52 protein-coding genes (2 of these 52 running past the window's edge) are annotated in these 56,412 nt (G+C 60.4%); 28 read left to right on the forward strand and 24 right to left on the reverse strand.

Translation table 11 applies throughout. The features are described 5' to 3' along the window. From VWZ85_RS05495 to VWZ85_RS05520, 6 genes are all read right to left on the reverse strand, one after another. A protein-coding gene (locus VWZ85_RS05495; RefSeq protein WP_340546460.1) for an ABC transporter permease crosses the window boundary here: on the reverse strand, positions 1-108 show its 5' end (the start). It extends 813 nt beyond the left edge of the window; 108 of the gene's 921 nt are visible here — the first part of the coding sequence; its start codon is at positions 106-108; its stop codon lies off the left edge, out of view. A 13-nt stretch (positions 109-121) separates the two neighbouring features. Next, positions 122-1,234, reverse strand: a complete 1,113-nt coding sequence (locus tag VWZ85_RS05500) for an ABC transporter ATP-binding protein (protein WP_340546459.1) — start codon at positions 1,232-1,234, stop codon at positions 122-124. 152 nt (positions 1,235-1,386) lie between these two features. Next, on the reverse strand, positions 1,387-2,511 hold the full coding sequence (locus VWZ85_RS05505) for an extracellular solute-binding protein (protein WP_340546458.1): 1,125 nt from the start codon (positions 2,509-2,511) through the stop codon (positions 1,387-1,389). A 305-nt stretch (positions 2,512-2,816) separates the two neighbouring features. Next, entirely contained in the window at positions 2,817-3,656 is an 840-nt protein-coding gene (locus tag VWZ85_RS05510; protein WP_416540870.1) for an EamA family transporter, read from the reverse strand. A gap of 38 nt (positions 3,657-3,694) precedes the next feature. Next, a complete protein-coding gene (locus VWZ85_RS05515) occupies positions 3,695-5,371 on the reverse strand; it encodes a Na/Pi cotransporter family protein (protein ID WP_340546456.1) in 1,677 nt (558 codons plus the stop codon). Between the two features lie 110 nt (positions 5,372-5,481). Then, positions 5,482-6,309, reverse strand: a complete 828-nt coding sequence (locus tag VWZ85_RS05520; RefSeq protein WP_416534535.1) for a DeoR/GlpR family DNA-binding transcription regulator — start codon at positions 6,307-6,309, stop codon at positions 5,482-5,484. Positions 6,310-6,495: 186 nt separating this feature from the next. Here VWZ85_RS05520 and VWZ85_RS05525 point away from each other — a divergent pair, with 186 nt between their 5' ends. Beyond that, complete coding sequence (locus VWZ85_RS05525) at positions 6,496-8,073, forward strand: sulfatase-like hydrolase/transferase (protein ID WP_416587342.1); 1,578 nt, start codon at positions 6,496-6,498, stop codon at positions 8,071-8,073. Next, positions 8,066-9,340 (forward strand): glycerate kinase type-2 family protein, encoded by a 1,275-nt coding sequence (locus VWZ85_RS05530; protein WP_416587343.1) that lies wholly within the window; start codon positions 8,066-8,068, stop codon positions 9,338-9,340. Before VWZ85_RS05525 ends, VWZ85_RS05530 begins: the two co-directional genes overlap by 8 nt. Before the next feature lie 15 nt (positions 9,341-9,355). Here the strand turns inward: VWZ85_RS05530 and hpaR are convergent, their stop codons facing one another. Further along, on the reverse strand, positions 9,356-9,790 hold the full coding sequence (hpaR, locus tag VWZ85_RS05535; RefSeq protein ID WP_340546452.1) for a homoprotocatechuate degradation operon regulator HpaR: 435 nt from the start codon (positions 9,788-9,790) through the stop codon (positions 9,356-9,358). 229 nt (positions 9,791-10,019) lie between these two features. Between hpaR and VWZ85_RS05540 the strand changes: the two genes are divergently transcribed. From VWZ85_RS05540 to VWZ85_RS05570, 7 genes are all read left to right on the forward strand, one after another. Beyond that, positions 10,020-11,438 (forward strand): pyridoxal phosphate-dependent decarboxylase family protein, encoded by a 1,419-nt coding sequence (locus VWZ85_RS05540; protein ID WP_416587344.1) that lies wholly within the window; start codon positions 10,020-10,022, stop codon positions 11,436-11,438. Positions 11,439-11,482: 44 nt separating this feature from the next. Next, on the forward strand, positions 11,483-12,253 hold the full coding sequence (locus tag VWZ85_RS05545; RefSeq protein ID WP_416534539.1) for an HpcH/HpaI aldolase family protein: 771 nt from the start codon (positions 11,483-11,485) through the stop codon (positions 12,251-12,253). Positions 12,254-12,395: 142 nt separating this feature from the next. Next, positions 12,396-13,580, forward strand: a complete 1,185-nt coding sequence (locus VWZ85_RS05550; RefSeq protein ID WP_340546449.1) for a substrate-binding domain-containing protein — start codon at positions 12,396-12,398, stop codon at positions 13,578-13,580. 114 nt (positions 13,581-13,694) lie between these two features. Then, positions 13,695-14,471 (forward strand): ABC transporter ATP-binding protein, encoded by a 777-nt coding sequence (locus tag VWZ85_RS05555; protein ID WP_416538290.1) that lies wholly within the window; start codon positions 13,695-13,697, stop codon positions 14,469-14,471. Further along, positions 14,464-15,207 (forward strand): ABC transporter ATP-binding protein, encoded by a 744-nt coding sequence (locus VWZ85_RS05560; RefSeq protein WP_416587345.1) that lies wholly within the window; start codon positions 14,464-14,466, stop codon positions 15,205-15,207. Before VWZ85_RS05555 ends, VWZ85_RS05560 begins: the two co-directional genes overlap by 8 nt. Before the next feature lie 58 nt (positions 15,208-15,265). Then, a complete protein-coding gene (locus VWZ85_RS05565) occupies positions 15,266-16,297 on the forward strand; it encodes a branched-chain amino acid ABC transporter permease (protein ID WP_416534541.1) in 1,032 nt (343 codons plus the stop codon). Beyond that, positions 16,294-17,364 carry a branched-chain amino acid ABC transporter permease gene (locus VWZ85_RS05570; RefSeq protein WP_416587346.1) on the forward strand — a complete coding sequence of 357 codons (1,071 nt, stop codon included), beginning with the start codon at positions 16,294-16,296 and terminating at the stop codon, positions 17,362-17,364. Before VWZ85_RS05565 ends, VWZ85_RS05570 begins: the two co-directional genes overlap by 4 nt. A 24-nt stretch (positions 17,365-17,388) precedes the next feature. On the opposite strand, the gene VWZ85_RS05575 is transcribed toward VWZ85_RS05570, so the two are convergent. From VWZ85_RS05575 to VWZ85_RS05590, 4 genes are all read right to left on the reverse strand, one after another. After that, complete coding sequence (locus tag VWZ85_RS05575; protein ID WP_416587347.1) at positions 17,389-19,062, reverse strand: DUF4139 domain-containing protein; 1,674 nt, start codon at positions 19,060-19,062, stop codon at positions 17,389-17,391. Between the two features lie 118 nt (positions 19,063-19,180). Beyond that, a complete protein-coding gene (locus VWZ85_RS05580) occupies positions 19,181-19,525 on the reverse strand; it encodes a hypothetical protein (protein ID WP_340546443.1) in 345 nt (114 codons plus the stop codon). A gap of 130 nt (positions 19,526-19,655) precedes the next feature. Next, positions 19,656-20,678 carry an aspartate-semialdehyde dehydrogenase gene (locus tag VWZ85_RS05585; protein ID WP_340546442.1) on the reverse strand — a complete coding sequence of 341 codons (1,023 nt, stop codon included), beginning with the start codon at positions 20,676-20,678 and terminating at the stop codon, positions 19,656-19,658. Positions 20,679-20,756: 78 nt separating this feature from the next. Further along, positions 20,757-21,935 (reverse strand): MFS transporter, encoded by a 1,179-nt coding sequence (locus VWZ85_RS05590; RefSeq protein ID WP_340546441.1) that lies wholly within the window; start codon positions 21,933-21,935, stop codon positions 20,757-20,759. Between the two features lie 177 nt (positions 21,936-22,112). Here VWZ85_RS05590 and VWZ85_RS05595 point away from each other — a divergent pair, with 177 nt between their 5' ends. Further along, positions 22,113-23,270 (forward strand): DUF3095 domain-containing protein, encoded by a 1,158-nt coding sequence (locus VWZ85_RS05595; protein ID WP_416538285.1) that lies wholly within the window; start codon positions 22,113-22,115, stop codon positions 23,268-23,270. A gap of 41 nt (positions 23,271-23,311) precedes the next feature. Here VWZ85_RS05595 and VWZ85_RS05600 read toward each other — a convergent pair whose 3' ends face one another. Beyond that, the gene (locus tag VWZ85_RS05600) at positions 23,312-23,962 is read right to left on the reverse strand and encodes a carbonic anhydrase (protein ID WP_340546439.1); all 651 of its coding nucleotides are present in this window, start codon (positions 23,960-23,962) and stop codon (positions 23,312-23,314) included. Between the two features lie 130 nt (positions 23,963-24,092). On the opposite strand from VWZ85_RS05600, the gene VWZ85_RS05605 reads away from it, so the two are divergent. The 3 genes from VWZ85_RS05605 to VWZ85_RS05615 all read left to right on the forward strand — a co-directional run bounded on the left by VWZ85_RS05605 (position 24,093) and on the right by VWZ85_RS05615 (position 27,067). Further along, positions 24,093-24,497 (forward strand): hypothetical protein, encoded by a 405-nt coding sequence (locus tag VWZ85_RS05605; RefSeq protein WP_340546438.1) that lies wholly within the window; start codon positions 24,093-24,095, stop codon positions 24,495-24,497. Positions 24,498-24,791: 294 nt separating this feature from the next. Further along, positions 24,792-26,210, forward strand: coding sequence for a leucyl aminopeptidase family protein (locus tag VWZ85_RS05610; RefSeq protein ID WP_416587348.1), 1,419 nt, complete (start codon positions 24,792-24,794; stop codon positions 26,208-26,210). 8 nt (positions 26,211-26,218) lie between these two features. Next, on the forward strand, positions 26,219-27,067 hold the full coding sequence (locus tag VWZ85_RS05615; RefSeq protein WP_416587349.1) for a C40 family peptidase: 849 nt from the start codon (positions 26,219-26,221) through the stop codon (positions 27,065-27,067). A 48-nt stretch (positions 27,068-27,115) separates the two neighbouring features. On the opposite strand, the gene VWZ85_RS05620 is transcribed toward VWZ85_RS05615, so the two are convergent. Then, complete coding sequence (locus VWZ85_RS05620; RefSeq protein WP_416544541.1) at positions 27,116-27,460, reverse strand: DUF2794 domain-containing protein; 345 nt, start codon at positions 27,458-27,460, stop codon at positions 27,116-27,118. A gap of 69 nt (positions 27,461-27,529) precedes the next feature. Then, entirely contained in the window at positions 27,530-28,231 is a 702-nt protein-coding gene (locus tag VWZ85_RS05625; RefSeq protein WP_340546434.1) for an ArsR/SmtB family transcription factor, read from the reverse strand. Positions 28,232-28,394: 163 nt separating this feature from the next. On the opposite strand from VWZ85_RS05625, the gene VWZ85_RS05630 reads away from it, so the two are divergent. Further along, a complete protein-coding gene (locus VWZ85_RS05630) occupies positions 28,395-28,943 on the forward strand; it encodes a cytochrome c (RefSeq protein ID WP_416587350.1) in 549 nt (182 codons plus the stop codon). 31 nt (positions 28,944-28,974) lie between these two features. Here VWZ85_RS05630 and VWZ85_RS05635 read toward each other — a convergent pair whose 3' ends face one another. Beyond that, entirely contained in the window at positions 28,975-29,619 is a 645-nt protein-coding gene (locus VWZ85_RS05635; protein ID WP_416587351.1) for a TetR/AcrR family transcriptional regulator, read from the reverse strand. Positions 29,620-30,041: 422 nt separating this feature from the next. On the opposite strand from VWZ85_RS05635, the gene VWZ85_RS05640 reads away from it, so the two are divergent. The 7 genes from VWZ85_RS05640 to VWZ85_RS05670 all read left to right on the forward strand — a co-directional run bounded on the left by VWZ85_RS05640 (position 30,042) and on the right by VWZ85_RS05670 (position 36,536). Beyond that, the gene (locus VWZ85_RS05640; RefSeq protein WP_416587352.1) at positions 30,042-30,980 is read left to right on the forward strand and encodes an AEC family transporter; all 939 of its coding nucleotides are present in this window, start codon (positions 30,042-30,044) and stop codon (positions 30,978-30,980) included. A 175-nt stretch (positions 30,981-31,155) separates the two neighbouring features. Further along, positions 31,156-31,989, forward strand: a complete 834-nt coding sequence (gene fghA, locus VWZ85_RS05645) for an S-formylglutathione hydrolase (protein ID WP_340546430.1) — start codon at positions 31,156-31,158, stop codon at positions 31,987-31,989. A 3-nt stretch (positions 31,990-31,992) separates the two neighbouring features. Then, entirely contained in the window at positions 31,993-33,486 is a 1,494-nt protein-coding gene (gene sthA / locus VWZ85_RS05650; protein WP_416534551.1) for a Si-specific NAD(P)(+) transhydrogenase, read from the forward strand. Then, positions 33,483-33,938 (forward strand): YaiI/YqxD family protein, encoded by a 456-nt coding sequence (locus tag VWZ85_RS05655; RefSeq protein ID WP_340546428.1) that lies wholly within the window; start codon positions 33,483-33,485, stop codon positions 33,936-33,938. The genes sthA and VWZ85_RS05655 overlap by 4 nt, the downstream gene beginning before the upstream one ends. Positions 33,939-34,020: 82 nt before the next feature. Then, complete coding sequence (locus tag VWZ85_RS05660) at positions 34,021-34,986, forward strand: DMT family transporter (RefSeq protein WP_340546427.1); 966 nt, start codon at positions 34,021-34,023, stop codon at positions 34,984-34,986. 12 nt (positions 34,987-34,998) lie between these two features. After that, on the forward strand, positions 34,999-35,619 hold the full coding sequence (locus VWZ85_RS05665; protein ID WP_340546426.1) for an HAD-IA family hydrolase: 621 nt from the start codon (positions 34,999-35,001) through the stop codon (positions 35,617-35,619). Next, positions 35,616-36,536 carry an ornithine cyclodeaminase family protein gene (locus VWZ85_RS05670; protein WP_416587353.1) on the forward strand — a complete coding sequence of 307 codons (921 nt, stop codon included), beginning with the start codon at positions 35,616-35,618 and terminating at the stop codon, positions 36,534-36,536. Before VWZ85_RS05665 ends, VWZ85_RS05670 begins: the two co-directional genes overlap by 4 nt. Before the next feature lie 17 nt (positions 36,537-36,553). On the opposite strand, the gene VWZ85_RS05675 is transcribed toward VWZ85_RS05670, so the two are convergent. Then, positions 36,554-37,795, reverse strand: coding sequence for an MFS transporter (locus VWZ85_RS05675; RefSeq protein ID WP_416544549.1), 1,242 nt, complete (start codon positions 37,793-37,795; stop codon positions 36,554-36,556). Between the two features lie 224 nt (positions 37,796-38,019). Here VWZ85_RS05675 and zapE point away from each other — a divergent pair, with 224 nt between their 5' ends. Further along, positions 38,020-39,090: a cell division protein ZapE gene (gene zapE, locus VWZ85_RS05680; RefSeq protein WP_416587354.1), complete on the forward strand. Its 1,071-nt coding sequence runs from the start codon at positions 38,020-38,022 to the stop codon at positions 39,088-39,090. Between the two features lie 108 nt (positions 39,091-39,198). Here zapE and VWZ85_RS05685 read toward each other — a convergent pair whose 3' ends face one another. The 4 genes from VWZ85_RS05685 to VWZ85_RS05700 all read right to left on the reverse strand — a co-directional run bounded on the left by VWZ85_RS05685 (position 39,199) and on the right by VWZ85_RS05700 (position 45,604). Beyond that, positions 39,199-40,467, reverse strand: a complete 1,269-nt coding sequence (locus VWZ85_RS05685; protein WP_416587355.1) for a bifunctional folylpolyglutamate synthase/dihydrofolate synthase — start codon at positions 40,465-40,467, stop codon at positions 39,199-39,201. Between the two features lie 91 nt (positions 40,468-40,558). After that, positions 40,559-41,503 (reverse strand): acetyl-CoA carboxylase, carboxyltransferase subunit beta, encoded by a 945-nt coding sequence (gene accD, locus VWZ85_RS05690; protein ID WP_416587356.1) that lies wholly within the window; start codon positions 41,501-41,503, stop codon positions 40,559-40,561. Positions 41,504-41,565: 62 nt separating this feature from the next. Next, positions 41,566-42,486: a CPBP family intramembrane glutamic endopeptidase gene (locus tag VWZ85_RS05695; RefSeq protein ID WP_416544552.1), complete on the reverse strand. Its 921-nt coding sequence runs from the start codon at positions 42,484-42,486 to the stop codon at positions 41,566-41,568. Then, on the reverse strand, positions 42,476-45,604 hold the full coding sequence (locus tag VWZ85_RS05700; RefSeq protein WP_416587357.1) for an ABC transporter transmembrane domain-containing protein: 3,129 nt from the start codon (positions 45,602-45,604) through the stop codon (positions 42,476-42,478). The genes VWZ85_RS05695 and VWZ85_RS05700 overlap by 11 nt, the downstream gene beginning before the upstream one ends. Before the next feature lie 356 nt (positions 45,605-45,960). Between VWZ85_RS05700 and VWZ85_RS05705 the strand changes: the two genes are divergently transcribed. The 3 genes from VWZ85_RS05705 (at position 45,961) to VWZ85_RS05715 (ending at position 47,946) form a co-directional block, all read left to right on the forward strand. Beyond that, the gene (locus VWZ85_RS05705; RefSeq protein WP_416587403.1) at positions 45,961-46,596 is read left to right on the forward strand and encodes a hypothetical protein; all 636 of its coding nucleotides are present in this window, start codon (positions 45,961-45,963) and stop codon (positions 46,594-46,596) included. Positions 46,597-46,785: 189 nt separating this feature from the next. Next, the gene (locus tag VWZ85_RS05710) at positions 46,786-47,547 is read left to right on the forward strand and encodes a DUF6478 family protein (protein WP_340546417.1); all 762 of its coding nucleotides are present in this window, start codon (positions 46,786-46,788) and stop codon (positions 47,545-47,547) included. A gap of 21 nt (positions 47,548-47,568) precedes the next feature. Then, entirely contained in the window at positions 47,569-47,946 is a 378-nt protein-coding gene (locus VWZ85_RS05715) for a hypothetical protein (RefSeq protein WP_416534559.1), read from the forward strand. An 88-nt stretch (positions 47,947-48,034) separates the two neighbouring features. Here VWZ85_RS05715 and VWZ85_RS05720 read toward each other — a convergent pair whose 3' ends face one another. After that, positions 48,035-48,967: an ATP-binding cassette domain-containing protein gene (locus tag VWZ85_RS05720; protein WP_416538274.1), complete on the reverse strand. Its 933-nt coding sequence runs from the start codon at positions 48,965-48,967 to the stop codon at positions 48,035-48,037. Positions 48,968-49,038: 71 nt separating this feature from the next. Here VWZ85_RS05720 and VWZ85_RS05725 point away from each other — a divergent pair, with 71 nt between their 5' ends. From VWZ85_RS05725 to polA, 3 genes are all read left to right on the forward strand, one after another. After that, positions 49,039-49,221, forward strand: coding sequence for a zinc-finger domain-containing protein (locus tag VWZ85_RS05725; RefSeq protein ID WP_340546414.1), 183 nt, complete (start codon positions 49,039-49,041; stop codon positions 49,219-49,221). 209 nt (positions 49,222-49,430) lie between these two features. Beyond that, on the forward strand, positions 49,431-51,482 hold the full coding sequence (locus VWZ85_RS05730) for an EAL domain-containing protein (protein WP_340546413.1): 2,052 nt from the start codon (positions 49,431-49,433) through the stop codon (positions 51,480-51,482). 97 nt (positions 51,483-51,579) lie between these two features. Further along, positions 51,580-54,393: a DNA polymerase I gene (gene polA / locus VWZ85_RS05735; protein ID WP_416587358.1), complete on the forward strand. Its 2,814-nt coding sequence runs from the start codon at positions 51,580-51,582 to the stop codon at positions 54,391-54,393. A gap of 203 nt (positions 54,394-54,596) precedes the next feature. On the opposite strand, the gene VWZ85_RS05740 is transcribed toward polA, so the two are convergent. The 3 genes from VWZ85_RS05740 to VWZ85_RS05750 all read right to left on the reverse strand — a co-directional run. Further along, positions 54,597-54,869, reverse strand: a complete 273-nt coding sequence (locus VWZ85_RS05740) for a DUF2798 domain-containing protein (protein ID WP_340546411.1) — start codon at positions 54,867-54,869, stop codon at positions 54,597-54,599. 152 nt (positions 54,870-55,021) lie between these two features. Beyond that, positions 55,022-55,774, reverse strand: a complete 753-nt coding sequence (locus VWZ85_RS05745) for a hydroxypyruvate isomerase family protein (protein WP_416587359.1) — start codon at positions 55,772-55,774, stop codon at positions 55,022-55,024. A 278-nt stretch (positions 55,775-56,052) separates the two neighbouring features. Continuing rightward, a protein-coding gene (locus VWZ85_RS05750; RefSeq protein WP_416534564.1) for a DUF1285 domain-containing protein crosses the window boundary here: on the reverse strand, positions 56,053-56,412 show its 3' portion. Its footprint extends 258 nt past the window's final position; 360 of the gene's 618 nt are visible here — the last part of the coding sequence; its start codon lies off the right edge, out of view — the gene reads right to left on this strand; its stop codon occupies positions 56,053-56,055.

Here is a 56,412-nt window from a genome sequence, read left to right on the forward strand (position 1 = left end):
CTGCGGCAGAATGATGAGGCCGATAGTCCAAAACAGGACGAGACCAAGCATCAACGAACCCAGTCCGTAGCCGTTGCGATTAAAGAATTCCCTTAGGAATCTTGGCATGATCTGGCCCTCCTTATTCTGCGGCCAGCTCACCCGCGGGCACGACGACGGCATTCTTCGTCTCGTATTCCAGGGTGATGTTTTGACCTGTGTGATCGTCGAACGACTGACCAAGGTTCGGGATGGAAACCTTCAGCTCCTTACCGCCGTCTCCCTCCATGAAGATGTTGAAGGCATTGCCTTCAAATTCCTCGTGGTTGACCTTGGCGGTCACAAAATGATCACCGGTGGCCCCTTGCGGCGCCAGGGCAAAAGCTTCGGGGCGAATGAACATCATCGCATCATCACCCTCTTTCATCTTCCCCTGATTGGCAGAAGAAATCCGCGCGACCAGATTACCGGACCGGTTCGTCGCTATGAGCGCTTCATTCCCCATTACCCGCTTCACCTTGCCGCGGAACACGTTGTTCTCCCCGACAAAGGATGCGGCAAAGGCCGTTGCAGGATCGTTATAGACCGCCTTGCCGTTGCCGATCTGGTCGATCACGCCGGCGCGCATGACGGCGATATTGTCGGACATGGTCAGCGCCTCGCCCTGATCGTGGGTGATATAGATAAACGTAATGCCGACCCGCTGCTGAATTTCGCGCAGTTCGGTCCGCATGTGCTGACGCAGCTTCAGATCAAGTGCCGACAGCGGTTCATCCAGTAGGAGCACATCCGGCTCAGCGCAGAGCGCGCGCGCGATGGCAACCCGCTGACGCTGACCGCCAGACAGTTCCGACGGCAGTTTGTCCCCCTGCCCCGGCAGTGCAATCATATCCAGAAGCTCATCCGCGCGCTTGCGCCGATCCTTCGCCGACGCGCCGTTGATCTCCATGGAGAAGGTGATGTTTTCCCAAACCTTCATCAGCGGGAACAGCGCAAGGTTCTGAAAGATCAGCGCGGTCGGGCGCTTGTTCGGGCCAATCCCGCGCATGTTGTTGCCGCCAATCAAGACGTTCCCTTCGCTTGGCTCCAGGAAACCGGAAACCGCGCGCAAGATTGTCGTCTTGCCACAGCCAGACGGGCCCAGGAACGAAAAGAAATCGCCTCCGTTGATTTTGACATTTGCGTCGCGCACGGCGACGAAATCTCCAAAGCGGATCCAGAGGTTTTCAAGATCTACGCCTACCCCAGCACTCATGTGGCCTCTCCCTCGGTGCAACCGTCCGTTCGGAGGCGAACCCCCGGCCGATGCAGATAGCATCCGGTTGATGATATGTTGAATTTACGCCCTCAGGCGTGTGGCTGGCCCCCGCCGAAACGGGAGCCAGATGTACTTGCCCGATCAGGTGATCAGGCGCTCTTGAACTTGTTGACGAATTCGGTCCGTACGTCTGCGTACCAGGGGGCTTCAGCCGGCCATGGGTTGAGATTGGCAAGGCTGTTGCCGGGATAGGCTTCGGCAAAGTTCTTCTTATAGACATCGCCGGAGTAATCATCCGCTTTCAGCACGGGCGAATTGTACCCATGGCTGTCGATTGCCTTGCCCGCAGGTTCCTGCTGGTAAGCATAGTCGATAAAGGCATAGACCTGCTCTTCGTTCTGGGCGCCGACTGGCATCGACATGCCGTCAACCCAGGCCATCGCCCCCTCGACCGGTGCCTGATAATGAACAGGCTCACCTGCGGATTTCAGCGCAAGCGGCGGTCCATCCCAGGTCTGCCCGACAACGACACCTTCGTTCAGCAGGCCGTTTTTCTGGGTATCCGCATCGTTCCAGATCAGCTTGATCCGGTTTTTGCGCGCCACACACCAGTCGGTGACCTGGCCCCAGACCTTGCGCATGGTGTCTTCATCTTCATACGCCGCCCAGATCGAGCCAGGTTCCATTTCGCCGGCGGCCTCCATGTAGAGCCCCGCACCCAGCATCATGGAATGGGCACGGCCCATGGTCTTGCCTGCGTTCTCTTCACTCCAGACATCGCCGTAAGACGGCGCATCGCCGGATGGCAGCCACTTGTCAGTCCGGTAGGCAATTCCCTCAGTGCCCCAGATATGCGGCAGCCAATGGGCGCCATTGTCGCCAAAGTTCCAGGCATCTGTACCAATCTTCGCCATCGCCGGGTTCACCGCGTCAACATTTACCTTATTGAGATCAAACGGCTTCAGCAGCTCCAGTGGCCCCCATTGCAAGGAGCGGTTGTTGGTTGGCGAAACGATGTCGAAGCCTTGCCCCTTCGTGGCTTTCATCTTGTTGATGATTTCTTCGTTCGACCCGATACCTGTGTAGTTCACCTTGATCCCGGTCTTACCCTCGAACCCGGCGATGAACTCAGGTGGTAGATAGTCGGACCACATCAGAATGTTGATCTCGCCGGAGGAGGCCAGTGCGCTCTTGGAATAGAGCGGCGCTGCCAGGGCTGCCGCACCAGCGCTCTTCAGAATCGAGCGGCGGGTTACATTGGACTTTGCAGTCATATTCTTTTTCTCCCTATGGATCTGTTGGTCTTTTGTTTTTCTTTTTTGGTAGTGGAACTCTGCGAAACACACTCCGATTGCTACAGTGACAGATTCAGAATTCGATAAGGCCAGAAGAGGCCCTACAGGCGTATTTATGGTGCCAGTTTCAGTTCCGTCCCTAGACATTCGGAACGAAACTTATGCGCGTTTGTCAGCGAAGACGCCGACTCCCACATGGTTCCACCGCAGTCAGTCTGCGCCTTTGGCGCCTCTCACGTCAACGATGCAACACTGTGGAAGTGTTCACAAAATCGCCGAAACCCTCAAACCGCCGTGCCGATGAGCGCGACCCCCGCCGCCATGAGCACGGCCGCCCCAAGACGCCGTTTCCAGTTGCCCTCTTTCAGGATAAGAAACCCGATCAGCGCGGCAAAGATAACCGACGTTTCCCGCAGGGCAGATACAGCCCCCAGCGGCGCAAAGTTCTTGGCAAAGAGAACCAACCCGTAGGCGCACATAGATACCAGACCGCCGGCGATCCCCAAAGCCCAGACCCCGACAGGCACATCGGGCAGTGTTGCACGTTTCCGCAGAAGAACAAACGCCGCGACAAAGACATGGAGAAACGCGCCCCAAGCCCAGTAGCTGACCGTGTTGCCAGACAGACGCACGCCAATGCCGTCAACCAGCGAATATAGTGAGATGAAAAAACCGGTGCCCAGCGCGTACCACAAAGCGCTCTGCCCGACCCCTGATCGCAGCGCCTTCCAACTGCTGAGCTGAATCCCCCCAGCAATGAGCGCGATTCCCACCCAGGCCTGCACCGGCAGGATTTCCCCGACAAAGATCATCGCCCAGAGCGAAACCAACGCTGGGACAATGCCGCGTGCAATGGGATAGACGACGCTCAGGTCGCCGTGATGATACGCGCGACCGAGCATGTAGAAATACCCAAAATGCACCACCGTCGACACGCCGATGTAGGGCAGGCTTGCCACATCCGGCAAAGGTAGCGTGGCCACCATGACCGCCCCGGGGATGACGTGCCCCAAAGCCACCAGACCCAGCGTCGTGGTCCTGTCGATCGCCGTCTTTACAATGGCATTCCAGATCGCGTGCAGCAACGCGGCCGACAGAATGATGGCAATCACAAATGGCGTCATATCAGGCTTTCACAGCTAGCGAGCTTCCAGAACACACATCAGTCCATTTCGTCCGCAGGCATATCCTGGATCAAACGGGTCTCCAGCAGCTGCCCGTTGCGGTACAGGATCGGATAGGCGATGGCGGCGATATGGCTGTTGAATTCCCGCAGCGCGCGCAATGTCTCGAGATGGATATCCGAGCTCTCGAAACTTTCCGCGGCGCCGCGCTGCAATCGGCGCAGGTGGCGCTTACGGCTGTCACGTTCCATCCGCTTGACCTCGGTTTTCTCAAGGCTCAGCAAGCGTGCGCTTTCCAGATCGTCCGAGATCAGCACATTCGATGCAAGCTGCATATTGGCGACGATCACCTCGTGCATACGGGTGATTTCTGCCCAGCCTTCTTTTGAGAACCGCACCCCCTTCTTGTGCATGGACGCAGCTAGGACGGCGAGCCGTTCATCCACCACGTCGCCGGCCGTCTCCAGCCGGATGGCATATTCAACCAGATCTCGGGCAACCTTGGCATTTTCTTTGCCGAACCCTTCGCTTGGCATGCCAGCCACGTAGCTTCGGATACCCGACAGGCAGCTGTTCACTTCCCGATCCAGAGCCTGCACCGCCTTGATCTGGGCACGGTCGCCGTGCTGATAAAGATCGGGAATTGGTCGGAACATCGCACCGACCAGATCCGACATCCGCAGCAGTTCGCGTTTCAGGCTGCTGATCGCCTGATTGGGTTGCCGGTAATCATCTGTGTTCAATACGCTCACCGGCAGCCCGTGCGTGTTGCCCTGCAGAGGGGTCGGGTTTGGTATCAGGCTGGTCATGACACCATGCAGCATTCCGCAGAACGGCAGCGCCAGGATCAACAGCGATGTGTTGAACAGAAGATGCGCATAGACCAGCATCTGGCCGCCCTCAGGTGCGCCCAGAACACCCGCCCGCAAAGCGATATTGGCGCCAAAGACGCAGATCACTGCCCAGGTTCCACGCAGTCCCAAATTCGCAAGCGGCACACGCCGCCCTGGCGCAGGCATCCCTCGGCTCAGCCAGACCGGAATGAAGGCCGAGCCGAAATTGGCCCCCAGGACCAGGGACAACCCGGCCGCGAAAGGGATCGCATCGATCTGAACGAGGGTGACGCACATGAGGATGGCCGCCACCGAAGAGTGCATGACAAACGCCAGCGCAGCGCCCACGAGAAACGCCGTGATGTAATCCCGGGCGAGATATTCCGCGATTGCCGGTAGGAACGCGCTCTCCCGGATGGGGTCCATAGCCTCGCGCAGGAACCGCAGCGAAATCAGAATAAAGGCGATCCCCATCAGAATGCGCCCCATTTGCCGGGCCTTCTTCGCCTCGACCTTGACGAAAAGATAGCCACCGACAGCCAGCAGCACGGGCACCAGCCAGTCGAGCTGGAACGACAAGAGCTGAATGATAAGCGCCGATCCAAGGTCGCCACCCAGAACAATCGCCAGACCAGAGGCAAAGGACAGCAAACCGCTTGCCGCAAATCCCGAGGTCAGCAGGGCAACCGCGGCAGAGCTTTGCAGGACGATGGCCATGCCAATCCCCACGAAGCTGGCCTGCACAAGGCTGCGCTGCCCGGTCAATAGCCGCTGGAACGTCGCGCCGTAGCTGCGTTCAATACCGGTCCGCACCATCCGTACCGCAAACAGCAGCAACATGACGGCACCGGCAAGGCTGGTCAGAAAGCTCAATATGGCCATAGAGTTATGTCTTGTCCTTTTGTTGGGCAGCGTCGTGACGTTACCGCTCTTTTCTTGGCGCGATGGGAAACCCCAGCTGCGCAGCCCTCCGGGCGCTTCCGCCAATCAGGTTATCCCTTCCTGATCTTGCTCTCGCCCCCTTCTGTTTCGGGGGTGTTCGAACCAGGCGCCAGTTCAAGGTCAATCTCCCAGAGTTCCAATGCACGGCGGTATTTGCGGGCAGGCATGATATCGGTCAGCAACAGATCCAGCAGTTCCGGTTGCGGACCGCGATGCGGCGCAGTGCCTTCGAATTTCGGGTGCGCGACCACCAGCATGGTCCATTCGGCAACCTGCGCCACCACAGCTGCCAGCTGTGCTTCTGTCGCACTTTGGTAAAGCGCGCCGTGTTTGGCAGAAAACGCATCTGCCGACAACACCGCCACATCCAGCGCGAACTCCTGGACCTGCTGTTCAGCGACATGTCCAAATGTACCGCGTTCGTTGCTCTGTATTTCGCCGCCGAGGAAATGCACCCTGTTGCCGTTATGATTGGCCAGCGTCTGCGCCACACCAATGGAATTCGTGACCACCGTCAGACCGGCGCGGCTACGCAGCGCCTTGGCGACAAAAGCGGTGGTGGAGCCGACATCGAGAAAAACCGCCATCCCGTCGGTAACGTGGTCCAGTGCCCTGGCAGCGATGCTTTGCTTTTCCGCCGTATATTTCGAGATCCGTCGGAAGAAACTATCCGCCGCATCTGGTCCCGCTAGGTAGGCGCCTCCGTGCACTCGCTGCACTAGTCCCTGTTTCGCAAGCGCCTTGATGGTCCGACGCACGGTTTCCTCCGACACCTTCAGAACCTTGGCCAGCTCGCCGCTGCGTGCCGATCCGCCCAGCCGACGCAAGGCCTCCAGCAGCTCCAGTTCGCGGTGCGAGATTTTCTGGTCTTCGGGCAATAGGCAGCCTTGGTAAGGAGTGAGATTTCGCTGGAGAGTGAACCACAGGGATGCCGAAAAAATCAAACATAAAAACACAAAATTCCACACAAACGGTCAAGTTCAATAATGTGATGGCAGGGAAACCCTTTGCCATACTCGTGATTTCAGGCTTATCTGGCCGCAATTGCGGCAAGGAAATTCCACATGAGCCAAGCTTCAGACCAGCGCAGGAATGTCCTGTTTATCCTGATCGATCAGATGCGGGCGGATTGCCTGTTTGGAGCCCTGGCCGAGCACGTAGCGCTGCCAAACCTGCGCGCCTTGATGGCGGATGCCGTTACTTTCCAGAGGAACTATACGGTCGTGAATCCCTGCGGACCGTCGCGGGCCTCGATCCTGACTGGCCAGTATGCGATGAACCACCGATCCGTTCGCAACGGGACACCGCTCCGGCATGACACACCAAACCTCGCGTCTGAGATGCGCAAGGCGGGTTATCTGCCGATGCTGTTTGGCTATACCGACACCTCGCATGACCCGCGCATCTACCACCCCGGCGACCCGGCGATGCAGACCTACGAATACCCGATGGCCGGTTTCCACGAGATGCTGGAAATGCGGATGGAGATGTCGCATCCATGGCGCGCGCATCTGCTGAACAAGGGCTATACCTTCGATCGCTACTGGGACATCTACAAACCGGTATCGCCAACCGGGGGCGCTCCTAGACTGAACGACCCCGCTGTGTACCGGGCCGAGGATAGCGATACCGCCTTTCTCACCGATCGGTTTCTGGCGACAATGCCTGGCTACCGCGATCAGAACTGGTTCGCACATCTCACCTATATCCGCCCGCATCCGCCGCTGGTCGCGCCTGCGCCTTACAACCGGATGTACGATCCCGCCAGCCTGCCGCTGCCGCAGCGCCTCGACACTGTAGAGGACGAACGCGCGGTCCATCCGTTTTTCGACCCGACCACCCGCGCTGCGTCTCCCGCCTCCTTTGTCGAGGGTTTTCCGGATCTGGACCCCAGCGACCCGGTAATCCAGACCCTGCGGGCGATCTACCTAGGCCTCGCCAGCGAGGTCGACGCTCATATTGGCCGGGTCATGCAATATCTGCAGGACAGCGACCAATTGGAGAATACACTTGTCGTGCTCAGCGCCGATCATGGGGAAATGCTGGGTGACCGGCACAGCTGGGGCAAATTCTCTGTCTATGATGCCGCCTATCATACCCCGTTGATCATTCGCCAACCGGGCAACGCCATACGCGCCGGAGCGGTCGTGCAAGACATCACGGAGTCGATCGACCTGGCCCCGACTATTCTCGACTGGGTCGGTCAGGCGGTCCCCAACTCAATGGATGGGCGGTCTTTGCTCCCACTGGTTTCCGGGGAAACACCAGACGACTGGCGCAGCTACAGCTATTCGGAACTGGACTTTGGCGAGCCAGAACGCCCCAGTATCTGGCAACACCATCTGGGAACCGATGCTAGCAATTCCTGCCTCGCTATTCTACGGGACGCGCGGTTTACATTGGTTGAATTTGCCGCTGACCTGCCGCCACTGCTGTTTGACCACACCGCCGAGGGCGAAAGGGTCAATGTCGCGGAACACCCCGAGCACCAGGGCGATCTGGCCCGTCTCACCCGCCAAATGCTGCGGCACCGGATGCGCAACATGGACCACACCCTGTCTCTCGACACCATTACGCCGCATGGGCCGCGCAGGCAGGCCCGCCACAGGCCAACGAATACCCCCGGTGTCCAGCATGGCTGACCTGCGAAGCACCCTCGGCGATCTGTTTGCCGCCGCCATCGCCCGAGCCGACCCTGCCATGGCCTTGGCGGAAAGCTTGCGACAGCATCCCCCACCCCTGCCGCGCCCCGGCGGACGCCTGATCCTTATCGCACTGGGGAAGGCCGCCGTTCCCATGATGCGACAGGCCATGCGGATGCTCCCGCCATCCGACAGGGCGGTCGCCGTCACCAACCCGGAGAACCTTGCCGAGATCCCCGGAGCCAGTGTCCTGGCCGGTGACCATCCGGTGCCCAATGACATGAGCCTCGCGGCTGGCGCCGTCCTGCGTCAGGCCGTCGGCGACCTGACTGCCAATGACAGTGTGGTGGCGCTGATTTCCGGTGGTGGTTCTGCCCTCGCCGTGGCGCCGGCTGCAGGGCTTACACTTGCCCATAAAACCGCAGTCACCGATCTCCTTTTGGGAGCCGGACTGGACATCATGCAGATGAATCTGATCCGTCAGCAACTCTCTGAGCTGAAGGGAGGTGGCCTCCTGCGCTCCGCCTACCCCGCACCGGTCTGCAGCTATATTCTGTCGGATGTGATCGGTGATGATCTGCGCGCGATAGCCTCGGGTCCGACGGTGGCACCGCTGGGATCGCGCACCATGGCGCGCGACTGTCTTGTAGCGCATGACCTTTGGGCCTCGCTTCCGGGCGCTGTTCATGCCCATTTGTCAGCACAGGATGACCCTGCACAAACCCTCCTTGATACAGGGTCCGTCATTGCACATCTGATCGGGTCCAACCGTCACAGCCTGATCGCCATGAAGGAACTGGCCGCACGCAAGGGCTGGTCTGCCGATATCGTTGATGATGCCCTGACCGGAGATGTGGAGGCCGCCGCGGCACGGATTATCTCCGCAGCCCAGGCACGGGTTTCAAACCACCCGGTCGCGCTGATCTTCGGCGGGGAAACAACGGTAAACCTGACCGGAACTGGCCGCGGTGGACGCAATCAGGAACTGGCGCTCCATGTGGCGCGCTTAGGCCGCCAAACGCTGAGCGGAAGCTGGGCTTTCCTGTCAGCGGGCACCGATGGGCGGGACGGTCCGACGGATGCGGCAGGAGGCATTGTCGATGGGGGCACGTGGCAGCGCATTCTGGACAAGGGGGGCGACCCGATGGCCTTGCTCAGGAACAACGACAGCAACCGGGCGCTCAGATTTGCGGATGATCTGTTTGTAACCGGCGGAACCGGCACCAATGTGGCGGATATTCAGATCATGCTTTTGCCCGCCCGTTAGGGACACCTGTTGCGGCTACTCTTCCAGCTGGTGCAGTTCGTTCAGCAGATCCAGAAGCGCCTCGTAACGCTCATTCCCCATCTGCGCGCGGGTCCGTTCGATCACGGCGAGACTGGCCTGCAAGTTGTCGTCAATCACCTGTTCGCCCGCTTCGGTAATACTGACAATCTGGCGGCGGCGATCCATCTGATCCTTTGCCCGTTGGATCAGCCCCTTATCCTCCAGCTTCTGCAGGATGCGGGTCAAGCTTGGAAGCAGCAGGCACGCGCGCTCGGAAATCTGCGTCGGATCAATGTCACCTGTTTCCTGAACGACCCGCAACACGCGCCATTGCTGTTCGGTCAGCCCCGCGTCGCTCAGCAACGCGCGAATAGGGCCCATCACGCGCTCACGCGCGCGCAGCAGGGCAATGGGCAAGGATCGGTCTGTGCTTGGTAACTGCTTGGTCATGCCAGATTATCGCTGTCTAGGGGCGCAAAGGCAAATCCTCAGTACCCGGTGTGACTAGCACTTACGCTGCTGGGCAATCCAAATCGACCGGGTCTATACCTGTATTGGCGGAATGACGCTGAGCGGATCTCTGACATCGGATACGATCGAGCATGTGGACAGGTATTAATGCACATGTTAATTATATGCTCATCTAAGGTAGCCGGATACTAAGCCCAAGGACGACACGATGAACTGGAATGATTTTTCTCACTGGGGCCGCAAGGTTGCGGACTGGGCACAGGACTATCACCTGACCGTCGGCGACCGCCCGGTGCGAGCGCAGACGGCTCCCGGCGAGGTGCTGAGCGCCCTGCCCCAAACCCCGCCCGAGGATGGCGAGGGGATGGAGGTGATCTTCCGCGATTTCGAAGACATCGTGATGCCCGGCATCACTCATTGGCAGCACCCGCGCTTCTTTGCCTATTTCACCTCCAACGCCGCCGCGCCCTCGGTGCTGGCGGAGTTCCTCGCCTCCGCCATCGCTCCGCAATGCATGCTGTGGCAGACCTCGCCGGCGGCAACTGAGATGGAAACGCGGATGATGGACTGGCTGCGCCAGGCGCTGGACCTGCCGGACCAGTTCCAGGGCGTCATTCAGGACTCGGCCTCCTCCGCCACCCTCGCCGCCGTGCTGACCATGCGGGAAAAGGCGCTGAAATGGCAGGGCAACCAGCAGGGCCTGTTCGCCCAAAAGCCACTCCGGATTTACTGTTCATCTGAAGTCCACACCTCCATCGACCGCGCCATCTGGGTCGCAGGCATCGGCCAGCAGAACCTGATCCGCATCCCCATCAAGGGCGACTGGCGCGGGATGGACCCGGACGCGCTGGAGGCGGCGATCCAATCCGACCTCGCCGCGGGTCACCAGCCAGCGGGCGTCATTCTCTGCGTGGGCGGCACCGGCGTTGGCGCCACCGATCCGGTGGATCAGGTGCTGAACGTCGCCGAAAAATACGGCCTTTACACCCATGTGGACGCCGCTTGGGCCGGCTCCGCCATGATCTGCCCGGAATACCGCCACTACTGGCCCGGCGTCGAACGCGCCGACAGCATCGTCTTCAACCCGCACAAATGGCTGGGCGTGCAGTTCGACTGCTCCGCCCATTTTGTGAGGAACCCGGACGATCTGGTGCAAACCCTCGCCATCAGTCCGGAATACCTCAAGACCCACGGCCATGACGGCATCATCAACTATTCCGAATGGTCGGTTCCGCTGGGCCGCCGGTTCCGGGCCCTGAAAATCTGGTTCCTGATCCGCACCTACGGGCTGGAGGGTCTGCGCCAGCGCCTGCGCAACCACATCATCTGGTCCAACCAGCTGCACGATAAGCTCAAGTTAGAGCCTGATTTCGAGATTGTGACACCACCAATGTGGTCGCTTTGGTCGTTCCGCTATGCCCCGCAGGGCGCTAAAGATCTGGATGAGCTCAATCTACAACTGGTGAACGCGATCAATGACGATGGTCGTATCTATCTGACCCAGACCCGCGTCGACGGCGCGCTGGTTATCCGGTTCCAGGCTGGCCAGTTTGAGACAACCGAAGCTGATGTTATGCTGGCCCATGAGGTTATTACCGAGATTGCGCGCGCCCTGAAAGCCCGGTGACCAGAACAAACCCGCGCCACCCGACCCAAACAGGAGATTTGCCAATGCCCGCCACCACAAACACCTTCAAACAGGCTCTATCGCGGGGCGATCGCCAGATTGGGTGCTGGATGAGCTTTGGTGAGGGTGCCGTAGCCGAAGTAATGGGAACCTGTGGCTTCGATTGGCTGGTGATCGACGGTGAACATGCGCCAAACGACATCCGGTCCATTCGTGATCAGCTGATGGCTCTGGCTGCCTCCAAGAGTCATCCCGTCGTGCGCGTTCCGGTTGGAGAGACATGGATTATCAAACAGGTTCTAGACGCCGGTGCGCAAACGGTCCTGATACCTATCGTCGAAACTGCCGAACAGGCCAGAGAGCTGGTCCGAGCCTGCCACTATCCGCCCACCGGCACCCGTGGCGTGGGCGCAACTGCGGCGCGGGCGTCGATGTTCGGCTCTGTCAGCGACTATACTCGAACCGCCGATCAGGAAATCTGCCTCCTGTTGCAGGTCGAAAACCGTAAAGGCATCGAAAATCTCGACGACATTCTGGAGGTCGAAGGTGTCGACGGGATTTTTATAGGACCTGCCGACCTGTCCACTGACATGGGACATCAGGGCAACTCCGCCCACCCGGAGGTCAGAGCAGTGATCGCCGATGCCATGACCCGGATCAAGGCTGCCGGAAGGGCGCCTGGCATTCTGGGCACTGCCCCCGAGGCGACACAGGCCTATCTGGATATGGGCGCGCAGTTCCTTGCAGTTGGGATTGACGTGATGGTCTTGGCCAATAACGCCCGCGCCCTCGCCACTGAATGGTCTGCGAAATAGACGCCGAACGCCACGTTCACAAAATGAGACCAAAAAATACGTATTTCCGCGCAATTGACCGGTTTGACACCCCGCCGCTAGCCTGCCACCACAGGAGCGAGACCGCGCCAAACATCTTGGCGCGCCACGAGGGAGCTACAGGATGAAACGCACATTTGCTGCGGGGATGGTCTCCGCACTGACGCTGACCTCTGCGCTGGCCACCGCCGCCTTTGCAGATATCAAAATCGCCCATGTCTACGGCAAGACTGGCCCGTTCGAGGCCTATGCGAAACAATCCCATGACGGGCTGATGCTGGGTCTGGAATATGCCACCGGCGGCACTATGGAAATCAACGGCGAAAAGATCGTCGTGATCGAAAAGGACACCCAGCTCAAGCCTGAGAATGGCAAGGCACTTCTGGAAGAAGCCTACGGCGACGACGAGGTGGATTTGGCCATCGGGCCGGTCAGCTCCGGCGTTGCGCTGGCGATGCTGCCGGTTGCCGAAGAATACGAAAAACTGCTGATCGTGGAGCCGGCGGTTGCCGATTCCATCACGGGCGCGAATTGGAACCGTTACATTTTCCGCACCTCACGCAATTCCTCGCAGGATGCGGTGGCCAGCGCCATCGCCCTGGCCGGTGAAAATGTGCATATCGCGACGCTGGCACAGGACTATGCCTTTGGCCGCGACGGTATCGCAGCCTTCCGCGAAGCCCTAGCCGCTCAGGGCCACCAAATAGTCCATGAGGAATTCGCCCCAACCGACACCACCGACTTTACCGCTGCGGGCGAACGCATTTTCAACGCGATGAAAGATCTCGAGGGCGAGAAGAAGCTTTTCATCATCTGGGCCGGTGGTGGCAATCCATGGGCCAAGATCAACGCAATGGATCCCGGTCGTTTCGGGATCGAATTTGCCGGCGTTGGAAACATCCTCGCCGCCCTGAAAGGGTTCAAGGATTTCGCAGGTATGGAAGGTGGCACGTATTACTACTACGAACTGCCTGACAATCCGGTGAACGATTGGCTGGTGAAGACCCATTTTGAACGGTTCGACAGCCCGCCCGATTTCTTCACCGCAGGCGGAATGGCCGCTGGCATCGCCGCCGTGGAAGCGATCAAGAAGGCCGGATCCACCGACACCGAGGCGTTGATTGCGGCGATGGAAGGCATGGAATGGCAAACCCCGAAGGGCACCATGAAATTCCGGGCCGAGGATCATCAGGCGCTGCAATCCATGTATCACTTCAAACTGCGTGTCGACGACGATGTCGAATGGGCGATCCCGGAACTGGTTCGCGAGCTGAGCATCGACGATCTGCCGATTCCGATCCGCAACTGATCACACAACGCGACCGGGTCCGGGGCGACCGCCACCGGGCCCGGCACGTCGCACAGGATTGCGCGGCCCGCCGCGATCACCCGGCCACCGCCCCCGTTTCAGATGGATGCACCCATGCCCGCCCCTCTACTGTCCACCAGCGATCTCACCGTACGCTTTGGCGGGCATGTGGCCGTCGATGCAGTGACTTGTGACTTTCATCCGGGCGAACTCACGGCCATTGTCGGCCCCAATGGCGCCGGGAAGACCACTTATTTCAACCTGATTTCAGGACAGATTCCCGCCAGCGCCGGTCGCGTCACGCTGATGGGGCGGGATATCAGCACGCAGTCCGTATCAGCCCGCACCAAAGCAGGCATCGGTCGCGCATTCCAGATGACCAATCTGTTTCCCGACCTTACTGTGCTGGAAAACGTCCGGCTGGTAGTGCAGGCCAAGGCTGCGCGCGGCTTCAATCTTTGGTCGATGGTCACAGGCCACACCGATCTGATTGATCAGGCCGAAAGCATTCTCGCCCAGGTCCGCCTGCTGGACGAGCGTCAGCAGATGGTTTCGGAGCTGTCCCATGGCAATCAGCGCAAGCTGGAAGTCGCTCTGCTGATCGCGCTCGATCCTCTTGTCTATATGTTTGACGAGCCGACAGCCGGGATGAGCGTGGACGAAGCGCCGGTCGTGCTCGATCTCATCGCGGATCTGAAAAGCCAGACCGACCGCACCATCTTGTTGGTCGAGCATAAGATGGATGTGATCCGAACCCTAGCCGACCGCATTATCGTTCTTCACAATGGCGCGCTGGCTGCCGATGGCCTTCCGACGGAGGTGATGGCCTCCGACGTGGTGCAGGAGGCCTATATGGGCCGTGGGCTAGAGGGGATCCTGGATCATGTCTGACTTCGACCGGACCGCCCCCCCTCCTCTTCTGCGGATTGAGGAGATCCATACCAAGATCGCCCAGTACCATATTCTTCAGGGGGTCGACCTCGATGTTCCGCGCGGCGGTGTCACCATGCTGCTGGGGCGCAACGGTGTCGGCAAAACAACGACCCTACGCAGCATTATCGGCCATTGGCGAACCCATCGTGGCCGCATCCTGTTCGATGGAGCCGACATCACCCAGACGCCCACCGCCAGCATTGCACGCGCGGGCATCGGCTTCGTCCCCGAGGATATGGGGATCTTTGCCGATCTGACTGTTGAAGAAAACATGGTCCTCGCCGCGGTTTCCGGCCCGATTGATACGGCGCGGCTCGACTGGATCTTTCAGGCCTTTCCGCCGCTGAAGACCTTTTGGAAATCCGAAGCCGGAAATCTCTCCGGCGGGCAAAAACAGATGCTGTCAATTGCCCGCGCCATGATCGAAGAACGCAAGCTATACCTGATCGACGAACCGACAAAAGGCCTGGCCCCGGCGATCATCTCCACCATGGCACGCGCGATCAAGGACCTGAAAGATCAGGGTGCATCGATCCTGATGGTCGAACAGAATTTTGCAGTCGCCAAGGCGCTTGGCGACACCGCCAGCGTTATGGACGACGGCCGTGTCATCTGGTCAGGCGCAATGGCTGAATTGGCACGCGACACCGCTCTGCAGGAGCGGCTGATGGGCCTCAGCATGGAGGCGCATTGAACATGCCCGATGTTCACGACAGACCCCGCCATTGCCTTATCCGGCAGGAGATCAACAGATGACCGCTGCCCCCGAACACGCGCCAACGATGGCTCAATCGTCGCTCCGCGACCGACTGGCCCCCTACGCACCGCTGCTGCTGGTTCCACTGTTGGCTATCGCCGGTTTTATCGCCGTGCAGAACCCTGCAAGCTGGATGACCCTGACGGTTTCCGGGCTGGCCATGGGAATGATGATCTTCCTCATGGCCTCCGGGCTGACGCTTGTTTTCGGGCTGATGGATGTCATCAACTTCGGCCATGGCGCCTTCGTTTCTGTTGGAGCCTTCATCGGAATTTCGGTTTTGCTGACACTGGGCCAGCTGACCAATGCGCCGTCGCTGGCATTGAACCTGCTGGCCATTCTCGCCGCCGTTCTCGCCGCAATGGCGGCGACCGCCCTCATGGGCTGGGCATTCGAACGGGTGATCGTCAAACCCGTCTATGGCAATCATCTGAGCCAGATCCTGGTCACCATGGGTGGGCTGATCATTGCCGAACAGCTGATCATCGTCCTTTGGGGGCCGGAAGAAATCTACTTCACACGTCCCGAGGCGCTGAAGGGGGCGCTGACCCTCGGCGACGCCGCTATCGAGAAGTACCGTCTTGTTACCGTCGCCGTCGGCCTTGCGGTCTTTGCTGCCATGCGCTTCGTGCTGCGCCGGACCAAGATCGGGTTGATCGTGCGCGCAGGCGTACAGAATGGCGAGATGGTCGCCGCGCTCGGATATCGCCTGCGCCTCGTCTTCGTCGGCGTGTTCATCGCAGGTTCAGCCCTTGCGGGCCTGGGAGGTGTGATGTGGGGCCTCTATCAGGAAGTTATCACCGCCCATATGGGCAATCAGGCGATGATCCTGATCTTCATTGTGGTGATCATCGGCGGTCTCGGATCGGTTGAAGGCTGCTTCATCGGTGCGCTGCTGGTCGGGCTGTTGCAGAACTATGTCGCCTTCGTAGAGCCGAAACTGGCCCTTGTTTCCAATATCGCCCTGATGGTCGCAATCCTGATGTGGCGCCCGATGGGCATGATCCCGGTGGTAAAGGCAAAATGATGCACATCCTTCTGTCTGGCGACCTGCCCCGCTCTCGCATTCTGGCCCTGTTGCTGGCTGTCATTCTGATTTGCCTTGCCTTCGCACCCTTCCTGTTTCCGGGCGTGCGGACAGTGGATACGGCTGCACGCATCTGCATATTCGTGGTGCTGGTGGCGAGCTATGATCTGCTGCTGGGCTACGGCGGCATCGTCAGCTTTGCCCACACGATGTTCTTTGGCATGGGCGCCTATGGTGTGGCACTGGCCTCCACCCACATGGGGCGCGGATTCGATGCGCTTCTGGTCGGCTCTCTCACCGGTGCTGGTCTCGCCGCTGGGCTGGCGCTGTTGATTGGCCTGTTTTCATTGCGGGTGCGGGCCATCTTTTTTGCGATGATCACGCTTGCGGTTGCCTCCGCCGTTGCCGTCCTTGTCAGCCAGCTCTCTGGTCTGACCGGCGGCGAAGATGGTCTGACGTTCAAGACCCCGCGCGAGTTGGGACCTGCGTTCAAATTTGGCACGGAGCTGTTTGGCGGTGAACTGTTCGGCGTCAAACTCAACGGACGACTGCTCACCTACTACCTGATTTTCGCAGGCAGCGCGCTGCTGTTTCTGGCCCTGCTGCGCGTCGTGAATTCACCGTTCGGTCGCGTTTTGCAGGCCGTCCGCGAGAACGATTTCCGCGCGGAGGCGATCGGCTACCGCGTTGTTTACTACCGCGTCACGGCCACCTGTCTCTCGGCGGCGATTGCCGCGCTGTCCGGCTCTCTCTATGCGATCTGGCTACGTTACGTGGGACCAGACACCACCCTGTCGATGACCATCATGATTGATATCCTGCTGATGGTCGTCATCGGTGGTATGGGCACGATCTACGGTGCGGCGGTTGGCGCGACCGTTTTTGTACTTGCGCAGAATTACCTGCAAAACCTGATGGGCGTGCTTTCCGGCATGACCGAAGGGTTGCCGTTGCTGCCCGAACTCCTGAGCCCGGACAGGTGGCTATTGTGGCTGGGTGTCCTTTTCATTCTTAGCGTCTACTTCTTCCCTAGCGGCGTGGTGGGCCGCCTGCGCGGGCAACGCTAGCGCCGAGACCGGCAGGCGGCAGGGCTAGCGCAGAATTTGATCTTCAGGCCAGCTCAGCTCTGTCTCGATCTGGATCACTTCACGCGCGCCCTGAGCGATCTCCATGTCCCAGGCCAATATCCCGCGCTGTTTCTCGACGTTTTCTTCCGTCGGCGCAGGGCGCGCAGACCAGCGTATCTTAAGGTCGTCCTGCTGGGAGTATGGAACACGGTCAAGAACCCGCAAAGGCCAGGGCTGGTCAGTCAGGTTCTCGATCTCGATCTCAACCCGGCTAAACTGTTCCGCATTGCGCGAAATCAGCCCCTGTTCACCTTCGCTCTGATCCAGAACATCGCGGCGCAGGGTTAGCCCCTTGATCGGCCCAAACCCGATGTCTGCCTCTGCCCCAGGTGCCAGGCCCGGAAAATCTGCAACGGCGACCAGCTTCCCGTCCACAAAATGCGCAGCCTCCGTCGCAGGCAGCAACTGCTCGCCAAATTCGTTTGCGAAACGCACCACGCGATAAGCGACCTCATTGCGCAGTGGCACCGCCTGTGCCCTCAACTCGGCGCTTGCGGTGACACTGTCCATTTCTAGCCGCAACGCATCCACACCCGAGGCGATGGAGACCGGCTCACCAAACCCATAGACAGCCGCAACGCCGCCCGTGTCGACGCTCCATTGCGGAAGTAGCTCATCAACCAACACAGCCGCTTCGATTATCGGTTCGTTGGCAAGCTGCAATTCCATATCAGATGACAGCCGCTGCTTAGGCGTTGGGACAGGCATCGGTTTCTCGATCCGACGCAGCTGTGGGAACAGGCGCGATGGCGCTGATTGCCCCAGCGGTTCCGCCGTCGACAGCGTCAGCGCAATATCCTGCCAGCTCTCGCCCGTATCCTGCGCCAGCATCACGCTGCGCGCCAGAGTCAGCTCCGCCACATCACCTGTCGCAAGATGCAGCTCATAATGGGGAGACCACCCTATATGTCCCGCTCCAGCTGTCAGATAGGTGAGTGTAACCTCGGCACCCCCAGCCTCCGCAACGTCGACTTCCACCTCAATGAAGAGCCGGTCCTCATCCTCCAGCGCGATGGCTGCGAGTGCTGCGTGGGCCTCCTTCAATTCGTCCTGGAGTGCTGTTAGAGCTTGTTCCTTGGCGCGGGCCTCGGCCTCTGCATCAATAATCTCACGATGGCTTGCAGTAGCCCGGTTTGAGATCATCACCGCGATATCCGCCAGCGCTGAGGCATCCGCCCCCGCCAGACCATCATTACCGCCAAGTTGTTCAAGGAATTGGATTGAGCTCTGCGCGGCTCGGGCCGTGGCTCGGGCACGTTCGGCTTCATCCGACACGGCTGCGATCTGTTCTTCGATCTGACGGATACGTGCCTCAGCAGCGTCAATCTCAGGTGTCGCCACGTCCTGAGGGGGCACGGACTCCTGTCGCATTAGGGTGCTAATACGGCGCCCGCCCGCGATCTGCACCTGCAGGCTGGCGGTCTGCGCGCTTTGTGGCACGTTTTGCAGGATCAGCTGGTGCCGCCCGACAGGCAGGTCCACCGCCGCGGTGCGGGTGATTTGGGCAAGCCCCGGATAAAGCGTTACCGCGGAAACCTGGCTAGAAACAGAGAACACATCCGCAACTGCGGATGTGGCAATGCTGATTGTGCCGGTGGTAGCCGCAAGAATGGCAAAAACTGAATGAACAGGTCGCATGATATCTCTCGATTGATCAAATCGCGGACAAGCGGCCCGCCTGTGATCAAATCTACGTATCGTTGCGAGATGTTACCAGCCGTTGCATCCCATCATGACGCACACTGCCAGTGCTTGCTCAGGCTTGGCTTATGTTGTCCGGCAATGGAGCCCCGAATCGCGCCTCCAGCTCTTTCCCAGGAAACCCAAGAAACCGGCAGGTACAGATTTCGACGTGGCTATGCGCATCGCGAAGACGGGTCCGCCCGTCACTGCGCTCCAGATAAAATCCTTTGCTGCGCAGAGCCCGGATCAGATCCAGCCAGTTCTTTGCTGTGCGAAAGCTCTCGCTCAGAACCATCCGCAGCTGCGCCGCCATTTCGGCATCTAGGCGCGAACCGTTGCGTGCCGTGGCCCAAGCCGTTTCCCCCGAGCTGATTACAGTCTCATGTGTCTGCGCCTGCGTCGGCGTTTTTCCCATCATGGTCTTACCCCCAAGTTACCTTCATCCAACTCCCATCAGACTAGTGGGATAAAGGCTGGCAAGAACAGTTGTACAAACGGTAAAGGGGCCGTCTCTTTCGAGACAGCCCCCTCTCTGAATGGATAGGTTTTTAACCTTTTTTCAGAACTTCACGCCCCAGAAGCTCTGCGATCTGGACGGCGTTCAGGGCAGCGCCCTTGCGCAGGTTGTCGCTGACGCACCACAGGTTGATGCCGTTATCAATGGTCGAGTCCTGGCGGATCCGGCTGATAAAGGTTGCGAAGTCGCCGACGCATTCGACCGGCGTCACATAGCCGCCGTCTTCGCGCTTATCGATCACCATAATGCCCGGCGCTTCGCGCAGAATATCGCGGGCTTCATCTTCGTCCAGGAAGTCTTCGAACTCGATGTTGATGGATTCGGAGTGGCCGACAAAGACCGGCACGCGGACGCATGTCGCCGTGACCTTGATCGACGGATCGACGATCTTCTTGGTCTCCGCAACCATCTTCCACTCTTCCTTGGTGGAACCATCATCAAGAAAGACGTCGATATGCGGGATCACGTTGAAAGCGATCTGCTTGGTATAGACAGAGGGCGGAACATCCTGTGTCGGATTGTAGACTGCTTTGGTCTGATCCCACAGCTCATCAATCGCTTCCTTGCCGGAGCCGGAAACCGACTGATAGGTGGAGACCACAACGCGCTTGATCTTGGCGCGATCATGCAGCGGCTTCAACGCGACAACCATCTGTGCGGTCGAGCAGTTGGGGTTCGCGATGATGTTCTTTTTGGCATAGCCATGCACCGCCTGCGGGTTCACCTCAGGAACAATCAGCGGCACATCGTGATCATAACGATAAAGCGACGAGTTATCGATAACCACGCAACCGGCGCCAGCGGCCTTTGGCGCGTATTTCTTGGTCGCGTCGGACCCGATGGCAAACAGCGCCATATCCCAGCCGCTGAAATCAAAGGTGTCGAGATCTTGGGTCTTCAGTGTTTTGTCGCCGAATGTGACTTCGGTGCCGAGGGATTTGCGGCTCGCCAGAACTGCAATCTCATCCACAGGAAACTGGCGTTCAGCCAGAATGTTCAGCATTTCACGGCCCACGTTGCCCGTGGCGCCCGCGATAACGACGCGATAACCCATTTTGTGTCTCCAATTGTGTCCGGCCTCGTGACCGGCTGCGGTGTCTTATCGGGAAAGCCCGCGCGAGGAAAGGCTAGATCAATCTAAGCTGTCTCGGCTGAGCAGATATATTGCGCATCCGGCCAGCAAAAAGGCGAGCAGGAAACCGAAAATGGCCAAATAGGGCAAGGAAAGGTCCGCACCGGACGTTTCCGCATGCAGGCGCCCACTGGCAAACTGCATGATTCCCACCCCGCCGATGCCAAAGAAGTTGAGCATGGTCACACCGCGACCCACCAGATGCGGCGGCACAAAGGCACGCCCCTGCGCCAGGATCACCGGAAACGCAGCGCCAAAGAAGCCAACGGCCGCCATCAGCGCCACCACTAGCGGCACGGGACCATCCACCCACAGCATCAAGGCCCCCAGCGCGACACAGGCAAGCAGATTGCCGCCAAGCACGACCCCCTTGCGGGTTCCCAGCAGCCGGTCCATCGGACCATAGGCAAAGGTGCCAAGGATCATCGCGACCCCCATCACCAGGCTGGCCAACCCGACCGCCTCCCGCCCCAGTCCAAAAACATCGCTCAGATAGGGTCCGATCCACAGCCCCCGCAAGGCCGCAGAGGGGGCGTAGGCCACGAACATCATGATGAATATCGGCCAGAGGACCGGCAGGCGCAGAATATCGAGAACAGACCCTTTGGCCCCCTCGCCCGCCTCGACCCGCGCCGGATCCTTTACCGTCAGCGCGATGCCCAGTGCGACTGCGGTAGAGATCCCTGCAAGCCCGAACAGCGTGCCCCGCCATCCCAAGACCTCAACCGCCAGCGCCGTTGGATAGGACGCGACCAGATTGCCCAGCGAGCCCACCCCGAGCATCACGGCCGCCAGTGTCGCAAAACGGCGTGGCGGATATTCGCGTGCGAATATGTAATAAGACGCCATGAGCACGGGAGAACAGCCGATCCCGATCAGGACCATCGCAAGGCTGATATGTGAGGGCTGAGCCGCCAGCGCAAAGACCAGCGTCCCGCCGCCACCGCCAAGCAGCAGCAGTGCCGCAGCGGTCCGGCTTGGTCCGACACGATCCAGCGCCCAGCCGACCGGCAGTTGCATCGCCGCAAAGGTCAGGAACCAGAGCCCTGAGGCAAAGGCGAGATCCTCGGGAGTGGCTCCCAGATCGTTTTGCAAGGCGGAGCTGAGCACCGCCAGGAATGCGCGAAAAAACTGACTGAGCACGTAGCCCAGACATAATATGACCAGCCCGGCCTGCATGTTGGTCCCCCCCGGAATGAGATGTCTGCCCCGGCAAACAGCCAAGACCAGCAATCGTAATTCGTCCACAGTGGCGATTTCGCACCAATTCACAAGAGTGCGAAACCACTTAGCCGTGATTGGTCGTGTGCTGCTGTCGCGCTAGGCTATGGTGTCAACAGGATGAACGGATCGCAGATGACACAGGATGGTTTCTACCAAAGCCTAGCGCCCAGCCGCGACTTTGCCGGTCTGACCCGTTCTGGTGCCTTTACGCCGCTGCCGAGGGACTGGATGGTCGGCTGCTGCGATATCGTCAATTCCACTGATCTGATCGCGACCGGGCGCTACAAGACGGTAAACACCATCGGCGCCTCGGCGATTGCCGCGATGATCAACGCCCTAGGAGGCACGCCGTTTCCCTATGTCTTTGGCGGCGACGGCGCCTCCTTTGCAGTGGCCCCTGAACACGCCGATATCGCGCGCGACACGCTGGCGCGGCTGCGCAGCTGGACCAGCGCGGAATTCGACATCGAGCTGCGCGCCGCATTGCTGCCGGTGTCCTGGATCAGAGCCGAAGGCCTGGATGTCGCCGTTGCCCGCTATGCCGTCTCAGACGCGGCCGACTACGCAATGTTTGCCGGTGGTGGCCTCAACTGGGCGGAACGGCAGATGAAGCTGGGAGGTTTCGAAGTGCCCCCCGCACCGCTGCCCGATCCGCCGGATCTGACAGGCCTGTCCTGCCGCTGGAATACGATACCGGCTCGCAACGGGATGATCCTCTCGGTCGTGGTGCAACCCCATAGTCGGGCCTCAGCCAGGGATTTTGCCAAAATCGCCAGCGATGTTCTCGCAGTTGCAGACAAGTTGCAGCGCCATGGTCATCCGGTGCCGGAGGGCGGGCCAAGCTTCAGCTTCCCCCCGCCGGGTCTGACGCTGGAGGCAAAGATGTCACGCGGGAAAACCGCGTTGATTTTGCGAAAGCTGCAGTTGTTTGTTCAGACTGTCTTTGCGGCCTATGCGCTCACCCGCAAGCGTCCGATTGGTGGCTTTGATGCCCAGCATTACCGCAGAATGCTCGTCGCCAACGCGGATTTTCGAAAATTCGACGATGGCCTGAAACTGACACTCGACTGTCCGGCAGAGGTGCGCGACGAGATCACGCATATCCTGGAGAAAGCCGCGGCAGCAGGGCAGGTGCGCTATGGCGTGCATGAGCAGGACGAAGCGCTGGTAACCTGCATCGTACCGTCGGCGATGCGCGACGATCACGTCCATTTCATCGACGGGGCCGCGGGCGGCTATACGCAAGCAGCGCTGAGAATGGCCGCCGCTTCAAATCCGGCGGCGGCCTGAGGTCTGATTGGGACCGTTTTGCGTTGGCGAGATGCCCCCGATCAGACCGGCTGGAACTTGCCGCTGCGCGGCTCATAACACTCCAGACCACCCTCGCCGATATCGGTCCAAAGGCCATGCAGGCTCAATGTTCCATCCCGCACGGCGCTATCAATGAAGGGGAAGGTCATCAGGTTTTCGAGCGATGCAACCACCGCCTGCCGTTCAAACTGACGCGCCTGCGCGTCGGTATCCTCGATATCTTCGACCAGCGGAAACTTCGGCTTCAGGATATCCATCCAACGCCCGACAAAGCTCTCCTTGGCATCCAGCGCTGGTGCATGGCCTTTGCACATGTCGATACATCCCTGCACACCACCGCATTGTGAATGCCCCAACACAATCAGATGTGCCACCTTCAGAACGGTGACTGCGTATTCAACGGTCGCGCTGGTGCCATGGTGATCGCCGTCAGGCTGATAAGGCGGCACCAGATTCGCAATATTGCGGTGAATGAAGAACTCGCCCTGATCGGCACCGAAAATCGAGGTGACATGAACCCGACTGTCGCAGCAGGAAATAACCATCGCGCGCGGGCGCTGCCCTTCGCTGGCGAGCCGCCGGTACCAGCCTTGATTTTCGCTATAGGTCGTGGCTTTCCACCCATGATAGCGCGTCACCAGATAGCTCGGCAGGGGTTTGGCAAATTGCATGTGTCGTTCCTCGATTGACCTCTGGCAGGTCTGTTACCAAGGATTGTTAGCAAATTCGAGAGATTTGGTCATCCGGCTGGAAACCTTTTGACAACTTCTAAGGCGCAAGTTTGGCCCGTGCCGTGGGGGCATGAATAAATTGGGGTTTAATGTGGTGGCTCAAATACTCACTGTAGTACACAAAGAAAATGTGCGCCTAGACTCCGACAAACTGTCGGATCTCTATACGCAACTCGGCGAAGCCGGGGCCGAAGATGTGGTTTGTCGCGCGATCGAGGAACTCGCCGTGCGGCTGTCTCATTGCGAACGTCTCTGGCGCCAGAACGATTTGCCAAACCTACGCAAAAGTGCGCGTTCCCTGATCGCTATCGCCGATCAGATTGGCATGACAGCAATGGCACGGGTTGCCCGTGACGTGACCGGCGCGATCGACATAAACGATTTTGCAGCAGTTTCGGCGACCCTGTTCCGGCTGATGCGGATCGGCGAGCGATCCCTGACCGCTGTATGGGAGCAACAGGACCTTTCGGTCTGACAAGTGATCCTGGGGGGACACTTGCTCGGATATATCTGACAGCGGATCTGCCGCCGATGGAGCCGGTCTTCAACTGTCAGACCAAGGCTTGATGCCAACCAAATGGCAATTTCGTAGCGACGCAGGTTATGCGTCCGGGCTCTTAGCGGGGCCCTTATTGGCGTTGCGCCTGCGGCCGTGGCGGATGCAACCTGTTGAAACCACATGTTGACCGACAATCAGCAGGGCTTGCAGACGGCGCTGTGACAGATACTCTGACGATGAAATCGCCCCCCGGTCCCGGAGTATCCTGTCATGCCCTCTGCCAAGCCATCCGCCATCAGCCGCCTTGCGCGTCCGGCCTTCGCCGACCCGGCGACGGCCAGCCTCGATCTGCATGTGCTGGATCAGGACAAGTGCGAAGACTGGCTTGCCAATGCGCCGAGCGAGACCAGTAACTGGGCCCGCACCAATGGGTTTCGTGGCGCCATCGGGCAGGTGCTCGTCATTCCGGATCGCGACGGTGCGCCCAGACAGGTGTTGGTGGGATACGGCACCGCCAAGGACCGCGCGAGGGGCAGGTTCATTCTGGCCGGCGCCCTCTCTGCGCTGCCCGGAGCAACCTATCGCCTGGTTGAAGGGATCGCCGAGGAGGATCGCCCGGCTGAGTGCCTAGGTTGGCTGCTCGCCCAATATAGGTTTGATCGGTATAAATCCGGGCGCGTCTCCGAAACCCATCTGATCGCACCCGAGGGAGTCGATGCAGCCCGGATCGAGGCCTGCGCGGCCGGGGAATATCTGACCCGCGACTTGATCAATACGCCCGCCTCTGACATGGGGCCGCAGGATTTGCAGGAGGCAACACAGGCGCTGGCGGATCGATATGGCGCCGCCCTCGACGTTGTCGCCGATGAAGATCTTCTGACGCAGAACTTTCCCATGATCCACACCGTTGGCCGCGCTTCGGATCGTCGTCCCCGCCTGCTGGATATGCGCTGGGGCAATACTGGCCCGAAGCTCACCCTTGTAGGCAAGGGCGTCTGTTTTGACACCGGCGGCCTCAATCTCAAACCCGGCAGCAGCATGGCCCTGATGAAAAAGGATATGGGAGGTGCCGCCAATGTCCTGGGGCTCGCAAAGATGATCATGGCGCTGCAATTGTCTTTGCAGCTCCGCGTCCTGATCCCAGCGGTTGAGAACAGCGTTTCGGCGAATGCCTTTCGCCCCGGTGATGTACTCACCGCGCGCAACGGTCTGACCGTCGAAATCAACAACACCGATGCCGAAGGTCGGCTGGTCCTGGCCGATGCCCTGTCCTACGCGGCGGAAGACGCCCCGGATCTGCTTATCTCCATGGCCACGCTGACGGGCGCGGCGCGTGTGGCGGTCGGTCCGGATCTGGCGCCGTTTTACACCGATAGCGATAGCGATGCCGATGCGCTCAGCGCGGCTGCCGCTGCCTCAGCCGATCCGGTCTGGAGGATGCCTTTTCACGCGCCCTATGAGGCCATGATTGAACCGCTGATCGCTGATCTGGACAACGCGCCAAGCGGCGGCTTTGCCGGATCCATCACCGCAGCTCTGTTCCTGCGCCGCTTTGCCGGCGGCAGCCGGTATATCCATTTCGACATCTATGGCTGGACGCCGACCGCCGCCCCGGCCCGACCAAAGGGCGGCGCATTGCAGGGCGCTCGGGCCCTGCTCGATGCGTTGCCAACCATGCTGAACCTCTGAGGCACCGGATGACCGATCCCCGCCGCACCCCGGCCAATGACCGCGTGATCGCTGCACATCTGGCGCAGCAATCGCCCGACCGCACGGCAGTGACAGGACAACCCGCCTGTATTCGTTTGCCCGTGGTAAACCTGTTACGGCGCCCGGACGGGCCGCGTGACCGTCAACTGTTGCTTGGCGCCGAGATCACGATCTACGAAGAGCGCGATGGATGGGCGTTCGTGCAGGCTGTGGCTGATGACTATGTCGGCTATGTTCCGGCCACAGCCCTCGCAACCGATGCCGCCCCCGCAACCCATCGGGTCTGCACACCGGCAACACATGCCTATAGCGCCGCAGATATGAAATCCGCCGACCTCTGCAGTCTCAGCCACGGCAGCAGGGTGAGCGTCCTAGCTTTCACAGATCGATTTGCGGAAACCAATCTGGGGTTCATCCCCGCGTCTCATCTGCGGCCGGTTTCAGTGCCCGAAACCGATCCGGTCGCGGTTGCACAGCTCTTTCTCGGCACGCCTTATCTGTGGGGCGGAAACAGCCGCTGGGGGATCGACTGCTCGGGTCTGGTCCAGGCGGCGATGCTGGCCTGCGGGGTCACCTGCCCCGGTGACAGCGACCAGCAGGAAAATGAACTTGGCCAGGACATATCGCTCGGCAACACAGCGGTTCCCAGTGATCTCAGACGCGGCGATCTCCTGTTCTGGAAGGGCCATGTCGCCCTGATGCAGGACCACGAAACCATGATCCATGCAAACGCCCATCATATGGCGGTTGCACTGGAGCCGGTGGCGGATGCGGTGGAGCGGATCATGGTGCAGGGCGATGGACCGATCACTCGTCACCGGCGCCCAGACCTCTGAAGCCGCTTCTTCGCGGCCCGGATCATCAGGCAGCGCCGCAACCGGCGGTCAGGTCACGGATCGGATGAGCTTGCGTTCGAGCACACGCAACACGGATCTGAGATCATGGCCGCGCTTCAGAATCTGCCCATCCATACCGACAACCGCATATTGCCCCTGCCTATTACGCAGCTTGGGACGTTTCTCGATACGGTAAAGAGGGTGCTCAGCGGTGCGCCGGAACACCGAGAAAACGGCCAGATCCCGAAGGGTCGAAATGCCGTAGTCCCGCCATTCCCCGGCTGCAACCATACGGCCATACAATGACAGGATCACCGAGAGTTCGGTCCGGTGAAAGGCAACCTGCTGCGGGCCGGAAAACGATGAGAAGGGCTGCACTTGGTCAAAGCTCATAATGACAGCGTTGCGCCAAACAGACAGTAAATCAAGCATTATTGCCACCTTGCGCCGCAGCTGGCGTCCTCAGGAAGGCGAAAGCTCGGGCAGAACAGAGCGTGTGTCCAGACCGATGGTCTGCTCAAAAGCCGCACGTCCAGGGGCGGTCAGCAGCAGCCCCCGTTTGACCGGCTGACGCTTGACCCAGCCCGAAGTCAGCGCGTGAGACAACAGCTGACGCCCCAATTCGCCCGAGATATGCAGGCGCCGCTCCGTCCAGTCCATGCAGGGCTTCGCAAAGGCTTGCCGTGAAGGCCGTGTCGGCAAGGTGACTCCCAGCCGGTCCCATTCTGCTGCCGGAATCACTTCGAACCCGCCGTTGCGCTCAACCAGAATTCCAAGATCGAGAAACCGCCGGGTCATCGCCACCGCCAATGGACCGGCAAAGTGGTCGTAGCAACTGCGCAATGGTGCCAGGACACCCGCCTTTCGCTGCTGCGCACGATGCAGATGATCCGACGGCGCAATCGCAGCCAGTTGCTCAAGGGTCTGTGCCACCTCGGCGCTGGCCAACCTGTGAAAAACGCAGCGCCCTCGCTTTTCAGCAACGACCAGGCCTGCGGATTGCAGCAGCTGCAAATGCGCTGTTGCTGTCGGCGCGGTGACACCTGCCGCCGCTGCCAGCTCCTTATTGGTGTAGGACCGACCGTCCAGCAGCTCGCATAACATACGGGTGCGGCTGGCATCGGAAAGCGCCTGGCCCAGAATATCAAATCGAGGAGTGCTCATGGTCAGACGATAACCCGCCGCCCGCAATTGCGCCTAGTACAAACGCTTCGACCATCGCCGAAGGGTTCTAGCCAGCCTGTCTATCCCATAATTAACCGGGATCTAACCTCAACCGCATAGTTTTTTCGCATCGCGCCTGATCAGGATCTGGAGCCAAGAGACCATGCAGCATGACCCCAAACAACGACGCCATCGACCTGACCCGGTTCAGACCCGAGCCGACGAACACTGGCGTGGTCTGGGGGGCCTCTGCCTTCTCATGGGCTGCGCGCTGCTGATCGCCTCACTTCTGCTGCTGGCCGGCAAGGTCGATGCCGATCCTCAACCGACCAACAAACACGTTGCCCAACGTATCGCTCTGATGGGTGGTCAAAAAACGGCCGTTCAGGATCTTGCAGCGATGACCCGCGACTACATCGCATTCGATCGCGGCGCCGCGCGCGCAGCCCGACGCGATCTGATCCGGTCGACGCGCCGCATCCCGCGCGAATTCCGCCAGGATGTCACCGATCTGTCATCCCATGCACGCGGCGGTATCTGGGCAAACTGGGCTGATTTCAAACGCCATGCGGAGTCTGCCGAACGCGCGGCACGCGCACTGAATACCCGCTCGGCGGCCGGGTTGAAACGCAGCCTGCCCCGCCTGCTATCCGCCTGTCACAACTGTCACCAGATCTACCGTGAGACACCGCGCGAATTCACCACTCACTGAGCTGCCCTAGCCGGTTCGACCCGATGGCCGATCAGCGAGTACTGTTGCCTGCCGTACCAGCGACCCCGTAGCGGGCAAGAAACGTCTTAATCGCGGCCTCAACCACACGCTCACGCTCGTCATCGCCGATATCGGCGTCGATGTTGAAAAGCAGCCTAAGGAACATATCCGCGCGACACAGTTCCGCAAACTGATCAGCCGCCAGATCCAGATCCTCGATCCGCAACTCGCCCCGTGCGGTCGCTTCTGCCAGATACTCGCGCAGCTGCGCCCGGATGGTTGCCGGTCCGCTTTCGTAGAAGCGGCGTCCCAGATCCGGAAACCTGTCCGCCTCGGCAACGCAGATGCGAAACATCTTCACGCCAAACTCCGACAGGATCACCGACAGAACGTGGTGCCCCGCCTCACGCAGCGCGGTCTCAGGGTCACAGCAACCCGCGCCAATGCTGACCGCTGTGTCAGCCTGACGCGCGCAACCGTGCCGAGCAACTTCCATGAACAACAGCCGCTTGTCCGGAAAGTAGCTGTAGAGCGTTGCCTTCGAGACCCCGGCTTCTCGGGCAATATCATCCACGCTGGCGCCCTCAAACCCATGGGCCATAAACACATCCCGCGCACCGAGGAGCACCTGATCATATTTGCGACCCTTGCGGGGAATAGCGGTTGGCTGGTTCATCAATACTCTCGGTCAGGGGGCGACACAGTGATCGGATATCGCGGGTTGCAGGCCCAATCTAGGCATTCTGCGGCAAGGTCAAGCGTGACCTCACAAACGGTTGCGGCGTCGTGATAGTCTATGAGCCAGAGCCCTGCGCGGCGAACAAAAAAACGCTTGCGCCGACGATCTGTCCAACTCATGACATCAGCTTAACGTGTTTGTCGGCATAGGCAAACGCGCGGATGGAAACACACCGGAACCGCTTATGGCGGCGGCTCTGCGGTTGCGCCATGGGGGCCAACGGATAGGTGCCAGCGCGTCAGCGCTGCCCGGCCCAACGGGAAGAGGACCTCACCCGAGATCCGATGACGGGCGGGAGCCCCGCGCGGGGTGAGAAACGCTCTTCCCGAGTTGGTCAAATTAGGTTACCAATTCCCACGATGCTCGACATATTTCTGAGAACACTCCCGTTTTTTGCGATCATCGGTCTTGGATATTGGGCCGGTCGCAGCCGCTTTTTCTCGGAAGAGGCCACCGCCAGCCTCACAAAGTTCGTCTTCTATTTCCCACTTTCGGCAATGATCTTCCGATTTGCCGCCAATCTGTCTTTTTCGGAGATCTTCGATCCCCGGCTGGTGCTCGGGTATCTGTTGGGCACATCGGTAGTTTATGGGGTCACCACGCTGGTGGCTGCGCTGCGTCGCCTCGACATGCAAACCGCCGCAGTAGAGGCGCAAAGCGCGGCCATCGGCAACGTTGGCTTTCTCGGCCTGCCAATGATGATCATCTTGTTCGGCCCGGCCTCGGTAGGGCCGATGATGCTGGTTCTCAGCGTCGATCTGGTGGTGTTTTCCTCTCTGATCGTCGTCCTGATCAACCTGGGGCGCGGCAGCGGCCTTAGCGGCGCCACGCTGGGGCTGGTTGGTCGTGGGTTGCTGCGAAACCCGATGATCCTGTCGATCTGCGCAGGTCTGATCTGGTCGGCGCTCGCGCTGCCGATACCGACCCCTGCGAATGCGTTTCTTGCCTTGCTGGGCGATGCGGCAACGCCCGGCGCGCTCTTTGCGATCGGCGCGTCTCTGGCCTCCAAATCTGCCGAACGGGTGCAGATTGCCAGCTGGCTCAGCTTCGCCAAGCTGGTATTGCACCCGGCCGCAGTGGCGCTCTGCGTGCTGGTGCTGGTGCCTGTGGATCCCTATGCCGCCGGTGTCGCCATCGCCGCCGCAGCGCTGCCGGTGGCCGGAAACGTCTACATGCTGGCGCAACACTATGGGGTCGCCCCGCACCGGGCCTCAGCCGCCATCCTGCTGTCGACGACACTCTCGATCCTGACACTGCCCTTGGTGATCGCCGGGGTCTCGGTATTGACGCAGCCCTGAGCCGATCCGGCCGCTGACCGGGCGATATTGGCATCAATCGCGGCCATCGGCGTCCGCAGTCTTCAGGTTTTTGCAATGATATGTCGCAAAAACAGGGACCACAGACGCGCAGTCACTGGACCCTATGGCTGACCACAGGTAGCGATAGAGCAACATAGAACAAAGGAGTCGCCCCATGGAAACCGTCTCGGAAAATGCCGCCTTCGGAGGCGTGCAAGGCGTCTATCGCCATGCCAGCAGCAGCACCAATTGCGACATGACCTTTGGGCTGTTCCTGCCGGAGGAAGTCGCCGATGGGCCGGTTCCGCTGCTGTGGTATCTGTCCGGGCTGACCTGCACCCACGAAAACGCCATGACCAAGGCAGGCGCGCAGGCCTGGTGCGCGGAACAGGGGATCGCCATCGTGTTTCCGGACACTTCCCCGCGCGGCGACGGGGTTGCGGATGACGAGGCCTATGATCTGGGACAGGGGGCTGGTTTCTACGTGAACGCCACCCAGGATCCCTGGGCGCCGCATTTCCGGATGTGGGATTACGTCACCGAGGAGCTGCCTGCCCTGCTGGCTGAGCAGTTTGCACTGGATATGGACCGCCAGTCGATCACCGGCCATTCCATGGGCGGACATGGCGCGCTGACGATGGCGATGAACCTGCCGGGCCGGTTCCGGTCGGTGTCGGCCTTCGCGCCGATCTGCAACCCCTCGGCCAGTGACTGGGGCCGCAAGCAGCTGACGGCCTATCTGGGTACTGACGAAGCCGCATGGGCGCGCCACGACGCCACCCTGATGATGCAGGAGAGCGGCTTTGACGGGCCAATCCTGATCGACACCGGCACATCCGATCAATTCCTCGACCTGTTGAAACCGGAGGCTCTGGCCGAGGCTGCGGCGGCCCGCCGCCAGCAGGCCGTCCTGCGGATGCAGCCGGGATATGACCACAGCTATTTCTTCGTCTCTACCTTCATGGAGGACCATGTGTCCTTCCATGCCGAAGCGCTCTACCGGGGCTGATACATGGCAGATTTCAACTACGACCTCATCATTATCGGATCCGGCCCCTCCGGGCGCACCGCAGCGATTCAGGCAGGCAAACTGCACCGCCGCGTATTGGTCATCGACCGCAAGGATCGTCTGGGCGGTGTCTCGGTGCATACCGGCACCGTCCCGTCCAAAACCCTGCGAGAGACCGTGCTGAACCTCTCTGGCTGGCGCGAGCGCAGTTTCTATGGCCGCGCCTATCGGGTGAAGGATCAGATCCAGGCCGAGGATCTCAAGGCCCGCCTGCACATGACCCTCGACCATGAGGTCGACGTGCTGGAACATCAGTTCAACCGAAACCACGTCGAGGTCCTGGCCGGCCTTGCGCGTTTTGTCGGCCCGAACGAGGTCGAAGTCGCTACCGAGGCAGGCGATACCACCCGTGTCACCGGCGAGAAATTCCTGATTGCCACCGGCACGCGCACCTATCGCCCGGAGTATGTACCATTCAACGGCAAAACCGTCGTCGACGGCGATGAGTTCCTCGAAATGGAGGAAATCCCGCGTTCGCTGGTCGTGGTCGGAGCCGGGGTGATCGGCGTCGAATATGCCACCATGTTCTCTGCCCTTGATGTCCGTGTGACCCTGATCGAGCCGCGCGACACCTTCCTCGACTTCATCGACAGCACATTGATTCAGGATTTCACTCACCAGATCCGCGAGAACGGCGTCGATTTGCGTCTCGGCTCTGCCATCACCAAGATCGAGGACGAAGGCAGCCATATCGAGGTGAGCCTGGAGAACGGACGTCATGTACGCGGCGACATGCTGCTGTTCGCCGCCGGTCGCATGGGCAATACCGAGGCGCTGAACCTTGAGGCTGTTGGTCTGGAAACGGATCACCGCGGCCGTCTCAGTGTTGATCGCAAATCCTATCAGACCGCCGTGCCGCATATCTATGCCACCGGCGATGTGATCGGCCACCCCTCCCTGGCGTCGACCTCATTGCAGCAGGGGCGGGTTGCAGCCTGTCACGCGCTGGAAACACCGACCCTGCCCGAAAGCCCATGGTTCCCCTATGGCATCTATTCGGTGCCTGAGATGTCAACCTGCGGCATGTCGGAGGAAGAACTCCAGGAACGTGGCATCCACTACGAAATCGGCATCGCGCGCTTCCGCGAAACCTCTCGCGGTCATATCATGGGGCTGGAACACGGCATGCTGAAGATGCTGTTCTCTCTCAAGACGCGCCGAGTGCTCGGGGTTCAGATTGTCGGCGAAGGCGCAACCGAACTGATCCATATCGCCCAGGCGGTGCTCAACCTCAAAGGCACGGTGGATTACTTCGTCCAGAACACCTTCAACTATCCGACCCTGGCCGAGGCCTATAAGATTGCGGGCCTTGACGCGTTCAACCGAATGCCGATCCCGGAGGAGTTCAAGGTGAAGAAGACCGGCCCCGAGACCTCCAAGACCGCCGCCAAGGCGAAACCGGCCGCCAAGGTAAAACCCACCAAGGCCGCTGAGTGATGGCGCTCTATATCGACGCCGATGCCTGCCCCGTCAAAGCCGAGGCAGAGCGCGTGGCAACCCGCCACAAGGTCACGATGTATGTTGTCTCAAACGGTGGGCTGCGCCCCTCGCAGAACCCGCTGGTAGAGACCGTGATCGTATCTGAAGGCGCCGATGTAGCCGACATGTGGATCGCCGAGCGTTGCGGAAACGGCGATGTCGTGGTCACCGGAGATATTCCGCTGGCCGCAAAATGTATCGAGGCCGGCGCCCGGGTGTTGCGGCACAATGGGGAACGCTTCACAGAGGCCAATATCGGCCAGCAACTGGCGATGCGCGATCTGATGGCAGATCTGCGCGCCGCCAATCCGCTTGGTGCCGGGGGCAGCGGCAAAGGCTTTACCAAAGCCGACCGATCCCGCTTTCTCGACGCGCTCGAGCGTGAGATCCGCGCCGCCAGCGCCACCTGAACCGGTCCGGTCGCCCCCTGCTCTTGCCCTTTGCCCATCGTTGCGTCACTGATTGCACCAATCACCGAGGCGGAGAGCAGATGTGACGCAGCAACAGGCAGGCCTCCCCATTCTTGGCGTCCTTGCGGCAGTCGGGGCCGCCATCTGTTTCTCCATCATAGACGTCATCTTCAAATTCCTGTCCGGCGATTACCCGCTATATCAGGTGGTGATGTTCCGCTCCGTCGTGGCCATGTTCGTCTTGCTGGCGCTGATCATCCCTCTGGAAGGCGGCTATGGCATTCTGCGCACGCGGCAACCCCGTCTGCATCTGCTGCGCAGCCTCGCGGTGCTATTTGCCAATCTCTGTTTCTTTACCGGTCTCGCGATCATGCCCATCGCCGAAGCGGTGGCGATTGCCTTTGCCACGCCGCTGGTTGTCACCAGCCTGTCAGTCCTGTTTCTGAAAGAGCGGGTTGGCCCTTGGCGCTGGATGGCGGTTGCCATCGGTTTTGTCGGTATTCTGATGATCATGCGCCCGGGTCCCGGCACCTTTCAGCCTGCTGCAATCCTGCCGTTTCTCGGTGCCTGCGGCTATGCCACGCTGCATGTCCTGACCCGCCGGGCTGGCGGTTCGGACAAGGCGGCGACACTGTCCTTCTACCCGACGCTTGGGTTTCTGCTGGTCAGCTCCCTTGTCGGGCTGCTAGCCGGTGACGGGCGCTTCGCCACCTCCGACAGCGCTGGTCTGCAGTTCATCCTGCGCGCCTGGATCTGGCCTGCCTCTCAGGATTGGCTCCTGTTTCTGACCGTGGGGCTAGCCGGCTCCGTCGGCGGTTATCTGGTCAGCCAGGCCTATCGCCAGTGCGAGGCTGGTCTGGTTGCTCCGTTTGAATATATCGCCATGCCGATGGCCGTGGTTTGGGGCGTATTGGTCTTTGACGAATGGCCAGACGGCCCGGTCTGGATCGGATCGACCTTGATCATTGGCGCCGGTCTTGTTTCAGTCTGGCGCGAAACCCGCCGCAGTCGCCCGGCCCCTCGCCCACGACCGCGTTCGACCGGATAGGAGAGCCTGAAGATGACCATCCAAGCCGTCGTTTTTGACATCGGCCGCGTGCTGATCGAATGGGAGCCTGAACGCTTCTACGATGCCAAGATCGGCAAGGAGCGACGCGAAGCGCTGTTTCGCGAGGTCGACCTGCATGAAATGAACCTGGGCATAGACCGGGGCGACGATTTCAAGGGCGCCGTCTATGCGCTGGCCGATCAGCATCCCGAATGGGCCGACGAGATTCGCCATTGGCACGACAGCTGGCTCCAGATGGCCAGCCCTGCGATTCCTCACTCCGTTCGCCTGATGCGCGCTCTGCGCCGACGCGCTGTGCCGGTCTTTGCGCTCACGAATTTTGGGATTGGCACCTTTGAACTGGCCAGAACCACCTACCCGTTCTTCGACGAGTTCGACAAAGCATTTGTCTCCGGCCATCTACGCACGATCAAACCTGAGGCAGAGATCTACGCCCAGCTTGAACAGGATACCGGCGTACCGTCTGAGCGTCTCCTGTTCACCGACGACCGCCCCGAAAACATCGAGGCTGCCGCCGAACGCGGCTGGCAGACGCATCTCTTTACCCATCCCCAGACCTGGGCTGATCGCCTGGTAACAGAGGGACTGCTGTCGCCGGAGGAGGCCCAATGAGCGCGATCCTGCAAATCCCATTCGACCAGGGCGAAGCCAATCTGGACTGGCGATCGTTCTGTGATGCCCTCGCCGCAGGACACCGGCTGCCAAAGGCTGAGGTCACCGATAGTTTCCTCTACCGGGGCAAGGACACGCTGCTGAACCGCGCTGCGTGGATTGATGGGCTTGGTCTTGCGGTGAAAAGCGCGACGATCTTTCCCGGCAACCCGGATCGCGGCCAGCCGATGGTCAATGGTGCGGTGTGCCTCTACGACGATCAGCACGGGATGCTGGAGGCGCTGATCGACTTCCATCTGGTAACCAAATGGAAAACGGCTGGTGACAGCCTGCTGGGGGCGCTCCGCTTGGCCAATCCAGACAGCCGGGAGATCCTGATTGTTGGGGCCGGCACCGTCGGGGCCTCGCTGATAGAGGCCTTTGGCACCGCCTACCCCAAAGCTCAGATCCGCATCTGGAATCGTACGTTGGCAAAGGCAGAGGCGCTGGCACACCGCTACCCCCATACGAAAACAGCACCCGATCTGGAAACTTCTGTGCGGGCGGCGGATATCATCGTGACCTGCACCATGTCGTCGACGCCTATCATCCATGGGGACTGGTTGCACCCCGGCCAGCATCTCAATCTGATCGGCGCCTACCGCCCAGACATGCGCGAGGCGGATGATACCGCTCTGCAACGCGCCGAGATCTATTGTGACAGCTTTGACACCACCATCGATCACATTGGGGAGTTCAAGATTCCGCTGGCCGACGGCGTGATCCGCCGCAACGAAATCCTGGCGGACTTCTACGATCTGGAGCGCTTTCCCGAATTCGACCCGACCAAGATCACCCTGTTCAAAAACGGGGGCGGCGCACATATGGATCTGATCACCAGCCGCCACATTCTGGACCGCTGGCAAGGAGGGAGCTGACCCCCCGGTCGCAGCTCTCAGGCAGCGGCCATCCGGGCCCGAGGGTGTTCGCGAATGGGCAGGTGCACAATGGCGCTGAACGCGCCGATCCCGACACCGATCCACCAGACCAGCGTGTAATCTCCGTAGATGTCATACATCCGCCCCCCCAGCCACACGCCCAGAAAACTACCCAGTTGGTGACTGAAGAACACGATTCCATAAAGCGTGCCCATGTAACGCAGCCCGTAGAGATGCGCGACAAGACCGGAGGTCAGCGGCACCGTCGCCAGCCACAGCGACCCCATCACGATGGAAAAAATGATGACCGAAACCGGCGTGATCGGCACCAGAATAAACGCCGCCGCCGCAATCGTGCGGCCGGTATAGATCGCCGCCAGCAGGTATTTCTTGGAATACCGGTTGCCTAGCCAACCGGCGAGCAGGGTTCCCCCGACATTGGCCGCGCCGATCAGCGATATCGCAACCGCCCCCAATGTCGAGGTTGAGGTGATCCCCATCGAATAAAGCGCACCTCCCGGCAGGATCGGGCCGCACATCTCTGTCACAAACGCAGGGAAATGCGCCGTGACAAAGGCCAGCTGATAGCCGCAGCTGAAAAAGCCGAGGAAAATCAGCGTATAGGACGGATCCTTGAACGCCTTTACCAGGATTGCCCCCATGCTCTCTTCCAGCTCCGCCTTGGAGGCCGCTTCCGGTGCGCGCATCAGGGGCAGGGTCGCGATCAGCGCCAGAACAACGCCCGCAAACACCAGAAAAACGCTCTGCCAGCTCAAAAACGTCAGCATCCATTCGGCAGTCGGCGCGCCGAAAATCTGCCCGGCAGAGCCGGCGGCAGTGACAATTGCGAGAGACATTGACCGGTTCTCATCCGAACTGGCCCGGCCAACCACGGCCAGCACGACACCAAACCCGGTTCCGGCTATGCCGAAACCCACCAGCCATTCATAAGCCTGCATCTCAAACGGCGTGGTTGCGAAGGCGCTGAGCACCAGACCGGCTGCATAGACCAGCGCGCCGATGATGATCGCCTTGCGGTCGCCGATCTTCTCTGCGATGGCGCCGAAAATCGGCTGCCCGATGCCCCAGGCCAGATTCTGGATGGCAATCGCCAGCGAAAATTCGGACCGCAACCAGCCGAATTCCTCGGCAATCGGGATCTGAAAGACGCCAAAAGACGCACGCACCGCAAAGCTTGCCATAATGATGATGCAGCCGACAATCAGGACGGGGGTAAACAGCGGTGCGGGGCGGGTCATGATCACTCTCCTTGCCGGAGGGGCTCCGGTCAAGCGACGGTACGGAAAAAACAGGGTCGGTCAAATCAGGATTTTTGCGCTTATAGGTAAGAATATTTGATGTATTACAGCCTGCCCTTTTCCACAGAGACTTCGCGACCGCCCGCATCTGTCCTTGCAGCTGCAAAACCGCGATAGGCTGAGATATCTTTCCATCCGAAGGCCCTCAGGCTATCCCTTCCGACATGACCCATCTGACCGCGCTTTATCAGCAGAAAATCGACGCAGGCATGTTGAAGCCCGACCCTGCGCAGGAGGCCGTGCTTCCCCATTTCGACCGCATCGCCGCGGGCCTGAAAGCCCCGCCGGTGAAACGCGGCCTCTTTCGCAAGGCCAGCTATCAGGCGGTGAAGGGCCTTTATCTCTGGGGTGGGGTCGGACGGGGCAAGTCGATGCTCATGGATCTGTTTGTCGACAGCCTTGATGACGTTCCATCGCGGCGCGTACACTTTCACGCCTTCATGCAGGAAATCCACGGCAAAATGCACGAAGCGCGCCAGCAGGGGGTCGAAGACGCGCTGGCTCCCGTTGCGGCAGAAGTGGCGGGGTCGGTCCGGCTGCTGGCCTTCGACGAGATGCAGATCAGCGATATCACCGATGCAATGATTGTCGGCCGCCTGTTCGAGGCGCTGTTCGCCGCTGGTGTAACGGTGATCACAACGTCAAACCGGGTGCCGGATGATCTCTATAAGAACGGGTTGAACCGGCAACTGTTCCTGCCCTTCATCGACCTGATCAAGCAGCAGATGCAGGTCCATGAAATGGTCAGCCCGGTCGATTATCGTCAGGATCGTCTGACTGGGGCGCAGGTCTATTTCTCGCCAGTGAATGCCGAGGCAAACGCCAAGATTCGCGAAATCTGGGAGGATCTCTCCGGCGGCCCGGCCCTTCCCCTGACGCTGGAGGTCAAAGGGCGAGACGTAACGCTGCCTGCCTTCCGCAACGGTGTCGCTCGGGCCGGATTTTATGATCTCTGCGGCGAAATGCTGGGTCCCGGCGACTACCTGGCCATCGCCGAGGTGGTCAAGGTTCTGGTGCTTGAGGATATTCCCCGTCTCAGCCGCAACAACTTCAATGAAGCCAAGCGTTTTGTGACACTGATTGATGCGCTTTACGAGGCAGGGGTGCGCCTCATCTGCTCAGCCGCTGCGGAGCCGGAAATGCTCTATGTCGAGGGGGAAGGCACATTTGAATTCGAGCGCACAGCCTCCCGGCTGCGTGAGATGCAGGACCGGGACTGGGGACGCGAGGGCTGAGAGCAACAAGGGGGCGCTGCCCCCTCGAAAGCACGGCTTTCTCACCCCCGGAGTATTTTTGGAAAGATGACGGGCAGCACTGGCACCGATCACCGGCGCCGTCAGTCGTCAGCCGTTTTCGCGCAGAATGTGACCGGCCAGATAGAGCGAGCCGCAGATCAGCACTCGTGCCTGCGGGTCCTTGGCGACAATCGCCTGCAGCGCTGCCATAGTGCTGTCTGCCGTGCCTGCCTCGATACCCACGGATTTGGCCGCGACCTCGGTCTCCCCGGCGCTCAGCGTGTTCACCTCATCGGGGATCGAAATCGCGGTGAGACTCGCCACATGCGGTGCCAGTGGTGCCATGTAGCCGCGCACGTCCTTGGTGTTCAGCATGCCGCAGATCAGATGCGTGGGGCGCTCCGGCAGCTTGGCCAGAACATCCGCCAGCGCCACGCCCGCCGCGGCGTTGTGGCCGCCGTCCAGCCACAGCTCCGCCTCCGGCGCGGCCTCAACCAGCGGGCCGGTCTTCAGTTTCTGCATCCGCGCGGGCCATTCGGCGTGCAGCATCGCCGCTTCGCAGGCCGCCTCATCGGCGCCCAGATGGCGCAGCGCCGCCAGCGCCGCACCGGCGTTCTGGATCTGATGCGCGCCCAGCAGAACCGGCAGCGGCAAATCCAAGAGGCCGGTTTCGTCCTGAAACACCAGCCGCCCGCGCTCCTCCCAGACATGCCAGTGCTGGCCATAGGCGATCAGCGGCGCGCCAAGACGGGCGGCGGTGGCCTCGATCACCTCCATCGCCTCGTCAGGCTGCGGGCCAACCACAACCGGCACGCCGCGCTTGATGATGCCCGCCTTTTCGCCCGCGATCTTCGCCAGCGTGTTGCCCAGGAACTGTTCATGGTCGATCGAAACCGGGGTGATCACGCTGAGCGCCGGGGTGATCACATTGGTCGCATCCAGACGCCCGCCAAGACCCACTTCCAGCAGCGTGTAGTCGGCAGGCCTGCGGGAAAAGGCGAGAATCCCCGCCACCGTTGTTATCTCGAAATAGGTAATGTTCTCGCCGCCGTTCCTGGCGTAGCACTCATCCAGGACCTCGGTCAGATGCGCCTCGGAGATCAGCTCTCCGGCCAGCCGGATCCGCTCATGAAAGCGCGCCAGATGCGGCGAGGTATAGGCATGAACACTCTTTCCCATCCCCTCCAGCCCGGCCCGGATCATCGCCTGGGTCGAGCCCTTGCCATTGGTGCCGGCCAGATGGATCACCGGCGGCAGCTTGTCCTGCGGATTGTCCAGCGCTTCCAGCAGCCGCCAGACCCGGTCCAGCGTCAGGTCGATGATCTTGGGATGCAGCGCCATCATGCGGGCAAGGATCGCGTCGGAGGTCTGGGTCATTCTACAGCTCACTGGCGTTGGTACAGGCGGTAAGATATGCAAACGGCCCACCCGAAGAACGAGCGGGCCGCAACATCAGAGATTATCAGGATCAGCCGCCTGAGGCCGGTGCATCTGCGGCACCCTTGGTGTCGTTCCCGGCCTGCTCGCTGGCATCCGGGGCGGGCAGGTCGCCGACAATCTGCGGCGGCAGGCCCAGCAGCATGCGGGTGATGGTGATCAGCTCGTCACGCATCTCTGTGCGCGGGGTCACCCGGTCCAACATGCCGTGATCCAGAAGGTATTCGGCGCGCTGAAAGCCCTCAGGCAGTTTCTCGCGAATGGTCTGTTCGATCACCCGGGGGCCAGCAAAACAGATCAGCGCATTGGGTTCGGAGATATGGACATCCCCCAGCATCGCGTAAGAGGCTGTCACACCACCGGTCGTCGGATGGGTCAGCACGACGATATAGGGCAGCCCCGCCTCTTTCAGCATCTGCACCGCAACGGTGGTCCGCGGCATCTGCATCAGCGACAGGATGCCCTCCTGCATGCGTGCGCCTCCGGCGGCGGAGAATAGCACCAGCGGGCGTTTCAGCTTCACGGCCTCCTGAGCAGCCGCGATGATCGCATTGCCTACGAACATGCCCATGGAGCCGCCCATGAAGGAGAAATCCTGTGCCGCAGCGATGATCGGCGTCCGGCCGATTTCACCGGCAGCCACCAGCATCGCCTCTTTCTCCGCGGTCTTCTTCTGCGCCGCTTTCATCCGGTCGGGATAACGTTTCTGATCACGGAACTTGAGCGGGTCGGCCAGAGGTTCAGGCACTTTGACTTCGGTGAAGACACCGCCATCAAACAGCGCCAGAAACCGGTCGCGTGGCGTGATGTGCATGTGGTGTCCGCAATTGTTGCAGACATTCAGATTGTCGCTCAGCTCGCGGTGAAACAGCATGGTGCCGCATTCGTCGCATCTGCGCCAAAGGTTCTCGGGAACTTCGCGGCGCGAGAAGATCGAATTGATCCGCGGCCGGACGTAGTTGGTGATCCAGTTCATAAGCCATGCCTTTGTAGGGGCGGTTTGGACCTTCAAATAAGGCCCCGCGCGTCTAAATGCAATCAGCGCCGGATGGCAAGCCGCGCAACCAACCAGCAGAAGCCCACAACCGCGAGATCCAGCCAGAGCATTTGCCGCATGACAACGGGATCCGACAGCTCAAACGGGACCAGATATAGCGCCAATCCCGACAGGCTGGTGGGCGATCCGAACAAGAGGATAGCAATGATATTATTGGCAAAATGTACTGCGATTGCGGGGCCCAGCGTGCCCGCCCGGGCGGTCAGATCCGCCATCAGCAGTCCAAACGCCCCCGCCCAGAGCGCAATGAAGGGCGCATTCACCCCGGCATCGGCCGGCACATAGTGACCAGCAGCAAAGAGGATCGACGGCACCAGAAGCCAGACCAGCGGATGAGAAAACCGCGCCGCAAGCGCCTGCTGGAGATACCCCCGGAACAGGATTTCCTCGGCGCTGACCTGCACGAATATCGCCATCAGCGCGAATGGTAGCAACAGCAGCCATTGCGCTGGTGGCAGGTTCGGCACCAGATCCGACATTACACCGCCGTCCAGCCCGCCCGGCAGGACCAACCACAGAACGGCAAGCCCCATCATCAGGACCATCAGTCGAACGCCGGTCCGGCAGAACTGTCGCAAGGTCTGCGGTATCGGGCCGATCAGGCTGGTCAGGCCGCGTCGGTGCAACAGGCGCAGCACGCAGGCAACAGCCACGGTCACGGGTAAGAAGCTGCCCAGCAGCACCAGCATGGCCACGGGCGAGCCCCCGGTCGGCAAATCACTCACCCAATCACCCGGCGCGGCAGCAATCAGCAGCTGGACAGCGACATTGGTCATCGCGTAGCTGAGTACTGCCACGAGCAGCATACCAAGCAGCAGCCGCCAGATCTGCGGGCTGCGCCGGGCCGGATCGACCAGTTGCGCATGGGCAGCATAGGCCGCCATTGTGGGATCAATAGACATTGCCGCTATGCTCCTCCGCAAGTGTACTGGTCGCAGCCACCGCTGGTGCTTGGCTGCCTGCAACATTCTGATCCGCCGCGCGGACAACACCCGCAACCTGCACCAGATGCCGTGAGACCGTTTCGAGCAGCTGCACGGCCACGCCCGCATCCGCCTCGATCACGGCACGGTACTCTTCGGCGCCAATCCTGAGAAAACGGCAATCTTCCACCGCAATCAGGTCCAATTGCCGTGTGTCGCGCAGGATAACAGCCAGATCACCGATCAACCGCCCCGGCTCAACCCGGGAAATCGGCGTGGTCTCCGGCGTTCGATCGGGCCAGTACAGTTCCGCTGTACCGGTCAGACAGAGAAACACCGCATCGCCGCTCTCTCCAAATCGGAACACGTAATCGCCCTTGGCCACATCATGCCAGCGCGCCGAGAAGGCCAACAGGCGCTGGTTCCGCGCATCCAGTTTCGAGAACAGATCTGTACTTTGAATAAGCTCCAGCCGTTTGCCAAGGTCGTTTCGCGCGGCATTCTCCATCGGGTCGGTCAATCCGCCTTCCACCCCGTCGATGCGCCCGTTCTGAATTTTCACAAAAATATCATAGCGTTCGGGGTGATTGAATTGATCTTCCAGAAACAGCATCGTGGTACTTGGCATCAGCTCAGCAAGGCGCTCGCGTGATTTCAGCCGACTGGCGCTGTCATGACTCGCCAGCGCGCGATCCAGGATCAGGACATCAGGCCGTTTGATCGCTGCACGGGTAAAGGCCGCGCGCTCCTGAAACACCGGCTCCAGCGCCGCGCCGCCCAGACCTGCCGGCAGATCATAGAGAATAAGCGCCAGCCGCTTGCGCAGCCCGTGTTCCTCCAGCACGTCGGCGACCAGATCCTCAACCTGTTTCGCCTTTGCTCCCGCGCCCAGCGACAGCCGCCCGTATAGAAGATTCTCCAACACGGTGAGACGCGGAAGATAGGCGTCTGGAGAGATCGAAATAAAGAGATCGCCCAATTGCGCCTGCAGGGTCTGCGCCATATCACGCCGCATCGTCAGGATCTGCTGCTTGAAGCGTTCCGGGAACGCGGTGCCGATCTGCTCTTCGGAAATCAGAAACGGAACCGATGCAAGCAGACCCCGCTCATCCTCCCGCAATCCCGGCACACCCAGTGTCTTCTGCCGGTCGGCAACCTCAGCGATACGCTGATAGAGCGCCTCGTCCAGCCCCAGCCGCTTGAACAGCGGATGGTCGGTATCAGCCAGGCCAAAGGTCTGCCGCAGTGTTTCCATAACCCCGAGGCCAAAAGCGATCACATCCTGCTGCAAGCCATTGTCACGCAGCGCACTGATAATCGGCCCATCTTCGGCAATCAGCTCTTCCGGGGCGATGGCGCGCGTGGGCGCGGCAAACAGGATATTGCCGCCCAGCGGCACCGCCGGGTTGAAACTGTCCGGGTCGAAACGGTGCACGACGTCAGACAGCCCGGCACGCTCCAGCCGTTCAGCAACCAGAGCTCGCAGCCCGATGATCTGCTGGACCAGCCCCAGATGCGGTCCGATCTGAAAACGCGTGTGCAGGGTGCGTCGAAACAGCTGCTCATCAATGCCCATCGCCTCAACCAGCTGGAACCACCAATCGCGCAGCTCGCTTTCCGATCCGAGCCCGGCCAGCGCCGGATTGATCCAATCCGCCGTCAGCGGGTCGGGGCTGTTACCCGCACGGCAGGCTTCGGTCAGCGCCCGGTTTTTGCCGCGCGCCTCGGTGTGGGCTGGCATGTGAGGTTGATCACGCAGCGGCATCAGCACATTGTCCCCGAGCGATCCGTCAAATAGGTAGGGCCGCGAATAGGCATAGCCGACGCGCGTCGCGATCACGCCTTGGTGCAGCTGATCCAGCCGATGGCCTGCAATGGTCACCGTACCTCGAAACGGCATCACCTCACGCGTCAGCAATGCGGCAAAAGCTGCGCGCTCGGCCTCGCTGCCGCTCTGGATCGCGACACGTCCCCCGGCGGGAATGGTCAGCGACAGATCTTCAAGCACCATATTGCCATCGGCGTCCTTCACCGAAACATTGCGCAGCTCGATCTCCCCGCGCAGATGGGGAATATCGGCGGGCACACCGTCGATCAGCGTCTCCGGGATCATCCCCTTGGGCGAGAAACGATCGGTCATGATCGACCAGCGCAGGCTCATGTCCTGCACCTGATTATAATAGGTCAGCAACTCCCGCCACGGCGCGGAAAGGTCCTTGTAAGCTGCCAGCGCCGCCACCAGAGCGCCCACTGTGATATCGCCGCGGATCGCCAGCACCCCTCCGGCGGAATAGAACACAAAAGGCGTCAGATGGCCGATCATGTTGTTGAGGAACTTCATGAAGTATTTCTTGCTGTAGATGCGTCGCCGAATATCGAACAGTCGCCCCAAACGCGTCGAAATCTGCGCCAGCCGGTAGCGTCGTCCGCCATTGATCCGCAGATCGCTGATCCCGGCCGCCGTTTCACCGATCTCGGCCGAGAAAGCCCGCACCTCCTGGATACGATCCTTGTTCAGCAGGTTGATCTGCCGTTGCAGCATCGGGATGAGCCAGGCCTGTAGCGGGATCAATGCGATGGACGCGAGACCGAACCACAGACTCTGCATGAACAGGAACACGACGATCGTCAGCATCTGCCCGGCCTGAAACACCGGCTGGGCGACGGCATCCCCCATCAGCCCGCCCATCGGCTCCGACTCCGAGGTGATCATCGACACAAGTTCACCTTGGCTCGTGGTGCGGAAATAGGGCGTGGGAAAGCGCATCATCCGGTTGATCAGCGTATAGCGCAGACGTCGCAGCAGTCGCTCCGCCACAACCCCCTTCATGGTATTGAGACGCATCTTCAGCAGCCCGCTGATCAGAACCGCAGCAAGGAACCCAAAACAGAGCAGCAGCAGGTAATCGACCTGGCCAATCTCCTGGCCCAGTACCTCAACCTGATCCATCGGTGCGCCGATGGCGTCATTGATGATCCGCTTGGGCAGTTCCAACGCAGCGTAGAGAAAGGGGAATGTGACCATGGTCAGCGCCAACAGACCTATCTGCTGGCGCCGTGAATAGGTCCAGATGAATGAAAACAGGGTGGATTGCATCCCCTGCTCCTCTTACGTGTCGGAAGGTGTCAGCGCGAAATCGCCTGCTGGCTCTGCAGCGGTCAGACCCTAATCACTGCCCCCTGACATTACAAGGCAACACCCGGCCGACTTTTGCGTGGGCTGCTTGCGACAGAGGCGCCCCCGGACTATTCCGGAATCGAGCAAGACAACGACAGGCAGAGACCACCGTGACCATCATAAGCGACGGAAAAATAGTATCTATTTCTGATGGAGCGCAGTCAGAGGCACAAACGGAAAACGGGTATCGGTCCGCTCAACCCCGGCTATCCGGTTGTTGCTTTTCTACCGCGATTGCACAGTGGCTTTGCGATGGCGCACGCACGACGTTGCAGGTGACCGGCTGCCACCGACTGTATCGGCGTGCTCTGACCCTGCTTGCCGCCACCGCTCTGGCCGCCTGCACCGCCGATTCAGGTCTCTCGCTGGTGGGGGCCAAGACTGAGCCGCAGCCCGGGGATATCACCCGGATGAGCTTTGCCAGTGACACCATTCATCTGGTGCCACCAGCCGGCTTCTGCATCGATCCCCGCATGACGGGCCATCGCGCCGAAGGTGGGTTTGCCATCGTCGTTCCCTGTTCCAGTCTGCGTCCCGGCCCCGCCAGTCGCAACCGCGCCTTGATCACCGTCGCTGTCGGACCCGCTGGCCCAGCGGATGCGGCATTGACCAGCGCTGATCTGTTAAAGACAGCACCCGGCGCCCGGCTGGTCGCTGAGCGCAACGACATGATGCTGCCGCTGGTCAAGCTGAACATGCCGAACCACCGCGCTCGTGGCGCCAGCCCCGTGCACTGGCGCGGCGCCTTCGTGCTGAACGACCAACTGGTGGCCGTTGCGCTCTACGCGCCCAGCGGCAGCCGCAACCTTGGTCGACGCGGCGCACAATTGCTGAACGAACTGACCGCAAAAACGCTCGAAGCCTCGGTGACTGCCGATCTTGATCCCGCTACCGATGGTATCACCCGGTGATATCCACGCCAGAACGGCGGGCGCGATGACACGGAGACGGGAGCTGCCAAGCACCAACCATCCAAACGGATTTCCGCTTCCGAGTTTGTCAGCGGTCACCGCTTTGGCTAGGGTCGAAGAAAACAATGAAACGCTGATGCTTTGCCGCATCGCCGAAAAGCATGACTCGCAGGACAGGATATTGAGCCAATGGGCAGGACAATAGAAAAACTGCTGTTCGCGCGCGTTCTCAGGCGTTGGCGTCGGCTGGCACAGCAGGCGTCGAAAATGCCCCTCAGCCGTCTGAGGGAACAACGCAATCGCGCCCGAACCCTGCGCCTGCATCTGGACCGGCTCATTCACATCGCCGAAGGTCGGCTGGCGCTGCCGCAGGTGGGCTCGAACGCTTTTCCCCGCCCTCACGGCACCGACTGGGGCTGGCGGCCCGAACTGTGGCGTGGCCCGCTGCCGGTTCCCGGTGCCTCGGCCGTCGCCAGCAAAACACGGCTCGGCGGAGAGGTGGAGCTGTTTCACGACTGCACCGTTTCCGAACTCACCCTGCGCCAGCTGCGCAACAACCGCGAGGAAGACCTCGCCCCTTATGGTGTGCGTCTGGATGTGTTTGGGTTTGACGGCTCGTTCCTGTCACTGGTCATCGAGTTGCCGCAAGACGTCACCGCAGGGCTGAACCGTGACCATCTGCTGCGGGTGGACTGCACGCTTGAGACGGAAAAACCGATCGAGATCTTTGCCCGGCTCAATATCAAACACGGCCCGAATACTGAACAGATGGTGCGGGAACTGCCGATGGGCGACAAGCGCACCCATGTGGAATACGACCTAGCCTATGCTGAGTTGAACGAAAAACGGGTCGAGCGGCTTTGGCTGGAGCTGATCTTTGAAGCCCCGGAAATGAACCAGGTGACCCTGCGCGATGTCACTCTGTCGCGCAGTCGCCGCGCCAGCCTGTAACCCACATTCGAAAGGCCGGACATGAGCCAATTGACATTGACCAAAATTCGTTTTCGCGAGGGGCTCTGGGAAGGCCGGATCACGGGGTCCGGTCACAGCGCCTCCGCCCCGCTGATCGAGGTCCGGCACCTGGATCGCCCGGTTCGCGATGTTGCCCTGACCGAAAGCGACACCGCAGGCGAATGGTCGCTGACAATCCCGATCCCAACCGAAGCGATCGCCGACGGGGTGCAGAGTTTTGTGATCTACGACCTCAAGAGCGATGTCAAACTCGGCGATTTCACCCTGATCTGCGGTGAACTCACGGGCGATGACCTGCGAGTCGAGGTCGAGCTTTTGCGCGCCGAACTGGACATGCTGAAACGCGCCTTTCGCCGCCACTGCGTCGAAACGCAATAACCGCGTCACGCCGGGCTGGGCTAACTTATCGTCTCTAACACGGGCCCCGATGCCTGTAGCCAACAGCGCGACTGCTTTAATACGCGTCTCAGCTGCGCGACGTCGTCAGCGCCAGGAACACGTCTTCCAGATCCGCCTCCTCGGTCTTCACATCGCGGATGGAGATCCCTGCGGCGCGCACCGCTGAGAGCACCTCCTCGGCGCTGGTTGCGTTGCCATGATAGCGCAGGATCACTGCCCCGTCGCCGCGCAACTCCGATGTAATCCCCTTACCGGCTGGCAGTTTCGTCACCGCCGCCGCCGGATGCACCACCATCGCCTTGGCGTCCAGACGCCCCAGCAGATTTGCGGTGGTGTCGCGGGCAACCAGCTCGCCCTGGTTGATGATTGCGATCTCATCACACATTTCCTCGGCCTCTTCGAGGTAATGGGTCGTCAGGATGATTGTCATGCCTTGCGCGTTCAGCTTGCGGATGTTCTCCCACAGCATCTGGCGCAATTCGATATCCACGCCTGCTGTCGGCTCATCCAGCACCAGAATATTCGGATGATGCACCAGCGCCTTGCCCAGCAACAGCCGCCGCTGCATTCCACCGGACAGGGTACGCGCATAGGCATGTGCCTTGTCCTCAAGCCCGACCATACGCAGGATCTCATCGCTGCGCCGCTCGGATTTTGGCACACCATACAGCCCGGCCTGCACTTCCAAGGCGCCACGTGGACTGAAAAACGGATCAAGATTCAGCTCCTGCGGCATCACCCCGATAGCCGCCCGGGACTGACGCGGGTTTTCATCCTGGTCAAAGCCCCAGATCGTGACCTTGCCTGCGGTTTTCAGAACCAACCCGGCCAGGATGTTGATCATCGTGGATTTGCCGGCACCGTTGGGACCAAGAAGACCAAACACAGAGCCACGCGGAATGCTCAGATCCACACCTTTCAGCGCGGCTTTCGCGGGTTGCCCCCTGCGGCCCTTGTAGGTTTTTTGCAAACCTTCAATACGGATTGCGTCCTCTGTCATCGCGGCTCTTGCCCCCGGTTTTCCCTTGGCTCATAAAAGCCCCTAAACGATAACCAAGAGGACCGCCAGAGATGACCATCGAAGCGCCGGAAACCAAGATCGTGGACAGCTACCGCGTCGCCTGCGACGGCAGCGAAGGTGCGCTGGGACATCCGCGGGTCTACCTGCAAATCCCCGAAGCCGAAGGCTTTGTCGAATGCCCCTATTGCGACTGCAAGTTTGTCCATAAGGATGCAGCACAGAACCAGGCGTAACCGCCTGAAAAAAATCACAAGATTGGAAACGCCGCCGGAACGGGCGGCGTTTTGCGTTTATGCCAACACCTGCGCCAGCTCGTGAAAAGTGCGACGAGGTTGAGGCGAATTTTAGTGATCAAGACGGCGTCGATCCGGTCGCGGTAGCGGATTCTTTACGATGATGATGCACAGGATAGAAGGTGTATCTGCTGCTACCGGAGACTGTGATGTACAGCGTCGTTCAATGCATTACGCAAGAACACAGCCTCGGCCTTGTGACCGTGGCTGCGCTTGTCTGCGTCATCGGTTCCTGTCTTTCCGTCCTGATGACACAGCGGCTCGGTCAGACCGTCGGTAATCGCAAAATCGTCCAGCTGGTGCTGACCAGCCTGATCAGCGGCGGCACCGTCTGGACCACCCATTTCATCGCCATGCTTGCTTTTGATCCCGGATATGTCCACGGATATGATCCGCTGATCACGGCACTGTCCCTGGGTGCAGCCGTTGTCGGTATGCTGATGTCAAACGGTGTCTACGCCATTGCACATTCGACCAATCACCGCGTTGCGGCCAGCGGCGCGATGTTTGGCCTCAGCGTCTCGACCATGCATTATCTCGGGATGAGCGGCTATCTACTGCCAGGAGAGATCGTCTGGCAGACCACACCGCTCATATCCTCCATTCTGCTGGGCACGGTGTTCGGAATGGCGACCTATCAGTATCTCACCCGGTTCAACACCGGACGGCATTGGCTTGTTGCCGTCGCCCTGATGACGCTGACGATCTGTACGATGCACTTCACCGGCATGTCGGCCATCACCGTACAGCTCAGCCCACTGTATTCCGTCCCGCCCGAGGTGATCTCGGATGCGACACTTGGCCTGTTTGTTCTGGGTACGATGACGATCATCCTGGTGATCGGCTTTGCGGCGCTCAGCATCGAAACAAACGTCGAAAGCGAGGCCCGCGACCAGCTGCAGCACGCCGCCCTGCACGATCCCCTGACCGGACTGCCCAACCGGATGTCCCTGACGCGCAAGATGGCCAGTCTGACCGACTTGCTGGCGCGCGACGAGACCGAACGCGTTGCCGTGCTGACCCTTGATCTCAATCTGTTTAAGGAAATCAACGATCTTTATGGTCACGCAGCCGGGGATGCTGTTCTGATGACCGTGGCCGACCGGCTGAATAGCGTTCTGGAGAAAGATGAATATATCGCGCGCGTCGGCGGCGACGAATTTGTCGCTCTAAAGCAAGGGTTTCGCCGGGTCGATCAGGTCATGGCCTTTGCCGAGCGGCTGCACGCCTTGACCGTCGAGCCGGTGGATTTTGACAACACATCGGCGATCGTCGGTGTCGCCATCGGTGTTGCCACCAGCCTGGAAGACGGCCGCGACCTGCGCGATCTGCTGCACAAGTCGGATGTGGCCATGTATCGTGCCAAATCGGACGCAGACCGGCACATATGCCTGTTCAATGCGCAGATGGAAAAACACAACCGCGACCGTCTGGAACTGGTCAACGATCTGCGGCAGGCCTGCATCGCGGGCAATCAGTTCGAACTGGCCTATCAGCTGCAGAACGATCTGCGCTCTCTCGCTCCCATCGGGTTCGAGGTTCTCCTGCGCTGGAACCACCCGGAAAAAGGCCGCATTCCCCCCGACACCTTCATTCCCATCGCCGAGGAAACCGGGCTGATCCGCGAAATCGGCCTTTGGGTTCTGCGCACGGCCTGCCGTGAGGCAAGTGGTTGGCCCGAGCATTTCAACATCGCGGTCAACGTGGCGCCACAGCAGCTGATGCAGCCCTCTTTCGTCGAACATGTCTCCGACATCCTGCTGGAAACCGGCCTTGCTGCTGAACGTCTGGAACTGGAAATCACCGAGGCCAGCATTATCGACGATCAGGTCCATACCCTGAAGGTCATGCAACAGCTGAAAAACATGGGCCTGCGGATCGCCATGGATGATTTTGGCACCGGCTACTCGTCGCTCGCGATGCTGCAAACCTTCCCCTTTGACAAGATCAAGATCGACCGCAGCTTCGTACAGGACGTCCACAAAAACGATCAACGGGCGGCAATTGTCCGATCCACCCTGCTCCTGGGCGCTGCGCTCAATATCCCGGTCCTGGCCGAGGGTGTCGAGGTAGAGGATGAATTGCAGTTCCTGCGCACCGAGAAATGCGCCTCCGTACAGGGGTTTTACTTTGGCCGACCAATGGCACGGGACGAAATGCGCCTGATCGTCGAGGCGAACAAACAGGCAAAAACAGCCTGACGCCAGCCGACATCACAAAGGCCGAGAATGGGCAATTGCTCTCCCTCCGCTGATCACCGATAACGGGGGCCAACGCGCAACACCCGGAGCATCGGCCATGACCACCGCATCTTTTGGCAAGGGCTGCCATCTGCACCTGATCGACGGATCGGCATTCATTTTCCGCGCATACCACGCGCTGCCGCCCCTCACCCGCAAGTCCGACGGCCTGCCAATCGGGGCGGTTGCCGGTTTCTGCAACATGCTTCAGCGCTATGTTGAGGGCAATGGTGGTCCCGATGCACCAACCCATGTTGCGGTGATCTTTGACAAGGGGTCGCATACCTTCCGCAACGATCTCTATGATCAATACAAAGCCAACCGCGAGGCCATGCCCGAGGATCTGCGGCCGCAGATTCCATTGACCCGCACCGCGACCGAAGCCTTCAACATCGCCTGCAAGGAACAGGAAGGTTTCGAGGCCGATGACATCATCGCCACCCTCGCCTGCCAGGCCCGCGACGCCGGTGGCCGCGTGACCATCATCTCCTCCGACAAGGATCTGATGCAGCTCGTCGGTGGCGGTGTTGAAATGCTGGATGCGATGAAAAACAAGCGGATCGACAGCGATGGCGTTGTCGAGAAATTCGGGGTTGGCCCGGACCGTGTAGTGGACGTGCAGGCGCTGGCGGGCGACTCGGTCGACAATGTGCCCGGCGCACCCGGGATCGGGATCAAGACCGCCGCACTGCTGATCAACGAATACGGCTCCCTGGAAGAGCTGCTGGACCGCGCCGAAGAGATCAAACAACCCAAGCGCCGACAGACCCTGATCGAAAATCGCGAGCAGATCGAACTGTCCAAAAGACTGGTTCAGCTGGACAGCAACATGACGCTGGATTTCACTCTGGATGACCTAGAGGTGCGCGATCCGGACGCCGATCACCTGCTGGCCTTCCTCGCCGAAATGGAATTCCGCACCCTGTCCAAACGCATCGCGGACCAGCTTGGTAAGGAACCACCCACAATCACGGACGCCCCGGCCAAAGATACCGCGGCAACGGACGCTCCGACCATAACCGACCTGCCGTTTGACAGCGCGTCATATGAATGCGTCCGCGATGCCGAGGCGTTAAAGAAGTGGATTGCCCGGATCCGCGAACGCGGCTGGGTCGCTGTTGATACGGAAACCACCGGCTTTGATGAAATGGTGGTGGATCTGGTCGGCATTTCACTCTGCGTAGAGCCGGGGACCGCCTGCTATATCCCGCTCACCCATAAATCCGGCAATAGCGACGATCTGTTTGGCTCGGACGAGCTGGCGGAGGGGCAGATGCCTTTGCAGGAGGCGCTCGATCTGCTGAAACCGGTGCTTGAGGACGACAGCATCCTCAAGATCGGCCAGAATATGAAATATGACGCCAAGATCTTTGCCCGCCGTGGCATTGATGTGGCGCCGATCGACGATACAATGCTGATGTCTTATGCCATGCACGCAGGTCAGCACGGGCACGGTATGGACACGCTGTCAGAGCGTTACCTGAACCACACGCCGATCCCGATCAAACCGCTGCTGGGCAGTGGAAAATCCGCGATCACCTTCGACCGTGTGCCCATTGGCGATGCGGTCGCCTATGCCGCGGAAGACGCCGATATCACCCTGCGCCTCTGGCAGCTGTTCAAACCGCAATTGCACCGGTCAGCGGTCACCACGGTCTATGAAACGCTGGAACGCCCGCTGGTGCCGGTGCTCGCCCGGATGGAGCGCGAAGGCATCAAGGTCGATCGTGATACGCTGTCCCGCATGTCGAACGCCTTCGCGCAGAAAATGGCCGGGCTGGAGGCGGAAATTCACCAGTTGGCAGGCCAGGAATTCAACGTCGGATCCCCCAAGCAGCTGGGGGAAATCCTGTTTGACAAACTCGGTCTGGAAGGCGGCAAAAAGGGCAAGACCGGCGCCTATGCCACCGGTGCCGATATCCTGGAGGATCTCGCGACGGAACACGCCTTGCCTGGTCTGGTGCTGGATTGGCGCCAGCTGAGCAAGCTCAAATCGACCTATACCGACGCGCTTCAGGATCACATAAATGCGGAAACCGGGCGCGTGCACACCTCCTATGTGCAGACCGGTGCCAACACTGGCCGCCTGGCCTCAACCGATCCCAACCTCCAGAATATCCCGGTCCGGTCCGAGGAAGGGCGCCGCATCCGCGAAGCCTTCGTGCCCGAGGATGGCAATGTCCTGCTGTCGCTTGACTACAGCCAGATCGAATTGCGCATCCTGGCCCATGTCGCCGGGATCGATACGCTGAAGCAGGCCTTTGCTGAAGGTCAGGACATCCATGCGCTCACCGCGTCCGAGATGTTCAACGTGCCGCTGAATGAAATGACCCCCGAAATCCGCCGTCAGGCCAAAGCTATCAACTTTGGCGTGATTTACGGGATCTCCGGCTTTGGTCTGGCCCGCAATCTGCGCATCCCGCGCGCCGAGGCGCAGGGCTTCATCGATCGCTATTTCGAGCGGTTCCCCGGCATTCGCCGCTACATGGATGACACCGTCGCCTTTGCCAAGGAACACGGCCATGTCCAGACCCTGTTCGGGCGCAAGATCCATACTCCGGAAATCTCCGCCAAGGGACCACGTGCAGGTTTTGCCAAACGCGCGGCGATCAATGCACCGATACAGGGCACGGCTGCGGATGTGATCCGCCGCGCCATGATCCGTATGCCCGCCGCAATCGCCCATCTGCCCGCGCGGATGCTGCTACAGGTGCATGACGAATTGCTGTTCGAAGTGCCCGAGGCCGCTGTCGACGACACCATCGAAACCGCGCGCAGGGTGATGGAAACCGCCGCAGATCCGGCCGTGCATCTCGACGTGAAGCTGGTAGTCGACGCAGGCAAAGGGCGGAACTGGGCCGAAGCTCACTAGCTTTGGCCGAGGCTTGATGCCAAAGATCCTGGCCGCTTTCAAAACCTGACCGAAGCGGATCGGATCGGACGCCCGCCTCGCATTTCAGCGGCACGCCATGCCTTAGGCATGGCGCCCGGCCCAACGGGAAGAATAGCATCCATGATGCTGTGATGACGGGCGGGGGCGCTTGCTCGGTCAGGACATCGCCGGAGGGGCTTCGCTCAGCGATCCTGCCGGGGAGAGGAAACCGTACCCTTGCTGGCTTCCTGCGGCGGCTTCACCATCCATGCCACCATGCGGCGCACGGCGGGTGCAACAACCAGCACCACGCCAAAGGCCACCGGCCAGCCAAAACTCCAGGCAGCCATCCACAGTCCCGGCGCTTCGGAACTCAGGCCCACCGCCTTCAGCGTGGCCACCCCGGTGACGATACACGACATGATACCCGACAGAATCAGACCAAATAGGATGGGGGCAAAACGCGCAGGCAGCATGGAGGTCTCCAGATCACAACTTACTGCCTTATGCCCCGCGCTCAGTCACATTTCAATTCACGAATATGTATTTCTGTCCCGCTGGACGTTTGGCCGCAGCCCTCCCCAAGCCTCAGGGTCCGCCAGCCCCCCTCACAGGGTTCGGCCCGCTCTCACCCCATCCAGGCCAGACTGTCCTCTGTCCGCTTGGTACTGGGGGTGTATTCCGCGCTGACCCAACCACCATAGCCGCTCTCGTCGATGGCCGCGAACAGCTGCTCGAAATCGACCGGCCCGGTTCCCGGTTCGCAACGCCCCGGCGCCGCACCGATCTGTACATGGACAGCCCGGTTACCAAAGGCTTCCCAGACCTTCACCGCATCGCCGTGGATCAACTGCGCATGGTAGGCGTCGTATTGCAGTCCCACGTTCTTGCGATCCACCGCCTCCAGCACCTCTACGGCGAGATTGTAGTCATCCAGAAAATACCCCGGCTGATCACCGCTGTTCAGCGGCTCGATGGTGAACTGCTGGCCCGGCGCATAGTCGGCCGCCCATTGCAGATTGCGGATCAGCGTTTCCTTGGCGACATCCCCTTTTGCGTAGCCGGCCATGATGTGGATCATTCCGGGCCGCAACACCTCCGCATAGCGCAGCACCCGCCGAATATCGCGCTGAAAGCGATCCGCCCCCATCGGCAGCGCGGCATAGCCCGGCATCCCGCCGGTATAATTTGGCGGCGGCGCATTGATCAGCAGCAGTTCCAGACCATTGGCCAGCAGGGCGCGCTGGGTTTCCTTCGCAGCCAGCTCATAGGGAAACAGGATTTCCACCGCCTCAAATCCGGCCCGCGCCGCCGCCGGAAAACGATCCAGATAGGGCAATTCGGCAAACAGCAATGAAATATTGGCCGCGAACTTCGGCATCGAAAACCTCCTTTGGAGCCACCCCCGATTGGCGGCCAAACAGACATGCTCCGGGCAAAAGTCACCAAAGGCTCGTCCCGGCCCCCGCCGGTTGCGCCATTGATCGGCCCGTTTTTGCACGCCCCCAATCTGCCCCATATCTCCGCCGATTTTGAGCGGGTTTTCACAAGAATTTTCGGTAATTTAACAATATACTCAAGCGGGTCAGCGACTTCCTGCCGCTGCCCTTTGCCACCGGCAAACCCCTGCCGACGAGCGCCGGGTCGGATGCGGCGTGGTCAGCCCTCCGGCAAATCAGCCGACGGGATCATCCCAAAAAACTCGCCGCCCGACCACAGCCCGAACCAGCCGTCCCGGTGGCATCCCAGCTCGACCAGCCGATAAAAGCTCTTGCGATCAATCAAGGCCTCCAGCCCGGCACGCACCATCACATAGGGCGAGGGCTCGCCGGTTGCATCGTCTCTTACCACACGAATCTTATGCGCAGGCCCGGCTTCGACCCTGTCGCCGACATGTGTCTCGAACCGCAGAATCTGCGCGGCGCCGTCGCCCTCGACCTCGAAATCCACCGCAACGAAAGGCGCATCCTCGACCGTGATGCCCACTTTCTCGACCGGGGTCACCAGAAAGTATTTGCC

Origin of the sequence: Phaeobacter sp. JH20_29, assembly GCF_048056175.1 — a bacterium.
Lineage (GTDB): Bacteria > Pseudomonadota > Alphaproteobacteria > Rhodobacterales > Rhodobacteraceae > Phaeobacter > Phaeobacter bryozoorum.

What these genes read in the sequence shown, in the direction of transcription:
- VWZ85_RS05500 (WP_340546459.1), bottom strand. Translation starts at nt 1,234, where the DNA reads ATGAGTGCTGGGGTAGGCGTAGATCTTGAAAACCTCTGGATCCGCTTT.
- VWZ85_RS05505 (WP_340546458.1), bottom strand. Translation starts at nt 2,511, where the DNA reads ATGACTGCAAAGTCCAATGTAACCCGCCGCTCGATTCTGAAGAGCGCT.
- VWZ85_RS05510 (WP_416540870.1), bottom strand. Translation starts at nt 3,656, where the DNA reads ATGACGCCATTTGTGATTGCCATCATTCTGTCGGCCGCGTTGCTGCAC.
- VWZ85_RS05515 (WP_340546456.1), bottom strand. Translation starts at nt 5,371, where the DNA reads ATGGCCATATTGAGCTTTCTGACCAGCCTTGCCGGTGCCGTCATGTTG.
- VWZ85_RS05525 (WP_416587342.1), top strand. Translation starts at nt 6,496, where the DNA reads ATGAGCCAAGCTTCAGACCAGCGCAGGAATGTCCTGTTTATCCTGATC.
- VWZ85_RS05530 (WP_416587343.1), top strand. Translation starts at nt 8,066, where the DNA reads ATGGCTGACCTGCGAAGCACCCTCGGCGATCTGTTTGCCGCCGCCATC.
- hpaR (WP_340546452.1), bottom strand. Translation starts at nt 9,790, where the DNA reads ATGACCAAGCAGTTACCAAGCACAGACCGATCCTTGCCCATTGCCCTG.
- VWZ85_RS05540 (WP_416587344.1), top strand. Translation starts at nt 10,020, where the DNA reads ATGAACTGGAATGATTTTTCTCACTGGGGCCGCAAGGTTGCGGACTGG.
- VWZ85_RS05545 (WP_416534539.1), top strand. Translation starts at nt 11,483, where the DNA reads ATGCCCGCCACCACAAACACCTTCAAACAGGCTCTATCGCGGGGCGAT.
- VWZ85_RS05550 (WP_340546449.1), top strand. Translation starts at nt 12,396, where the DNA reads ATGAAACGCACATTTGCTGCGGGGATGGTCTCCGCACTGACGCTGACC.
- VWZ85_RS05555 (WP_416538290.1), top strand. Translation starts at nt 13,695, where the DNA reads ATGCCCGCCCCTCTACTGTCCACCAGCGATCTCACCGTACGCTTTGGC.
- VWZ85_RS05560 (WP_416587345.1), top strand. Translation starts at nt 14,464, where the DNA reads ATGTCTGACTTCGACCGGACCGCCCCCCCTCCTCTTCTGCGGATTGAG.
- VWZ85_RS05565 (WP_416534541.1), top strand. Translation starts at nt 15,266, where the DNA reads ATGACCGCTGCCCCCGAACACGCGCCAACGATGGCTCAATCGTCGCTC.
- VWZ85_RS05570 (WP_416587346.1), top strand. Translation starts at nt 16,294, where the DNA reads ATGATGCACATCCTTCTGTCTGGCGACCTGCCCCGCTCTCGCATTCTG.
- VWZ85_RS05575 (WP_416587347.1), bottom strand. Translation starts at nt 19,062, where the DNA reads ATGCGACCTGTTCATTCAGTTTTTGCCATTCTTGCGGCTACCACCGGC.
- VWZ85_RS05580 (WP_340546443.1), bottom strand. Translation starts at nt 19,525, where the DNA reads ATGATGGGAAAAACGCCGACGCAGGCGCAGACACATGAGACTGTAATC.
- VWZ85_RS05585 (WP_340546442.1), bottom strand. Translation starts at nt 20,678, where the DNA reads ATGGGTTATCGCGTCGTTATCGCGGGCGCCACGGGCAACGTGGGCCGT.
- VWZ85_RS05590 (WP_340546441.1), bottom strand. Translation starts at nt 21,935, where the DNA reads ATGCAGGCCGGGCTGGTCATATTATGTCTGGGCTACGTGCTCAGTCAG.
- VWZ85_RS05595 (WP_416538285.1), top strand. Translation starts at nt 22,113, where the DNA reads ATGACACAGGATGGTTTCTACCAAAGCCTAGCGCCCAGCCGCGACTTT.
- VWZ85_RS05600 (WP_340546439.1), bottom strand. Translation starts at nt 23,962, where the DNA reads ATGCAATTTGCCAAACCCCTGCCGAGCTATCTGGTGACGCGCTATCAT.
- VWZ85_RS05605 (WP_340546438.1), top strand. Translation starts at nt 24,093, where the DNA reads ATGAATAAATTGGGGTTTAATGTGGTGGCTCAAATACTCACTGTAGTA.
- VWZ85_RS05610 (WP_416587348.1), top strand. Translation starts at nt 24,792, where the DNA reads ATGCCCTCTGCCAAGCCATCCGCCATCAGCCGCCTTGCGCGTCCGGCC.
- VWZ85_RS05615 (WP_416587349.1), top strand. Translation starts at nt 26,219, where the DNA reads ATGACCGATCCCCGCCGCACCCCGGCCAATGACCGCGTGATCGCTGCA.
- VWZ85_RS05620 (WP_416544541.1), bottom strand. Translation starts at nt 27,460, where the DNA reads ATGAGCTTTGACCAAGTGCAGCCCTTCTCATCGTTTTCCGGCCCGCAG.
- VWZ85_RS05625 (WP_340546434.1), bottom strand. Translation starts at nt 28,231, where the DNA reads ATGAGCACTCCTCGATTTGATATTCTGGGCCAGGCGCTTTCCGATGCC.
- VWZ85_RS05630 (WP_416587350.1), top strand. Translation starts at nt 28,395, where the DNA reads ATGCAGCATGACCCCAAACAACGACGCCATCGACCTGACCCGGTTCAG.
- VWZ85_RS05635 (WP_416587351.1), bottom strand. Translation starts at nt 29,619, where the DNA reads ATGAACCAGCCAACCGCTATTCCCCGCAAGGGTCGCAAATATGATCAG.
- VWZ85_RS05640 (WP_416587352.1), top strand. Translation starts at nt 30,042, where the DNA reads ATGCTCGACATATTTCTGAGAACACTCCCGTTTTTTGCGATCATCGGT.
- fghA (WP_340546430.1), top strand. Translation starts at nt 31,156, where the DNA reads ATGGAAACCGTCTCGGAAAATGCCGCCTTCGGAGGCGTGCAAGGCGTC.
- sthA (WP_416534551.1), top strand. Translation starts at nt 31,993, where the DNA reads ATGGCAGATTTCAACTACGACCTCATCATTATCGGATCCGGCCCCTCC.
- VWZ85_RS05665 (WP_340546426.1), top strand. Translation starts at nt 34,999, where the DNA reads ATGACCATCCAAGCCGTCGTTTTTGACATCGGCCGCGTGCTGATCGAA.
- VWZ85_RS05670 (WP_416587353.1), top strand. Translation starts at nt 35,616, where the DNA reads ATGAGCGCGATCCTGCAAATCCCATTCGACCAGGGCGAAGCCAATCTG.
- VWZ85_RS05675 (WP_416544549.1), bottom strand. Translation starts at nt 37,795, where the DNA reads ATGACCCGCCCCGCACCGCTGTTTACCCCCGTCCTGATTGTCGGCTGC.
- zapE (WP_416587354.1), top strand. Translation starts at nt 38,020, where the DNA reads ATGACCCATCTGACCGCGCTTTATCAGCAGAAAATCGACGCAGGCATG.
- VWZ85_RS05685 (WP_416587355.1), bottom strand. Translation starts at nt 40,467, where the DNA reads ATGACCCAGACCTCCGACGCGATCCTTGCCCGCATGATGGCGCTGCAT.
- accD (WP_416587356.1), bottom strand. Translation starts at nt 41,503, where the DNA reads ATGAACTGGATCACCAACTACGTCCGGCCGCGGATCAATTCGATCTTC.
- VWZ85_RS05695 (WP_416544552.1), bottom strand. Translation starts at nt 42,486, where the DNA reads ATGTCTATTGATCCCACAATGGCGGCCTATGCTGCCCATGCGCAACTG.
- VWZ85_RS05700 (WP_416587357.1), bottom strand. Translation starts at nt 45,604, where the DNA reads ATGCAATCCACCCTGTTTTCATTCATCTGGACCTATTCACGGCGCCAG.
- VWZ85_RS05710 (WP_340546417.1), top strand. Translation starts at nt 46,786, where the DNA reads ATGGGCAGGACAATAGAAAAACTGCTGTTCGCGCGCGTTCTCAGGCGT.
- VWZ85_RS05715 (WP_416534559.1), top strand. Translation starts at nt 47,569, where the DNA reads ATGAGCCAATTGACATTGACCAAAATTCGTTTTCGCGAGGGGCTCTGG.
- VWZ85_RS05720 (WP_416538274.1), bottom strand. Translation starts at nt 48,967, where the DNA reads ATGACAGAGGACGCAATCCGTATTGAAGGTTTGCAAAAAACCTACAAG.
- VWZ85_RS05725 (WP_340546414.1), top strand. Translation starts at nt 49,039, where the DNA reads ATGACCATCGAAGCGCCGGAAACCAAGATCGTGGACAGCTACCGCGTC.
- VWZ85_RS05730 (WP_340546413.1), top strand. Translation starts at nt 49,431, where the DNA reads ATGTACAGCGTCGTTCAATGCATTACGCAAGAACACAGCCTCGGCCTT.
- polA (WP_416587358.1), top strand. Translation starts at nt 51,580, where the DNA reads ATGACCACCGCATCTTTTGGCAAGGGCTGCCATCTGCACCTGATCGAC.
- VWZ85_RS05740 (WP_340546411.1), bottom strand. Translation starts at nt 54,869, where the DNA reads ATGCTGCCTGCGCGTTTTGCCCCCATCCTATTTGGTCTGATTCTGTCG.
- VWZ85_RS05745 (WP_416587359.1), bottom strand. Translation starts at nt 55,774, where the DNA reads ATGCCGAAGTTCGCGGCCAATATTTCATTGCTGTTTGCCGAATTGCCC.